The sequence below is a fragment of the Frankia nepalensis genome, assembly GCF_016786325.1.
Classification (GTDB): Bacteria; Actinomycetota; Actinomycetes; order Frankiales; family Frankiaceae; genus Pseudofrankia; species Pseudofrankia nepalensis.
In genome coordinates, this window is record NZ_JADWYU010000251.1 from 1 (window position 1) to 53,221 (window position 53,221).

43 protein-coding genes are annotated in these 53,221 nt (G+C 73.3%); 30 read left to right on the forward strand and 13 right to left on the reverse strand.

Features of this window, described 5'->3' with window-relative positions; genetic code table 11:
• The first annotated feature begins 483 nt into the window (after positions 1-483).
• The 7 genes from I6A81_RS39160 to I6A81_RS39190 all read left to right on the forward strand — a co-directional run bounded on the left by I6A81_RS39160 (position 484) and on the right by I6A81_RS39190 (position 9,538).
• Entirely contained in the window at positions 484-1,527 is a 1,044-nt protein-coding gene (locus tag I6A81_RS39160; protein WP_203002178.1) for an alcohol dehydrogenase catalytic domain-containing protein, read from the forward strand.
• 167 nt (positions 1,528-1,694) lie between these two features.
• Positions 1,695-2,861 carry an acetylserotonin O-methyltransferase gene (locus tag I6A81_RS39165; protein ID WP_238428780.1) on the forward strand — a complete coding sequence of 389 codons (1,167 nt, stop codon included), beginning with the start codon at positions 1,695-1,697 and terminating at the stop codon, positions 2,859-2,861.
• A gap of 3 nt (positions 2,862-2,864) precedes the next feature.
• The gene (locus I6A81_RS39170) at positions 2,865-4,304 is read left to right on the forward strand and encodes an amidohydrolase family protein (protein WP_203002177.1); all 1,440 of its coding nucleotides are present in this window, start codon (positions 2,865-2,867) and stop codon (positions 4,302-4,304) included.
• A gap of 323 nt (positions 4,305-4,627) precedes the next feature.
• Complete coding sequence (locus I6A81_RS39175; protein ID WP_203002176.1) at positions 4,628-5,920, forward strand: aromatic ring-hydroxylating oxygenase subunit alpha; 1,293 nt, start codon at positions 4,628-4,630, stop codon at positions 5,918-5,920.
• A complete protein-coding gene (locus I6A81_RS39180) occupies positions 5,917-7,032 on the forward strand; it encodes an acetamidase/formamidase family protein (RefSeq protein ID WP_203002175.1) in 1,116 nt (371 codons plus the stop codon). The genes I6A81_RS39175 and I6A81_RS39180 overlap by 4 nt, the downstream gene beginning before the upstream one ends.
• 107 nt (positions 7,033-7,139) lie before the next feature.
• Positions 7,140-8,201, forward strand: coding sequence for a class I SAM-dependent methyltransferase (locus I6A81_RS39185; RefSeq protein WP_307875210.1), 1,062 nt, complete (start codon positions 7,140-7,142; stop codon positions 8,199-8,201).
• A complete protein-coding gene (locus tag I6A81_RS39190; protein WP_238428769.1) occupies positions 8,198-9,538 on the forward strand; it encodes a hypothetical protein in 1,341 nt (446 codons plus the stop codon). Before I6A81_RS39185 ends, I6A81_RS39190 begins: the two co-directional genes overlap by 4 nt.
• A gap of 102 nt (positions 9,539-9,640) precedes the next feature.
• Here I6A81_RS39190 and I6A81_RS39195 read toward each other — a convergent pair whose 3' ends face one another.
• Positions 9,641-11,083 carry an amidase gene (locus tag I6A81_RS39195; protein ID WP_203002174.1) on the reverse strand — a complete coding sequence of 481 codons (1,443 nt, stop codon included), beginning with the start codon at positions 11,081-11,083 and terminating at the stop codon, positions 9,641-9,643.
• Between the two features lie 145 nt (positions 11,084-11,228).
• Between I6A81_RS39195 and I6A81_RS39200 the strand changes: the two genes are divergently transcribed.
• The 8 genes from I6A81_RS39200 (at position 11,229) to I6A81_RS39235 (ending at position 22,603) form a co-directional block, all read left to right on the forward strand.
• Entirely contained in the window at positions 11,229-13,178 is a 1,950-nt protein-coding gene (locus I6A81_RS39200) for a flavin-containing monooxygenase (protein WP_203002173.1), read from the forward strand.
• 144 nt (positions 13,179-13,322) lie between these two features.
• Positions 13,323-14,765, forward strand: coding sequence for an amidohydrolase family protein (locus I6A81_RS39205; RefSeq protein WP_203002172.1), 1,443 nt, complete (start codon positions 13,323-13,325; stop codon positions 14,763-14,765).
• 183 nt (positions 14,766-14,948) lie between these two features.
• Complete coding sequence (locus tag I6A81_RS39210; RefSeq protein ID WP_203002171.1) at positions 14,949-16,034, forward strand: TauD/TfdA family dioxygenase; 1,086 nt, start codon at positions 14,949-14,951, stop codon at positions 16,032-16,034.
• 208 nt (positions 16,035-16,242) lie between these two features.
• Positions 16,243-16,920, forward strand: a complete 678-nt coding sequence (locus I6A81_RS39215) for a flavin reductase family protein (protein WP_203002170.1) — start codon at positions 16,243-16,245, stop codon at positions 16,918-16,920.
• 684 nt (positions 16,921-17,604) lie between these two features.
• A complete protein-coding gene (locus I6A81_RS39220) occupies positions 17,605-18,693 on the forward strand; it encodes a BMP family ABC transporter substrate-binding protein (RefSeq protein ID WP_203002169.1) in 1,089 nt (362 codons plus the stop codon).
• 19 nt (positions 18,694-18,712) lie between these two features.
• Entirely contained in the window at positions 18,713-20,413 is a 1,701-nt protein-coding gene (locus I6A81_RS39225) for an ABC transporter ATP-binding protein (protein ID WP_203002168.1), read from the forward strand.
• Entirely contained in the window at positions 20,410-21,642 is a 1,233-nt protein-coding gene (locus I6A81_RS39230; protein ID WP_203002167.1) for an ABC transporter permease, read from the forward strand. The genes I6A81_RS39225 and I6A81_RS39230 overlap by 4 nt, the downstream gene beginning before the upstream one ends.
• A 49-nt stretch (positions 21,643-21,691) precedes the next feature.
• On the forward strand, positions 21,692-22,603 hold the full coding sequence (locus I6A81_RS39235) for an ABC transporter permease (RefSeq protein WP_203002166.1): 912 nt from the start codon (positions 21,692-21,694) through the stop codon (positions 22,601-22,603).
• Between the two features lie 147 nt (positions 22,604-22,750).
• On the opposite strand, the gene I6A81_RS39240 is transcribed toward I6A81_RS39235, so the two are convergent.
• The 6 genes from I6A81_RS39240 to I6A81_RS39265 all read right to left on the reverse strand — a co-directional run bounded on the left by I6A81_RS39240 (position 22,751) and on the right by I6A81_RS39265 (position 29,780).
• Complete coding sequence (locus I6A81_RS39240) at positions 22,751-23,509, reverse strand: fibronectin type III domain-containing protein (RefSeq protein ID WP_203002165.1); 759 nt, start codon at positions 23,507-23,509, stop codon at positions 22,751-22,753.
• A 485-nt stretch (positions 23,510-23,994) separates the two neighbouring features.
• Positions 23,995-24,837 (reverse strand): enoyl-CoA hydratase, encoded by an 843-nt coding sequence (locus I6A81_RS39245; RefSeq protein WP_203002185.1) that lies wholly within the window; start codon positions 24,835-24,837, stop codon positions 23,995-23,997.
• 364 nt (positions 24,838-25,201) lie between these two features.
• Positions 25,202-26,326 carry an acyl-CoA dehydrogenase gene (locus I6A81_RS39250; RefSeq protein WP_203002164.1) on the reverse strand — a complete coding sequence of 375 codons (1,125 nt, stop codon included), beginning with the start codon at positions 26,324-26,326 and terminating at the stop codon, positions 25,202-25,204.
• A 334-nt stretch (positions 26,327-26,660) separates the two neighbouring features.
• The gene (locus I6A81_RS39255; protein WP_203002163.1) at positions 26,661-27,593 is read right to left on the reverse strand and encodes an alpha/beta hydrolase; all 933 of its coding nucleotides are present in this window, start codon (positions 27,591-27,593) and stop codon (positions 26,661-26,663) included.
• A gap of 214 nt (positions 27,594-27,807) precedes the next feature.
• Positions 27,808-28,947, reverse strand: coding sequence for an acyl-CoA dehydrogenase family protein (locus tag I6A81_RS39260; protein WP_203002162.1), 1,140 nt, complete (start codon positions 28,945-28,947; stop codon positions 27,808-27,810).
• Entirely contained in the window at positions 28,947-29,780 is an 834-nt protein-coding gene (locus I6A81_RS39265) for an enoyl-CoA hydratase family protein (protein WP_238428767.1), read from the reverse strand. Before I6A81_RS39265 ends, I6A81_RS39260 begins: the two co-directional genes overlap by 1 nt.
• A gap of 454 nt (positions 29,781-30,234) precedes the next feature.
• Between I6A81_RS39265 and I6A81_RS39270 the strand changes: the two genes are divergently transcribed.
• A complete protein-coding gene (locus tag I6A81_RS39270; RefSeq protein WP_203002161.1) occupies positions 30,235-30,990 on the forward strand; it encodes a hypothetical protein in 756 nt (251 codons plus the stop codon).
• A gap of 69 nt (positions 30,991-31,059) precedes the next feature.
• Here the strand turns inward: I6A81_RS39270 and I6A81_RS39275 are convergent, their stop codons facing one another.
• Positions 31,060-31,800: a MerR family transcriptional regulator gene (locus I6A81_RS39275; protein ID WP_203002160.1), complete on the reverse strand. Its 741-nt coding sequence runs from the start codon at positions 31,798-31,800 to the stop codon at positions 31,060-31,062.
• 434 nt (positions 31,801-32,234) lie between these two features.
• On the opposite strand from I6A81_RS39275, the gene I6A81_RS39280 reads away from it, so the two are divergent.
• From I6A81_RS39280 to I6A81_RS39290, 3 genes are all read left to right on the forward strand, one after another.
• Positions 32,235-32,948: an HAD family hydrolase gene (locus I6A81_RS39280; protein ID WP_238428766.1), complete on the forward strand. Its 714-nt coding sequence runs from the start codon at positions 32,235-32,237 to the stop codon at positions 32,946-32,948.
• A gap of 115 nt (positions 32,949-33,063) precedes the next feature.
• Positions 33,064-33,825 carry a Mut7-C RNAse domain-containing protein gene (locus tag I6A81_RS39285; protein WP_203002159.1) on the forward strand — a complete coding sequence of 254 codons (762 nt, stop codon included), beginning with the start codon at positions 33,064-33,066 and terminating at the stop codon, positions 33,823-33,825.
• Positions 33,826-34,149: 324 nt separating this feature from the next.
• Entirely contained in the window at positions 34,150-34,518 is a 369-nt protein-coding gene (locus I6A81_RS39290; protein WP_203002158.1) for an FKBP-type peptidyl-prolyl cis-trans isomerase, read from the forward strand.
• A 236-nt stretch (positions 34,519-34,754) separates the two neighbouring features.
• Here I6A81_RS39290 and I6A81_RS39295 read toward each other — a convergent pair whose 3' ends face one another.
• The gene (locus tag I6A81_RS39295; RefSeq protein ID WP_203002157.1) at positions 34,755-35,654 is read right to left on the reverse strand and encodes a carbohydrate kinase family protein; all 900 of its coding nucleotides are present in this window, start codon (positions 35,652-35,654) and stop codon (positions 34,755-34,757) included.
• Positions 35,655-35,882: 228 nt separating this feature from the next.
• Here I6A81_RS39295 and I6A81_RS39300 point away from each other — a divergent pair, with 228 nt between their 5' ends.
• From I6A81_RS39300 to I6A81_RS39320, 5 genes are read left to right on the forward strand one after another with little or no spacing between them, the layout of a single operon-like run.
• Positions 35,883-36,875 (forward strand): SIR2 family NAD-dependent protein deacylase, encoded by a 993-nt coding sequence (locus I6A81_RS39300; RefSeq protein WP_307875211.1) that lies wholly within the window; start codon positions 35,883-35,885, stop codon positions 36,873-36,875.
• Positions 36,876-36,913: 38 nt separating this feature from the next.
• The gene (locus I6A81_RS39305; protein WP_203002156.1) at positions 36,914-39,721 is read left to right on the forward strand and encodes a helix-turn-helix transcriptional regulator; all 2,808 of its coding nucleotides are present in this window, start codon (positions 36,914-36,916) and stop codon (positions 39,719-39,721) included.
• A 52-nt stretch (positions 39,722-39,773) separates the two neighbouring features.
• Positions 39,774-40,613, forward strand: a complete 840-nt coding sequence (locus I6A81_RS39310) for an alpha/beta fold hydrolase (protein ID WP_203002155.1) — start codon at positions 39,774-39,776, stop codon at positions 40,611-40,613.
• Positions 40,610-41,410, forward strand: coding sequence for an alpha/beta hydrolase (locus I6A81_RS39315; RefSeq protein WP_203002154.1), 801 nt, complete (start codon positions 40,610-40,612; stop codon positions 41,408-41,410). Before I6A81_RS39310 ends, I6A81_RS39315 begins: the two co-directional genes overlap by 4 nt.
• Positions 41,407-42,198, forward strand: coding sequence for an MBL fold metallo-hydrolase (locus I6A81_RS39320; protein WP_203002153.1), 792 nt, complete (start codon positions 41,407-41,409; stop codon positions 42,196-42,198). Before I6A81_RS39315 ends, I6A81_RS39320 begins: the two co-directional genes overlap by 4 nt.
• 179 nt (positions 42,199-42,377) lie before the next feature.
• On the opposite strand, the gene I6A81_RS39325 is transcribed toward I6A81_RS39320, so the two are convergent.
• Positions 42,378-42,893, reverse strand: coding sequence for an NUDIX domain-containing protein (locus I6A81_RS39325; RefSeq protein WP_203002152.1), 516 nt, complete (start codon positions 42,891-42,893; stop codon positions 42,378-42,380).
• Positions 42,894-43,271: 378 nt separating this feature from the next.
• On the opposite strand from I6A81_RS39325, the gene I6A81_RS39330 reads away from it, so the two are divergent.
• Positions 43,272-43,877 carry a hypothetical protein gene (locus I6A81_RS39330; protein WP_203002151.1) on the forward strand — a complete coding sequence of 202 codons (606 nt, stop codon included), beginning with the start codon at positions 43,272-43,274 and terminating at the stop codon, positions 43,875-43,877.
• A gap of 389 nt (positions 43,878-44,266) precedes the next feature.
• Here I6A81_RS39330 and I6A81_RS39335 read toward each other — a convergent pair whose 3' ends face one another.
• On the reverse strand, positions 44,267-44,896 hold the full coding sequence (locus I6A81_RS39335) for a TetR/AcrR family transcriptional regulator (RefSeq protein ID WP_238428765.1): 630 nt from the start codon (positions 44,894-44,896) through the stop codon (positions 44,267-44,269).
• A gap of 249 nt (positions 44,897-45,145) precedes the next feature.
• Between I6A81_RS39335 and I6A81_RS45935 the strand changes: the two genes are divergently transcribed.
• Positions 45,146-46,483, forward strand: a complete 1,338-nt coding sequence (locus I6A81_RS45935; RefSeq protein WP_307875212.1) for an SGNH/GDSL hydrolase family protein — start codon at positions 45,146-45,148, stop codon at positions 46,481-46,483.
• Positions 46,484-46,657: 174 nt separating this feature from the next.
• On the opposite strand, the gene I6A81_RS39345 is transcribed toward I6A81_RS45935, so the two are convergent.
• Entirely contained in the window at positions 46,658-47,266 is a 609-nt protein-coding gene (locus tag I6A81_RS39345; protein WP_203002150.1) for a VOC family protein, read from the reverse strand.
• A 576-nt stretch (positions 47,267-47,842) separates the two neighbouring features.
• Here I6A81_RS39345 and I6A81_RS39350 point away from each other — a divergent pair.
• Together I6A81_RS39350 and helR are read left to right on the forward strand one after the other, a co-directional pair.
• Complete coding sequence (locus I6A81_RS39350) at positions 47,843-48,244, forward strand: hypothetical protein (protein ID WP_203002149.1); 402 nt, start codon at positions 47,843-47,845, stop codon at positions 48,242-48,244.
• Between the two features lies 1 nt (position 48,245).
• Positions 48,246-50,495, forward strand: coding sequence for an RNA polymerase recycling motor ATPase HelR (gene helR / locus I6A81_RS39355; protein WP_203002148.1), 2,250 nt, complete (start codon positions 48,246-48,248; stop codon positions 50,493-50,495).
• A gap of 214 nt (positions 50,496-50,709) precedes the next feature.
• Here the strand turns inward: helR and I6A81_RS39360 are convergent, their stop codons facing one another.
• The gene (locus I6A81_RS39360) at positions 50,710-50,997 is read right to left on the reverse strand and encodes a putative quinol monooxygenase (protein WP_203002147.1); all 288 of its coding nucleotides are present in this window, start codon (positions 50,995-50,997) and stop codon (positions 50,710-50,712) included.
• 689 nt (positions 50,998-51,686) lie between these two features.
• Here I6A81_RS39360 and I6A81_RS39365 point away from each other — a divergent pair.
• Together I6A81_RS39365 and I6A81_RS39370 are read left to right on the forward strand one after the other, a co-directional pair.
• Complete coding sequence (locus I6A81_RS39365; protein WP_238428764.1) at positions 51,687-52,184, forward strand: D-alanyl-D-alanine carboxypeptidase family protein; 498 nt, start codon at positions 51,687-51,689, stop codon at positions 52,182-52,184.
• Positions 52,185-52,419: 235 nt separating this feature from the next.
• Positions 52,420-52,983, forward strand: coding sequence for a hypothetical protein (locus tag I6A81_RS39370; protein ID WP_203002146.1), 564 nt, complete (start codon positions 52,420-52,422; stop codon positions 52,981-52,983).
• Positions 52,984-53,221 lie beyond the last annotated feature (238 nt).

The window sequence follows — 53,221 nt, forward strand, 5'->3', positions numbered from 1 at the left end:
AAGGGCTGGCAGCCCTCTCGGACGGCGGCGGGGACGGGCGCGGACCTGGGCTGGCCCGCGCCCCGACGCTACCCGCCCCCCCCCACGCCCCGGCCCGCCCGGGCGGGTCGACGTGACGCGCCGGGCCTGACCGCTGTCCGGACCGGGCCGGCGCGGCGCGCCTGCCCCGCGCTCCCGGGCTCCGGCCTTCGTGCCCCGCCCCGGGAACGAGACGCGGGGCACACTGTTTCGGCCGTGCTACGCGGCCTCGCCGCGGGCCGCCGTCCACCCGCCCGCCGCCGGCGGCCGGCCGGGCGCGTTTGTGCGCCGGGCACATCGGTCCGTCCACCCGCCCGACCTACGGTCAGTACTGCCGCCGACGCCGGCGGCGTTCGGACGGTGAGGCCGGCCGCGCCCGGGGCGCGGGGCGCCTGGTTCCTCGTCGTCGGCACAGGGTCATCGACACGGGGTCATCGGCACAGACGGCGGACAGCGGGAGGCGGCGTGCGGGCGGTCCTACAGCGCGGGTTCGGCGGTGTCGAGGTGCTCGCCGTCGAGTCGGTCCCGGACCCGACGCCGGGTCCCGGTGAGGTCGTCGTCCAGGTCGCGGCCTGCGGCGTGAACCATCTGGACATCATGCAGCGGCGCGGGCCAGCCAAGATCCCCGGCTTCGCGCTGCCGCACATCGCCGGCATGGACGTCGCCGGCACGGTCGCCGCCGTCGGGCCCGAGGTGACGACGCTCGCCTCCGGCGACCGGGTGGTCGTCAACCCCGGGGTTCCCTGCTTCTCCTGCCCGACCTGCCTCGCGGGCGACGACGGCTTCTGCCACCAGACGAGGGTCATCGGCGCGACCACCGCCGGTGGCTACGCCGAATACGTGCTGGTGCCCGCGCGCAACGCGCACCTCGTCCCCGACCACGTGCCGCTGGCCGAGGCGGCGCTGGTGCCGACGATCTGGTCCACCGCCTGGCACGCCGTCAGCGCCACCGGTGGGCTGACCGCCGGCGAGACCGTGCTCGTCCACGCCGCCGCCAGCGGCGTCAGCCTCGCCGCGATCCAGCTCGCCAAGCAGCTCGGCGCCACGGTCGTCGCCACCGCCAGCAGCGCGGACAAGCTCGCGTTCGCGGGCTCGATCGGCGCCGACCACCTCGTGCTCGCCGGCGCCGACACCCCCACCGAGGACGTCGTCGGCGCGGTGAAGGCGGCGACCGGCGGGCGCGGCGTCGACATGGTGCTCGACCACGTAGGCCCCGCCACCTGGCCGGCGTCCGTCTTCAGCCTCGCGCCACGGGGCCGGCTCGTCTTCGTCGGTGACACCACCGGACCCGAGGTGACGATCCCGCTGGAGTACGCCTTCCACTTCGGCCTGAAGTTCCTCGGCTCCGACCCGTACCCGGCCCGCGAGTTCGCCCAGGTGCTGGAACGCTACTGGCGCGGCGGGCTCGTCACCCCGGTCGACGCCGAGTTCGCGCTCGCCGACGCCGCCGCCGCGCAGACCCGGCTCGAGGAACGCCGGGCCATCGGCAAGGTCCTGCTGAGGCCGTGAACCCCATAGAGGCCATGCACCCCGGCGGGAGCCCCGAGAGCGGACCGGAGACCGCGGCGGATGCCTGCGCCGCGCCGATGTCCGCGCCCCCGAGCGGCGGCTCGGCCACAGCCCAGAACCCCCCGTCAGGGCCGTGGCCGAGTCCGCCTTCTCCGCTTCCCGCTTCGCTGCCTCCCGCGCCGCCGACGCCGGCGGCCGTGTGGGAGGTCATCCATGGCTTCCGGCGCTACTGGGCGCTCGTCGCGGCGCTCGACCTCGGCCTGTTCGAGGCGCTCGCGTCCGGGCCGCTGGACGCGGCGGGGCTCGCCGAGGCGGTCGGCGTCGACGCCCACCGCGCCGGGCTGCTCGCCGACGCGCTGGTCGCCATGGAACTGCTCACCGCCGCGCCGACCGCGACGCCGGCCGCCGGACCGGCCGGGGCGCCGGCCCAGACGCCGCCCGGGCCGGCTGACGACGCCGCCGGTCCGGGCGGGCTCCGGTACGCCCTGGGCCTCGTCGCCGCCAACTACCTGCTCACCGACGGCCAGCGGTCGATGGCGCGGCTGGTGCGCGAGGCGCCCGGCCCGCACGAGCGGTGGCCGGAGCTCGCGGAGACGCTGCGGCGCGGCGCGCCGAGCGCCCGCGTCGAGGACGACCCGGGCGCCTTCTACCCGAACCTCGCGCGCGGCACGGCGCCGATCCAGCGGGCGGTCGCCGCCGCCGTGGCCCGCGAGCTCACGGCCGCGCGCGGCCCGGCGCCGCTGGTCGTCGACCTGGGCGCCGGCGCGGCGCCGTGGGCGCTGGCGTTCCTCGAGGCCTGGCCCGCCGCCCGCGGGCTCGCCGTCGAACTGCCCGAGGTCGTCCACGTCACCCGCGAGGCGGCCGCCGCCGATCCCGCCGGCGACCGGCTGGACGTCGTCGCCGGCAGCTTCCACCGGGTCGAGCTGCCGGAGGCCGGCGCCGACGTCGTCGTCCTCGGCCACGTGCTGCGCACCGAGCCGCGCGGCGGGGCGCGCCGGCTGGTCGCGCGGGCCGCCGCGGCGCTGCGACCGGGCGGGACGCTCGTCGTCGCCGACTACCCGCGCCCCGAGACACCCTCGCCGGCGGCCACCACCGAGACGCTGATGGCGCTGACGATCCTCGCCACCACCGGCGGCCAGGGCGCGTTCCATGCCGCCGACCTGCGCGCCTGGGCACGCGCCGCCGGCCTGGAACTGGGGCCCACCTACACCCCGCTGCCCGGTCAGACCGTGCTGACCGCCACCCGGCCCGGCGGGACCGCGCCCCGGCCCGTCGCGCGGCCCGGGCTACGGCCCCTCGGGTCGGTCTTCCCTCCGTCTGAGAGCAGGGAGTAACGCATGACCTCCGACGAGACACTCCGCGCCCAGACCCAGCCGGCCCTCGGAGCCACTCCCCGCCAGGTCGACACGATCATCTCCGGGGCGCTCGTCGTCACGATGGACGCCGAACGCCGGGTGATCAGCGACGGCGCCGTCGCCATAGACGGCGACACGATCGCCGCCGTCGGCAAGACCGCCGACGTGCTCGCGGCCTTCGGCGCCCGTGAGCTGGTCGACGGCCGGCGCTTCGTGCTCACCCCCGGCCTGGTCAACACCCACATCCACATCACCGGCGAGCCGCTGACCCGTGGCTACGTGCCCGACGACACGCCGTTCTTCGAGAACGTCTTCGTCTGGCTCACCCCGCTCTACTCCCACTACGACGAGCGCGAGGAACGCCTGTCCGGCCAGCTCGCGGCGCTGGAGATGCTGCGCAGCGGCACCACCACCTTCCTGGAGGCCGGCACGATCCGGTTCCTGGACGCCGTCGTCGACGGCCTCGTCGAGACCGGCATCCGCGGCCGGGTCGGCCGCTGGACCTGGGACCTGCCGCCAGAACCGGAGGTCTACCGGCAGACGACGGACGAGGCGATCAAGGGGCTGGTCGACGAGCTGGACCGGTTCGCGAGCGTCGCGGACGGGCGGCTGGCCGCCTGGCCGATCCTCGTCGGCCACACGACCTGCACCGACGAGCTGTGGAAGGCGGCCGCCGAGCTCGCCCGCGAGCGCGGCACCGGCCTGTCCTTCCACATGTCCCCGGCGCACCTGGACCCCGAGTACTTCCTCGCCACCTACGACCGGCGCCCGATGGAGCACCTGGCCGACCTCGGCGTGCTCGGCGAGAACGTGATCCTCACCCACGCCGTGCACGTCGACGACAACGAGATCGACATCCTGGCGGCCACCGGCACCTCCGTGGCGCCCTGCCCGACGACGGCGCTGAAGGTCTCCTACGGCATCACCCAGATCGGCAAGTTCCCCGAGATGGTCGCCAAGGGCGTCAACGTCGCGATCGGAACCGACGGCAACAACGCCTCCAACTACTCCGACCTGATGCGGGCGACCTACCTGGTCGCCGGCCTGTTCAAGGACGGCCGGCGCGACGCGACCATGTTCCCCGCCGAGCAGGCCTTCGAGATGGCCACGCTCGCGGGCGCGCGCGGCCTGGGCCTGGAGGACCAGATCGGAGTGCTGGCTCCGGGCCGCAAGGCCGACCTCGTCGCCCACGACACCGACCGGCCCGAATGGCGCCCACTGCTCAACGTCGCCAACCAGCTCGTCTGGTCGGCCGACGGCCGCGGTGTCCACAGCGTCTGGGTGGACGGCCACCGCGTCGTCGAGAACTACCACCACACGACGGTCGACGAGGACCGTCTCTACGCCGAGGCGCAGGCTGCCGGCGAGGCCATCACCACCCGCTCCGGCCTGCCCAACAAGGCCCGCTGGCCGGTCCTGTGACCGGCAGTAGCCGACCAGCAATTCCCGTGACCGGACCTTCGTTCCCGTGACCGCACTTTCGTCGTCTGATCCACCAACCCGACCCCGGATGTTCTGGACGCGACCCCGATACCAACTATGGGGGGGCGCTCAGCGCCCGACCGGCGGGCGGCCGGGGTCCTTGCCGGATCACGAAGCTATCTGGGAGGTCTGGGTCGCGCCAGCGACCTTCGAGCCGATCGCCACAAGGCCCGCTGGCCGCTGGTCTGACCACCTGCCTTTCACGCGCGACTGATTATCCGCGTCTGACTACCGCCGCCACGAAACGTTTCCGGGAGGATGCCATGACGGTTCTCACCCCGCAGTTGCTGGAATCCTTCGCGGACTCGGTGCTCCCCACCGCGCGGGCGAGCACGCTCCCGGCCACCTGCTACACCGACGAGGAGTTCTTCGCCTTCGAGAAGGAGGCGGTCTTCGGCCAGGAATGGCTTTGCCTCGGCCGTGCGTCCGACGTCCCGAACCCCGGCGACTACACCAACGTCGAGCTCGTCGGGGAGCGGCTCACCCTGGTCCGCGGCCATGACGGCACGGTCCGGGTGCTCTCCCCGGTCTGCCAGCACCGCGGCATGCTCGTGAGCGAGGGCAGGGGCAACTGCCGGGCGTTCAAGTGCGCCTACCACCACTGGACCTACGGCCTGGACGGCGGCCTCGTCGGCGCCCGCGAGATGGACCGCACCGAGGGTTTCGACAAGTCCCAGTGGGGCCTGCCGTCGCTCCCGGTGGAGATCTGGCAGGGTTTCGTCTTCACCAGCCTGAAGGCCAACCCCGAGCCGCTCGCGCCGCGGCTGGCCAAGCTCGACGAGTTGTTCGCGCACTACGAGCTCGACAGGTGCGTCTCCCGCAAGTCGTTCGAGAGCCCTTCCATGCCGTGGAACTGGAAGGTGATGTTCGAGAACTTCAACGACGGTTACCACGCCAGCCGGCTGCACGCGGGCGTGCACGACTTCTGCCCGTCCAACCGCTCGTCGTTCCTGCCATACGCGCCCGACGACGCCGCGATCGCCCGGACCAACGGCTTCCTGTTCCCGGACGGTGGTTTCAACGCGCTGCAGAAGGCGCTGCTGCCCATATTCCCGGGGCTCACGGAGGAGGAGCGCTCGCGGGCCGCGTTCGCGCTCGTGCCGCCGACGCTGTGCCTCGGCGTCGCGCCCGACCAGGCGTTCTACTTCCTGATCCGGCCGAAGGACGCCGGCCACATCGAGGTGGAGGTGCACTACCTCTTCCATCCGGACGCGCTGCGCGATCGGCTGTTCGAGGAGAAGTTCCAGCTTTCCGAGGCCGGCGTGAACGGCATCGTCGCCCAGGACGTCATGGCGACCACCGGCGTCCAGCAGGGCCTGACGAGCCGGTTCGCGCCGCGTGGCCGGTACTCCTACCTGGAGGAGGCACAGCAGCAGTTCAACCAGTGGCTGGTGCGCCGCTACACCGAGGGCTGGCCCGGCGGCGGCCGCGACGCCTCGTCTCCAGGAACCGCCTCGTCTCCAGGAACCGCGTCCTCTCCCGACGCCGCACCGTCCGACAGTGCCCCGGCCCTCGCGCCGGTTTCCGACCCGACCGCCCGTGAGGTTGCCGCATGACCGCCACCGTCAGCACGTCGACGAGCACCGCCTTCCTGGCCTCCACGCCGGAGACCGTTCGCTGGGGCTTCCTGCCGAACGCGGCGGCCGAGCCCGTCCTGAAGGTCGTCCCCGGCACGGCGGTGACCATCGAAACGGTCAGCCACGAGGGGATCATGGAGGATCAGGGGCGCGACCCGGTCGCCTACTTCGGCTCCCACGGCGTGCGGCCGGCGGAGATCCCGGCCGACCAGGTCGCGATCGCCGCCTCCGGGCTGGAGCACGCGTTCGACGCCGGCCCGCACATCGTCACCGGCCCGATCCGGGTCGACGGCGCCGCCGCCGGCGACGTGCTGCGCGTCCGCGTCGTGAACCTCGAGCTGCGCGCCACGTTCGGCGTCATCTCCAACCGTCATGGCCTGGGCTGCCTGGCCGGTGAGTTCCCCGAGGGAACCGCCCGGCACCCCGACGCCGACAAGGACCACCCCGAGCGTTACGGCTCGGTGCTCACCTTCGCCAGGACCCGCGCCGTCGGCGGCGTCGACTACGGCGTCCTGCCCTTCGGCAACCCCGGCCTGCCGAACGCGGAGGCCGTCTTCCCGCTCGCCCCGTTCCTCGGGATCATGGGCGTCGCCCCGGACACCACCGGCCCCGTGGGCTCCGTCCCGCCCGGCCGCCACGGCGGCAACCACGACATCGCGATGCTCGGCGCCGGCAGCACCTTCTACCTGCCGGTCCAGGTCGACGGCGGCCTGTTCTACGTCGGCGACCCGCACTACGCCCAGGGCGACGGCGAGGTCGCGCTCACCGCGCTCGAGGCGCCGCTGCGGGCCACGGTCGTCCTCGACGTGCTCAAGGGCCTCGAGGCCGACCGGGTCATCGGGGCGCTGCGCGAGCCGTTCGGCGAGACCGACCAGTACTGGATCCCCGTCGGCATGGACCGCGACCTGAACGAGGCGATGCGCAAGGCCACCCGCGCCGCGATCGGCTTCCTGTCCACCAAGGTCGGGATGAGCCGCGCGAACGCGATGGCCTACCTGTCCGCCGCCGCCGACTTCGCGGTCAGCCAGGTCGTCGACGACGTCAAGGGCGTCCACTGCAAGATCCGCAAGAGTGACTTCCCGGCCCTTTAGCCCGGTTGTCCTGGAAACGAGGACGCTCGGGGAGATTACTCGGTGTGACCGGATTCGGGTCTGTGGGCCTCGGGCCGGGGCATACGATGCGCGGACGGGAGGTGGCGGTGACGGCGGAGGAGGAGCAGGCGGGCGGGCTGGTGTTCCCGGCCGGGCCGCCCACACCGGTCTGGGAGGTCATCACCGGTTACACCCGGTACTGGCTGGTCGTCGCCGCGCTCGACCTGGGTGTCTTCGAGGAACTGGCCGGCGGGCCGCGCGGGCTCGACGAGCTCGCGGAGGCCACCGGGGTGGCGTCCCGCCGGCTGGCCGTCGTGCTCGACTTCCTGGTCACCGCCGGCCTGCTGACGACCGCGGGCGACCGGGTCTTCGGCCTGACGCCGACGACCCGCGGCTACCTGCTGCGCGACTCGCCACTGTCCATGGTCGAGATGGTGCGGTACTCGCCCGGCCCGCGCACCGCCTGGCCCGAGCTGTCGGCGACGCTGCGCCGCGGCCGGCCGACCCGTTCCGTCGAGGACGACGCCGGCCTGTTCTACGGCCGGCTCGCGATCGCGAGCGCCCCCACCCAGCAGGCCGTCGCCCAGGCCACCGCGGCGCTGCTCCCCGACCCGGGGGAGGGCGCGCTCGTCCTGGACCTCGGCGCTGGCGCCGCGCCGTGGGCGATCGGGATGCTACGGGCCTGGCCGCGCGCGAAGGCGCTGGCGGTCGACCTGCCGACGATCACCCCGTTCGCCGAGGCGGCGGCCGCCGAGCACGGCGTCGCCGACCGTTTCGACGTGCGCGCCGGCAGCTACCTCGACGCCGTCCTGCCCATCGGCGAGGCGGCGGTCGTCACGATCGGCCACGCCATCGGCCTGCAGTCCGCCGACCTCGCCAAGGCGCTGCTGCTGCGGGCCCGCGGCGCGCTGCGCCCCGGCGGGTTCGTCGTCATCTCCGACTACTTCCGCCCCGCCGAGCCGCCCGCCGGGCGCGGCCTGGAGGGCAGCCTGCCGCAGTCGATGGCGCTCACGCTGCTCGCCAACACCTACGAGGCGGAGGTCGTCGAGCTGCCCACGCTGCTGTCGTGGCTCGCCGAGGTCGGCCTCGTCGCCTGGACCACCCGCCAGTTCCTCCCTGGCCAGCTCGTCGTCGTCGCCACCGAGCCCGGCCAGGCGCCACCGCCATGACGGCGTCCGTGACCGTCGCGGCGACCGAGGTCGGCCAGGCCGCGGCCAACGGGGCGCCCCGTGCCTCGGTGGATCCGGCCCAGCTGGAGGCCGATCTGGTCGCCGCCGCGCTCGACGGCGCGGAGTGGCCGGAGCTGCTGGCCCAGCTCGCCGCCGCTGTTCTCCGCCCCGTCCGCCTTCTCGACATGGCTGGCAACCTGCTCGCCGCCTCCGACCAGCCGGCGGCGGCCGGTGCGGGAGAGGCTGACAGAGGAGCGGTCGACGGGGTGGCCCGGGGGGACGCGCGCGGGCGTGGCAGCAGCGCGGTCGCCATCGCGGCCCTGCTGGTGGCCCCGTCGCTCGGGCCTGTCATCAGCGCCGCCCTCGGCCGCGCCGCCGCGCCTGTCGTCTGCCGGGACGGCTGGCGCGGTCACGGCGCCCCGGTTCGCATGGGCAACCGCTACCTGGGCGCTCTCCTCATCGAGGCGGACCTTTCTCCCGCTGTCTGTCCTGACTCGGCTGGGGGATGGGCCTGCCAGCTGGTGGCGGCGGCCTCGACGGCGCTGGCGATCGTCGCGGTCCGGCGGGAGGCGCACGCGGCGGCGCTCGCCCGGCGGGTGGACGTCGTCCTCGACGACATCCGGCACGGCGCGATCCGTCCGGCGGCCGAGTTCGTCCGGGTCGCCGAGAGCTTCGGTCTGGACGTGACCATCCCGCACGCCGGCGTCGCCCTGCGGTACATGGATACCGATCTGGAAGCGTGGGCGGCGGCCTGGGGGCCGATCGGCTTCCCGGTGCTGCGCGAGGGCGAGCGGGCCTGGACGCTGCTGTCCGGCGACGTCCCGGCCGAGCTCTCCCGGTTGTGCAGCCATCTCGCCTACCAGCTCGGCTCGCCGCGCGCGGTGCTCGCCGCCGCCGGCCCGGCGGTTCCCGGCGACCCGGTCGACCCCGCGGAGACCGCGGCCTCGTTCCGCTCCGCGGACGCCGTGCTCGCCCTGCTGCGCACCAGCCACGAGCGCGACCCGGAGCAGGAACGGAGCACGCTGCTGTTCGACGAGCTCGGCCTGGAGCGCCTGCTGCTCGGCGTCCCCGCCGAGAAGCTCCGCGCGTTCGCCGAGCGCGTCCTGGCCGGCCTCGACCCGGCGGGCGTGGACCTGCTCTCCGCCTACCTGGAGACGGACGGCTCGCTGGAGGCGGTGGCGGCCCGGCTGGACGCTCAGCCCGCCAGGCTCCGCCGCCGCCTCCCCGCCCTGATCGACGACCTGACCGGCGCGCGCGCGACGACGAGCCATCTGACCGACCTGCACGCCGCCACCCTCGCCCACCACCTCACCGCGGCGACCAGCCCGGAGGCGTGAACTGCCCTTACCTACATCAGCTGTAACTTACATCGCCTGTTAGTTACACCAGCTGTAAGTAACAGCGGGCTGCTCGCGGCCGATGAGCAAGTCGACGGTCTTCTAGAGCGCGGAAGTCGCCACCGGGGAGCGGCGGGCGGACCAGGGGGCGGCCTGTTCGAGGGCGGAGGCCAGGGCGATCAGGACGTCCTCGCGGCCGTGGCGGGCGGCGAGCTGGACTCCGATGGGCAGACCGTCGGCGCCGGTGGCCAGCGGGAGCGAGATGGCGGGCTGGCCGGTGACGTCGTAGGGGAGGACCAGCGAGGCGATCTGGGCGTGCAGCGGTCCCTGGACCTGGACGGGCTGGGTGGGGTCGGCGACGCCCAGGCGGATCGGCGGGATCGGGATCGTGGGGGACAGCAGCACGTCGTAGCCGGCGTAGGCGGCGGTGATCCGGCGGCTCCAGGCGGCCAGGTCGTCGATCGCGGCCAGCAGCTCGATGCCCGAGACGGCCCGGCCGTGCTCGACGAGCGTCGCGTTCATCGGCTCCAGGTCGGTGACGGGCTCGCCGAGCAGACGCTCCCAGCCGGCGACCGCCTGCGCGATCCCCACCGCGGTGACGAGGTGGAACGCCCACCGGCCGGCGCCGTCGCCGGCGAGCCCGTCGGCGCTGACCGGCTCCACGGCGTGGCCCAGCTCCTCCAACAGCCGCCCGGCGGCCTGCGCCGCCGCCGCGCAGTCCGGGTGGAACGGCTCGCCGTCCGGCTGGCCGGTCAGGAGCCCGACTCGCAGCGGCGCGACGGGCGCGCCCACCTCCGCCGCCCAGGCCCTGGCCGGGGGCGGCGCGGTGTGCAGGTCACCCGGGACCGGCCCGGCCGTGGCGTCGAGGATCGCCGCCGTGTCCCGCACGCTGTGGCAGACCACGTGCTCGTGGGTGAGCGGGCCCCAGTACTGGCCGGCGGGCGCGAGCGACATCCGGTCCCGGGTCGGCTTGAGCCCGACCAGCCCGCAGCATGACGCGGGGATCCGGATCGAGCCGCCCATGTCGTTCGCGTGCCCGACCGGCACCATCCCGGCGGCCACCGCCGCCGCCGAGCCTCCACTGGAGCCGCCGGTCGAGTGGTCGAGGTTCCACGGGTTGCGCGCCGGGCCGTGCGCCAGCGGCTCGGTCGTCGTCGCGCTCGTCAGCTCCGGCACCTTCGACCGCCCGACGATCACGAATCCGGCCGCCCGGTACCGCCGGGTCAGCTCGCTGTCGGCGGGCGACACCCACGTCCGGTCCCGCAGGAACCGCGTCCCGTGCTGGTACGGATCGCCGGCCGAGTGCTGCACCGCGTCCTTGAGCACCATCGGCACCCCGCGAAACGGCCCGTCGGGCAACTCGCCGTGCGCCTCGCGCAGGGCCTGCTCGAACCGCGTGTGCACGAGCGCGCCGACCGCCGGGTCCAGCGCCTCGATCCGCCGCGCCGCGGCCTCGACCAGCTCCGCGGGCGTGACGTCCCCCCGCCGCACCAGCTCGGCCTGCGCGGTGGCGTCTCCCGCCGCGACCTCCAGGTCATCCACCACGCCACGCTCCTCAACGGTCCGCCCGCGATCCGTATCAAATATACAAATCTTGTGGTATCGCTATTGGTTGTGCCTGGCGTCACATTCCCCTGCGCGGGAGGTGGGCCGGGCGGCCGGGTGAGCGCAGGCAGCGAGCGGAGGCAGGATGACGCGGAACCGCCATGCCGGGGAGCCTTTCCGGGATGACGACGAGACCATCGCGGCGGCGCTGGCGGACGTCAGCGTGCCGGCGCTGATGTGCTCGCTGGTGCACATGACCGGCGATCCGTCCTGGATCCGCGGCGACATCCGGCCCCGGGTCGCGAACTCGCTGGACATCCAGAGCGGGCTGCCGCCAGCCGAGCGGGCCGAGATCCGCCGCCGGGCGCTGCCGGCCATCGCCGCCTACCGGGACGCCGGCTGCGAGCCGCGCGAGCTCGAGAGCGAGCTGCTGCTGGAGATGATGGCCTTCCTGGGCACCCGGCCGGTGGGCGGCCGGCTCGCGGACCTGTTCGTCGACGACCTGGGATTCGACGGCGGCGACGCCGGCGCGATCACCTGGGGCGACCAGATTCCGGCGTCGGCCAAGGCGGAGTGCGGGGTGGTCGTGATCGGCGCCGGCCTGGGCGGGATCCTGGCCGGCATCCGCCTCGCCCAGGCGGGCCTGCCGTTCACCATCGTCGAGAAGAACGACGGCCCGGGTGGCACGTGGTGGGAGAACCGCTACCCGGGCGCCCGCGTCGACATCGGCAGCCATCAGTACTGCTACTCCTTCGAGCCGGCGCACCACTGGAGCGAGTACTACTGCCGGCAGCCCGAGCTGCGCGCCTACCTCGCCTCGATCGTCGACAAGTACGGGCTTCGGCCGCGCATCCGGTTCGCCACCACCGTCACGCGGGTGACCTGGGACGACGCGCAGGCCCGCTGGCGCGTGCACGTCCGCCCGGCCGACGGGCCGGCCGACGGGCCAGAGGAGGTTCTGGACGCCCGCTTCGTCATCAGCGCCGTCGGTTCGCTGAACCTGCCCAGGCTCCCGGACATCCCGGGGATGGACAGCTTCGCGGGGCCCTCGTTCCACTCGGCCCGGTGGCCCGAGGGCCTCGACCTGGCCGGGACCCGGTTCGCGCTGATCGGCGCGGGCGCGAGCGGCTTCCAGATCGGCCCGGCCGTCGCCGACGACGTCAAACGGCTCACGATCTTCCAGCGGACCGCGCAGTGGATCATCCCGAACCGGCTCTACCACGCGGCGGTGCCGGCCGGGGAACGGTGGGCGCTGCGGCACCTGCCGTTCTACGGCCGCTGGTTCCGCTTTCTCACGACCTACCCGGGGATCGCGCTGGGCACGGATCCCTACCGCGTCGACCCGGACCACCACGACCCGACCGGCCGGTCGGTGAACGCGGGGAACGCCCAGCGCGCCGAGGCGCTGGCCGGCTGGATGACGACGCTGCTCGCGGACCGGCCCGACCTGTTACCGAAGGTCGTCCCGGACTATCCGGCGGCCGGCAAGCGCATCCTGCAGGACGACGGGACCTGGCTGCGCACCCTGGCGCGCGACGACGTCGAGCTCGTCCGCGCCGCCATCGACCGGATCGTTCCCGACGGGATCGTCACCGCCGACGGTGTCCATCACCGCGCCGACGTCATCTGCTACGCCACCGGATTCCGTCACAACGACTTCCTCGCCTCGATGGACGTGACGGGCCGGGGCGGCGTGAACCTGCGCGCGCAGTGGGGCGACGAGCCGACCGCCTACCTCGGCATCACGATCCCGAACTTCCCGAACCTGTTCTGCGTCTACGGCCCGGGCACGAACCTCGCCGCCGGCGCCAGCCTCTTCTACCATTCCGAGTTCCAGGTGCACCATGCGCTCGAGGCGATCCGCCAGACGCTGCTGTCCGGCGCCCGGTCGTGCGAGGTGCGCCCCGAGGTCCACGACGACTACGTCGAGCGCACCCAGGCAGAGCTCGCCCAGCTCGTCTGGTCACACGAGTCGATCAGGCACAGCCATTTCAAGAACCCCAACGGCCGGATCTACACGCTGTCCCCCTGGCCGCTCGACCTCTACCGCGAGTGGACCCGGCACGCCGACCCCGACGCCTACCTCTTCACCTGACGCCTTCCCCGCTGTCCGGTAGGGCGTCGCCTCTGCCGCTGTGAGCAGGCTCACCCGGATGGCGCCGGGCTGTGGAGGTGGTCGGCCCGGGCTTGTGGCGCGAGCACATAGGGCGGCGCGGCGGCGGTTCCTAGCATCCGGGCTATGACAGCCGAGCCGATGACGCCGCGTGACGTCGCCTCCGGGCCGGAGGTCGCGGACCTGCTGGTCGTCGGCGGGGACGTCGTCACGATGGACGCCCGGCGGCGGGTCGTGGCGGGCGGGGCCGTGGCGGTGCGCGGCCGGACGATCGCGATGGTCGGGTCGGCCGCGGCGGTGCGGGCCGCGTTCCCGGGGACGCCGGAGCTGGACGCTACGGGCTGCGTCGTCACCCCGGGGATGGTGGACGCGCACCAGCACACCACCGGGGACGTGCTGGCGCGCAGCGCGATCCCGGACGACCTCGACTCGCGAACGTCGACCTTCGAGTGGGCGGTGCCGCTGCACGCGGCGCACACCCCGGAGGACGACGAGGTCTCGGCGCTGCTCACGGCCGTCGAGGCGCTGCGGGCCGGGGTGACGACGATCGTCGAGCCGGGCACCGTCGCGCACCCGCTGACCGTCGGCGCCGCCCTGCGCCGGGCCGGGATCCGCGCGACGCTCGGCACCTGGGGCTGGGACGTCCCGGACGTGCCGTACTCGCTGCCGACCGGTGAGGCGCTCGCCCGCCAGGCCGAGGTGGTCCGCGCGTTCCCGCCGGCGAGCGCCGGCGGCGACGGGCTGGTCACCGGCTGGGTGACGCTCGTCGGTCACGACCTGGCCAGCGACGAACTGCTCGTCGGCGCCGCGGCGCTCGCCGACGAGCTGGACACCGGCCTGACGATGCACCTCGCGCCCAGCGTCGACGACGTGCACGCCTACCAGCGGCGCGCGGGGCGCGGCCCGGCCGAGCACCTGGCCGCCCTCGGCGTCCTCGGCCCGCGCCTGCTGCTCGGGCACGCGGTCTGGATGTCGCCGGCCGAGATCGAGCTGCTCGTCGACACCGGCACGGCGATCGCCTGCTGCCCGTGGGCCTACCTGCGGCTGGGGCAGGGCCTGACCCGGGCCGGCCGGCACGTGCCGTTCCTGCGGGCCGGGGGCCGCCTGGCGCTCGGCTGCGACGCCCACAACGCGGGTGACCGGGTGGACGTGCTCGGCGCGGCCCGCCTGCTCGCCGGCCTGTCGCTGGACGCGCCAGCCGAGGGCGCCCGGTCGCTGCTGGCCCACGAGGCGTTCGAGGTCGCGACCGTCGGCGGCGCCGCCGCGATCGGTCTCGGCGGGGTGACCGGCGCGCTGGCGGCGGGCCAGCAGGCCGACCTCGTCGTCTTCCGCGCCGACGACCCCGCCTGGGTGCCGCTGGGTGACCACGCCCGCCAGCTCGTCTGGAACGCCCCGACGCACACCGTGCGCGACGTGCTCGTCGCCGGCCGCCAGGTCGTGCGCGACGGGCACGTGACGACCGTCGACGAGGCGGAGCTGTGGGCCTGGGCACGGGAGCGGTCGGCCGCCCTGCTTGCCCGTGCCGGCATCGAGATCCCCCGTTCCTGGCCGGTCGTCACCGCGAACTGACCGATGAGCCCTTTCTCCGCCGCCCCGATCCGTGTCTCCGCCGCCCCGAGCGAGCAGGGCCGGTCGGCTTGGGGCAGAAGGGCCGGTGGAAAGGCTCGACCCATCCGTCGCGCTCATCGGCGCGCGCGGCGCGTGCTCGCCCGCCCTTGCCCGAACCAAGCTCATCCGCGGAAGGGATGACCGATGAGCAGCACGAACACGACCACGCTGGAGCCGGTCAGCGGACCCTTCGTCTGGCGCGGCGACGAGCTGTCCAGGACCGATGAGTGGATCTTCCGGCTGACTGAGGAGCAGATCGCCGAGCTGGAGGAGGCAGGCCGCCGGTTCGTCGCCGACGACCCGGACCTGCGGTTCGTCACCGCCGGGGAGTACCCGCTCCCGGCCTGCGCCGCGGCGATCCAGATCTTCGGCGCCGACATGGACTCCGGCCGTGGCTTCGTGCTGATCCGTGGCCTCCGGATGGACGAGTACGACGACACGCTGGCCGCCGCGATCTTCTACCTCCTCGCGCTGCACCTGGGCGAGCCGATGCGGCAGAACCTGCTCGGCGACGTCCTCGACCACATCGTCGGCGTCTCCGACAAGAAGTACCAGGAGGGCGGTCTGCCGTCGCGGACCCGCGACAAGCTGCCCTTCCACTCCGACAGCTCGGACGCGGTCGCGCTGATGTGCCTGCGCCCGCCGGCCGCCGGCGGCCTGTCCAGCCTGGTCAGCGGCGCGACCGTCTACAACGAGGTGCTCCGCCGCCGTCCCGACCTCGCGCCGCTGATGGCCGAGCCGTGGCACTACGACTGGCGCCGGCAGGACCCGGACGCGCCCGCCGACACCTACACCTCGCCGATCGTCAGCTGGACCCAGGGCACGTTCAGCATGTACGCCGGCGGCGACATGATCGAGTCCGCCCACCGCTACCCGGGCGTCCCGCCGCTCACCGCGGCGCGGCGGGAGCTACTGGCGCTCATCGAGGAGATCACCTACGAGCCCGGCATCGCCCTGGACATGGACTTCCAGCCGGGCGACATCCAGTGGCTGCTGAACTACGCCGCGCTGCACTCGCGGACCGAGTTCGTCAACGGCCCGGACCGGGCGCACCAGCGCCACCTGCTGCGGATCTGGCTGCGCCGCAACGTCGACCGGCCGCTGGTGCCGAAGTTCGGCAAGCACGTCGTCGTTGCCGCGCCCGACGCCCGCCAGACCGGCCCCGGCGACGACACCGGCCGCTTCCGCGTCGCCGAGGCCGCCACCATCCGCGAGCGCTGGGGCGACTAAGGCGGTCCCGTGCCGGACGCTCCGCGCCCGGCACCGGGCACCGCCTTCGGGCGCTGAGCGCCCTCGCCACCTGGCTCCCGGCTCACGCCATATGACAGTGGCTGACCTGGTTCGGGGTCGGTGAGGTGGCTGAGTTGGCACCGCGCTGATGCGCCGTCACTAGTTGTGGCTTGGTTGCGCTCAGGCGCACCGGAGCGAAAGAGGACACATGCCAGTCATTGACCTCGCGGAGCTGACTCCGGCGCAGCGGCAGGGGATCCTGTCGCAGCTGGTAGTACCGCGGCCGATCGCGGTGATCTCGACGATGTCGGCGGATGGTGCCGTCAACGTCGCGCCGTACAGCTACTACATGCCGGTCTGCGGCCTGCCGCCGACCGTCGCGATCACGATGGGCACCCGGCGGGAGGCGACCCCGGCGCCCAAAGACACGTTCGTGAACCTCGCCGCGAGCGGCGAGTTCGTCATCAACGTGGCCACCGCTCCGCTCGCCGAGCACATCGAGACGATCGCCCGGGAGTATCCGGCCGGGGTGAACGAGGCCGCCCTCGTGGGCTGGAAGCTCAAGCCGTCGCGGCGGGTCGCGCCGCCGTCGCTCGCGGACAGCCCGGCCCAGCTGGAGTGCCGGGTCCGGGAGATCATCGACCGGGGCGACCCGGACGAGCCGTTCGCCGGCATCCACCTCGTGCTCGCCGAGGTGGTCTGCGTCGTCGTCGACGACGACCTGCTCGCCGAGCCGAACCGGATCGACCCGACCAAGATCCCCGCTGTCGGCCGGATGGGCTTCCCGTGGTTCGTCGTCGCCCAGCCCGAAGCGATGGTCGAACTGGACCGGATCCCGTATGACCCGGCGGAGAAGATCCCGGACGCGGCGCTCGCCGGCTCCTGAGACGGCGGCAGGTACCTGCTCCCCGGCCCTGGGCCCGGCCCCGGCCCCGGCCCCGGCCCCGGCACCGGCCCCGGCACCGGCGACGGCACCGGCGACGGCACCGGCACTGGCGACGGTCGAGGAGGCCCGGGCGCCGGGAGATCGGGGAGCCGAGACGGCCGAGGAGACCCGAGCGAGTTTGCCCACACTGGCGCCGCGCGCCGTTGCCTGCCGGTGCCTGCGCCGAAAATGCCTGGGAGCAGGGAGTTCGGACGCTCCTGGCCGGCGGGGCGGACCGGCGAGAAGATGTCGGCCATGTAGCGGCCGTGACAGCTAGATGTAACGAAGACGGGGGCGACCGGGGCGCGTCGGAACGGTTGGTGCCCAAGGCACAGGGGGGTGCGGGTCGCCCTTCACTAACCTTCAGGGAACCCCACGACGGACGTGGCGCCACGGCGAGGTTCCGGGGGAAAGGGCTCGGGACCGGCGCTGGCCGTCCGGGCCACGGCACCGTGCCAGCGCATGGCAACCACCGCCGAGAGCACCCTCCGCCGCGACCCATGCGGCGGTACCTGGTCGACGCGGGCGCGCCGCGCCGCGGCGCGCGACAACTTCATCCACCTCCGTGACCTCCAGCGGAGGCGGCCTTACAGCGTCGTAGGCCGCGGCACCCCGAACTCACCGTCTCCTCGCGGAAGGTACGACGTGACTGTCAGGTCTCTTCGCCCGCGCCTGGCCGCCCTGGCCGGGGTCGCGGCGCTGTCTCTGGTGACGGTCGCCGCCTGCGGCGACAACTCGACCACCAACACCGCCGAGCCCGCCGCCGCCGCCAACACGCCGGCCGCGGCGTCCAGCGAGCCGGACGTGAACGGCGACGGCAAGGTCATCATCGGCATCCTCAGCCCCGGTGACACCAACGACAACGGCTACTACGAGAGCTTCGTCGCCTCCGCCAAGACCTTCGCCGAGCAGGAGGGCTGGGAGGTCATCACCCAGGACAAGCTCAACCCGGCCGACGCGGTGACCGCCGCCCGCAACATCTGCCGGCAGAAGGTCGACCTGGTGGCCGTCGGCGCGAGCGAGCTCAAGGACGCCATCCCGGTCGCCGCCGAGGCGGTCTGCGCGAACACCGCCTGGTACGTCGCCGCCGGCCAGGGCGTCGAGCAGACCCCCTTCATCTCCACCTCGCAGGACGACGCCAACGAGAGCCTGCTGGTGTCCGGCTACGCCGCCGGCCTGGTCATGCAGAAGACCGGCGACACGAAGGCCGGCTACGTCACCGGTCCCGAGCTGGACTTCTCGAAGCTCGCGTACAACGCCTTCAAGGCCGGCATCAAGATGGTCGTCCCGGACGCGGAGGTCGTCGCCACCTACACCGGCGACTTCGACGACTCCGCCAAGGGCCAGGAGGCCGCGCTCGCCCAGATCAACCAGGGCGTGAAGATCTTCTACCCGTACCTGGGTGGCGCGACCGACGCCGCCGCCAAGATCGCGACCGAGCACGGCGTTCCGTCGCTCACCCCTGGCACCGACCGGTGCGGCGACCCGTCCGCGGACTTCGCCATCTCGGTGATCTTCAGCCCGGGTGACTACTTCACCGCCGCCCTGAAGAACTTCGCCGAGGGCAAGCTGGAGATGGGCGTCACCCGCAAGTGGAAGATGGGCGTCGACGAGGTCCCGACCGTGAAGGTCTGCGACGACCCGGAGATCCAGACCAAGGTCGACGAGCTCATCGGCAAGATCGGCTCCGGTGAGATCGTCGCGGCCGACGAGGTCGCGAAGCTCGCCGGCTGAGCGGGCGCGGTACCCGGAGATGACCCAGACCCCGCGGCTCACTGATCCGGCGGCCTCCGCCGCGCGTGCCCCGGCCATCGAGCTGCGGGGTATCACCAAGCGGTACGGCCAGGTCGTCGCCTGCGACGGCGTCGACCTGGCCGTCCGGCGCGGCGAGATCCACGGCCTGCTCGGCGAGAACGGCGCCGGCAAGTCGACCCTCATGAAGGTGCTGTCCGGGCTGGTCCGCCCGGACGGCGGCCTGATCCTGCGGGACGGCGAGCCGATCGACGTCGCCGACCCGCACGTCGCCGCCCGCATGGGCGTCGGCATGGTCCACCAGCACTTCAGCCTGATCGGCGCGCTGACCGTCTGGGAGAACGTCATCCTCGGCGACGACTCCCCGGCGGGCCGCCGCCGGGGCGGCCGGCTGAGCCGTGACGCCGCCTGCGCCGAGGTCGTCCGCGTCGGGGAGCGCTACGGCATCCCCGTCGACCCGCTCGCCACCGTCGACTCGCTGTCCGCCGGCGAGCGGCAGCGAGTCGAGATCATCAAGTGCCTCCGCAAGGACCCGGACGTGCTCGTCCTCGACGAGCCGACCTCGGTGCTGTCGATGGCCGAGTCCCGGGAGCTGTTCGCCGTCCTGCGCGGCGCCGTGACCGGCGGTGACGAGGCCAAGGCCGTCGTCCTCATCAGCCACAAGCTGGCGGAGATCCTCGCCGCCACGGACCGGGTCACCGTGCTGCGCCGCGGCCGGGTGGTCGCCCGGCTGGACACCCGGGGCACCGACGCCGCGACCCTGGCCCGGGAGATGGTCGGCCGGGAGGTCTCCCTCGGTGAGGAGGCCGCCGCCCTCGGCCTCACCCCCGTCGCCCCGGCCGCCGACCCGCCCGAGGGCCATCCCGGCGGCGCGCCGGCCGCCGGGGCCGCCCCCGTGCTGGAGCTCGACGGTGTGACGCTGCGGTCGCCGACCGGGGCGACGCCGCTCGACGGCTTCACGCTGTCGGTCAGGCCCGGCGAGATCGTCGGCCTGTACGGCGTCGAGGGCAACGGCCAGTCGGCCCTCGGCGACGTCCTCGCCGGCCTCGCCGTCCCCGACGCCGGCGCGGTCAGGGTCGCGGGCCAGGCCGTCGACCCGCGCCGGCCCGGCGCGCTGCACGCCGCCGGTGTCGGCGTCATCCCCGAGGACCGGCATCGCTCCGGTGTCGTCCTCGACATGAGTGTCGCCGACAACCTGGTGATGACCGACCTTGGCCCGGTCAGCGGCCGGCTGTTCGTCAACCGGCGCCGCCAACGCGCGCACGCGGCCCAGCTCGCCGAACGGTTCGCCATCTCCTGCCCGTCGCTGGACGCGCCGCTGCGCACCCTGTCAGGCGGCAACCAGCAGCGGGTCGTGCTCGCCCGCGAGCTGTCCGCGCAGCCGGCGGTGCTCGTCGCCGCCCAGCCCACCCGGGGCCTGGACGTCGGCGCGATCGAGGGCATGTACGCCGAGCTGCGGGCCGCGGCGGCGGCCGGCGTGGCCGTCCTGCTCGTCTCGACCGAACTCGAGGAGGTCATGGCGTTGTCCCATCGGATCGCGGTGATCTCGGCCGGCCGGATGGTCGGCGAGCTCGCGCCGACGGAGGCCGACGCCGAGCGGCTCGGCCTGCTCGTCGGCGGCGGTGCCGCCGGCCCGCCGGCCCCGTCAGCCCCATCGGCCCCGCCGCCCTCGTCGGCCGCCGCCGCGGGGAGTGCCCGGTGAGCGCCCCCACCCGCCCGGACACCCCCTCCGGCCCCGGCGCCTCCGTCGGCCCCTCGGCCTCCAGCGGCCCCGGCGTCCTCGGCTCCGCGGACCGGGCCGTCCGGGCGCTGCTCGCCCCCACCAGGAACAGCGGCGGGTCGCCGCTCGCGGTCGCCGCGCTCACCGTGGTCACGGTCGCCGCGGCGCTCGGCATCACCGCGCTGCTGGTCGCCGCCGTCGGCGGCGCCCCAGGCAAGGTCTTCTCGTCGATGATCGACGGCAGCGTCGGCAGCTCGTCGTCGCTGTCCCAGACGCTGCTCGAGGCGACCCCGCTGCTGCTCGTCGCCGTCGGCGCCTGCGTCAGCAGCCGCGCCGGCGTGTTCAACATCGGCCAGGAGGGACAGCTGCTGATCGGCGCCGCGGTCGGCGCCTACGTGGGCCTGCGCACCCAGGGGCCGCCGGCGCTGGTGCTGACGATGACGCTGGTCTGCTCGGCGCTCGGCGGCGCGCTGTGGGCCGCGATCCCCGCGGTGATGCGCTACCGGCGCGGCGTCGACGTCGTCGTCAGCACCCTGCTCATGATCTTCCTGGCCGAGCAGCTGGTCAGCTTCGTCGTCAGCCAGCCCGCGCTGCTGCAGGAGACCCGGGTGGCCGGGCAGGTGGTCGCGCCGCAGTCCGACGCGCTCGCGCCGTCGTTCCGGCTGCCGATGATCGGCGACTACCCGGGCTTCACCCTCGGCGCCGGCGCCATCATCGCGCTCGCCCTGGCGGTCGTCGTCTCGCTGCTGCTCAGCCGGAGCCGGTGGGGCTTCAAGGTCCGGATGCTCGGCCACAACCCGCTCGCCGCCCGGCACGCCGGGGTCCGCGAGGCCACCTTCGGCGGCGTGGCGCTGGCCATCTCCGGCGCGTTCTCCGGCCTCGCCGGCGGCGTCGTGCTCACCGGCGAGGTGTACCGGCTGCAGCCCGGGATGTCGGACAACTACGGCTGGGACGGCCTGCTCGTCGCCCTCGTCGCCCGCGACAAGCCGATCGCCGCCGTCATCACCGCGCTGCTGTTCGGCGCGCTGCGGTCCGGCGGCGGCGTGCTCGCCTCCACCGGCGTCCCCGCGTACCTGATCGACATCACCCAGGCGCTGCTGGTCTTCGCCTTCGTGCTGCCGCCGGCGCTGCTCGCCCTGTGGCGGGCCGCGGCGGGCCGCCGTCGCCAGGCCGCCGTCGCCCGCGCGGCCGTCGCGGGCGCCGCCGCGTGAGCCGCGCCGCCGCCGGCCTGGCCGGTGATTCCGTGGAAGGAGCGTTCGCGTGATCCTGGACGACGGCTCGACCATCCTGTCCAGCGCGATCCGGCTCGCGGCGCCGCTGGCGTTCGCCGCCTGCGGCGAGTACCTGGCCGAACGGGCCGGCACGATGAACATCTCCATCGAGGGGATGATGATCACCGGCGCGTTCACCGCGATCGCGACGTCGTCGGCCACTGGCTCGGCCTCGCTCGGCCTGCTGATCGGCGCGGTCGCCGGCCTGCTCGTCGGGCTCGTCCACGGCAACGCGTCGCACCGGCTCGCCGTGAACACGTTCGTCGTCGGCCTGACCCTGAACGTGCTCGCCCTCGGCGCGACGAGCTTCTTCCACGAGAGCTCGGAACTGACCGGCCACCAGGTCACCCAGGTCAGCATCCCGGTGCTGCGGGACATCCCGCTCGTCGGCGAACCGCTGTTCGTCCAGCGCTGGCCCGTCTACCTGCTGATCGTGTTCATCCCGCTGACCTGGTACCTGGTCGAGCGGACCCGGTGGGGCCTGGAGCTGCGGGCCGTCGGCGAGAACCCGCAGGGCGCCGACGTCACCGGTATCCGGGTCAACGTGCGCCGGCGCCAGGCGCTGCTGTGGTGCGGGCTGTTCTCCGGGCTCGGCGGCGCGCACCTGGCCGTCGGCGCGGTCGGCTCCTTCAACGACAACATGACGGCTGGTCGTGGCTACCTCGTCATCGCCGCCGTCATCTTCGGCGCCTGGCGCCTGCGGGGCACGATGGTCGGCGTCGCGGTGTTCGGCTTCGCCGACGCGCTGCGGCTGGCGCTGCCGGCCGTCGGGCTGCGGCTCAACAGCCAGCTGCTGATCGCCGCGCCCTACCTGCTGGCCCTGGCCGCGATGGTCGCCTTCGTCCGCCGCACCCGCCAGCCCGCCGCCCTCGGAAAACCGTTCACCCGCGGCATCGTCTAGAAGACCCGACCGGCGGAGGCCGACGGCCGGGCATCGCCTCCGGTACCCGCGCGTCAGGGCCGATGGTCGACCACACGATGTCGACCATCGGCCCCGACTCAGGCGGTGTCACGCATCAGGCATCGGCGAACCGACTGCCTGACGGAGTCAGACGCACCTCGCCGACACCCAGGCGGACGTGCCGGAGTTGTTGATCGCCCTCACCTGGAAGCACTGCTTGACGAACGCGCTGACGGGCTTCGCGAGGAAGCTCGTCTTGTTCGCGCCCACCGTCACCAGCTGGCCGGTGGTGACATTCTTGATCTGGTAACCGGACTCGTTGGTCGCGTTATCGGCCCACGTCACGCGAATGCTCGTGTTCGTGTCCCTCCTGGCGGTCACATGCGACGGCGCCGCCGGCTTGCTCGCGTTGGGGTCGATGACCGTGTAGGACGCGGTCAGCCTGGTGCGGTCCGTCAGGTCCGTGAAGATGATCTTATACGTGCCGGGCTTGGGTTTCGGTTTCAGCGTCACCTTGAGGGCGGCGTTACCGTTCAGCCCGACCAGCACGGGCAGCGACTGCTGGACGATGTCTCCCGATGCCTGGATGAGGTGCAGGAACTGGCCGTTGGTCACGGTCGCCGTCACGCTTTGCCGCGTGGGGGGCCCTGAGCTCGGATTGAGGAAGACGGCGCTCGCCGGTTTGAAGCCGGCGGTGACCGTCACCAGGCCGGCCCCGAGGACGGCGGTGACTACCGACAACGCGATCCTGCGCGCGAGAACCACGGTGTTCTCCCTTCGGCGGGCGGTGCTGAACCTTTCCAGCGCGCGCGATCCGGTGGTTCCGGCTCTTCGGCGGCGATGGGAAAGGCTTGGCGCATGGCCGGGCAGCCTCCTTCGTCGGAGGGCTGACACCCGGCCGGGCATGAAAAGGTTGATCTCGTCGCCCTGGGTGGGGCGAACGAGGACCGGACAGCCGCCCGTCTGGCGGGCAGTCGCCCTATCCGGCGGTCGCTTTATCCGGGCGGTCGTTTTCCGGGGGTGGTCGGGGGAGCGGAGCGAATTCGGCCACGGAGCGCCGACAGATTTCTCCTCGCACGGAGGTCACGCTCCTCAATGGCTCCAGGCGAGCGGCACGCGGGTCTATTACCCCGTGACTGTGCCCACGCATCGGCCGGGCGCTGAGGAGTCGCCGACGCGGGTCGAACTGCCCGCCCCCCTGGACCATGGGCCGGTGTCCGGAGGCTTCCAGGTCTGGCCCCTTCGACCAGACTGAGGCGCTCCGACGTCGCCATAGCGCCGATTCACCCCGGCGCCGGTCGTTTTACAGCCCTACCCGTCTTTGGGCAGGATCGGCCCCGCGCGGACTCGTGGGCGACGACGTCGCGCTGGAGCGGTGCCCGGTGCGGACGTCAGGCGCTGGACTCGGAGCCGCGGCGGGCGTCGCGCATGGAGCGGGCGTCGTGGCCGGCGAGCGAGTCCTTGCCCACCTCGGCGTTGTGGGCGTGGGCGAGGTGGTGCAGGCCGAAGACGGCATCCATCCCGGTCTGCAGGCCCATGAGATCCTCGGCCTGGTTCACCGCCTTCTTGGTGAGCGCCAGTCCCAGGCGAGGCATCGTCGCGATCCGCTCGGCGATCGAGGTGACCTCCGTCGCCAGCTCGGCACGCGGCACCACTCGGTTGACCATGCCGAGGTCGAGGGCGCGGCGGGCGTCGACCCGCTCGCCCAGGAACAGGAACTCCTTGGCCGCCCGCGGCCCCATCACCCACGGATGGGCGAAGTACTCGACGCCCGGGATGCCCATCCGCACCACTGGGTCGGCGAAGAAGGCGTCGTCGGAGGCCACGATCAGATCGCAGACCCAGGCGAGCATCAGGCCACCGGCGATGCAGGCGCCCTGCACCTGGGCGATCGTCGGCTTCGGCAGCTCCCGCCACCGCCGGCACATTCCCAGGTAGACCTCCTGCTCCCGGGCGAACCGGCTCTCCGCGCCGAGCTGGCCGACGTGGTCCCACCACAGGCCCGCGCGCCGGTCGAAGCTCTGGTCGATGTCCCGTCCGGGGGTGCCGATGTCGTGGCCGGCGCTGAAGTGCTTGCCGGCGCCCGCCAGGATCACCACCTTCACGTCGGGGTCGGCCGCCGCTCGGTAGAAGGCATCGTCCAGTGCGTAGGTCATCTTCGAGTTCTGCGCGTTGCGGTACTCCGGCCGGTTCATCGTGACCCGCGCGACCGACCCGTTGACCTCGTACAGCACGACCGCCGGCTCGGCGACCGTGACGGCGGCGGCCTCCCGGGCCGGACCCGGCGTGTCCGGCACGTCCGCCGCGCCCGCCGCGTCCGGCCCGGGAGAAGCAGCGGCGTCCTCGGCAGCGGTCCGCGTGGCCGGGCCGGGCTCCCCCCGCGGGCCTCGGGCGCCGATGCTCGCGACCCGGGTGGCATCGGCGGCCTGGGCCAGCGCCGTGGTGTCGGTGACCGTGGCGACGGGCGGAAGGTCGGGCGTCGTCGGCCGGAAGGTCCGCTCGGTCATCGCGCCGCTCCTTCAAGATGCGTGGTCCTGCTCAGATGATCAGTGTCGTGCATGGGGTCGTCGCCGTCCGTGGAATGCCGATGCCCGCCCGTCACGCGTCGACCGGGTCTGGCAGACCGAGCGAGGCGGCGAGGCGGGCGCGGTGCCAGTGTGGGTCGCCGAAGGCGGCGATGAGCGCCCAGGCCGGCTTCGCGAACAGATGGAGGTCGTACTCGGTGGTGTAGCCGATCGCCCCGTGGCACTGGATCGACGCGCGGGCGGCGAGCCGGGCCGCGTCGCCAGCCAGCACCTTCGCGACGCTCGCCGCGTCCCGGGCATCCCCCACGGCGGCGTCCCTCGCCGTGTCCGTCGCCGTCGCTGTGCCCGCTTCCGTGGTCGTGCCCGTCTCGGCGGCCTCGGGGGAGTGGGCCGCCCGCCAGCCGGCGGCGAGCACCGCCGGGCGGGCGAACTCCACGGCGAGGTGCGCGCCGGCGAGCGCGTGCTTGACCGCCTGGAAACTGCCGACCGGAACGCCGAACTGCGCGCGGTTCCTGGTGTACTCGACCGTCAGCGCCAGCATCCGGGCCGCGAGCCCGACGAGCACCGCTCCCGTCCCGACCGCCGCCCGCCACCACGCGGCTTCGGTCTCGGCCGGATCCGCCGTCAGCAGGGTGCCCGTGCCCGGGGCCGGCGGAGCCGCGAGCCGGGCGAGCGCCCGCGCGCCGTCGACCGTCGCGACCGGTTCGAGCGCCAGCTCGCCGGCCCCGAACGCGCGTAGGCCCAGGCCCGGCAGCACCACCAGGTCGGCGTGCCGCCCGTAAGGGATCAGCGTGTCGCCCCCGGCGGTGACGGTGCCGACGGCGACGAGCGCGCGGCCGGCGAGCACGTCGGGCAGCGCCGGATGGCCCGCGGCCGCGAGCAGCGGCGCGGCGTGGACGATCGTCTCGACCGCGGGGACCGGCAGGCCGACGTACCCGACCCGCTCCAACAGCGGGACGACCTGGCCGAGGTCCAGCCCCAGGCCGCCGGCGTCCTCGGCGACCAGCGCCCCCACGGCGCCGAGGTCCGCGAGGGTCGCCCACACCTTGCGCACCTGCTCCAGCCCGGCGGTGGCCGGCGCGTCCCCGCGGCTCGCGGGCCAGGCGGCGCGGATCAGGGCGGGCGTCGCCTCGGCGTCGAGCATCGCGCCCGCCGCCTCCAGCAGCGCCAGCGCCTCGGCGTCCAGTTCGAAGTCCATCCCGGCTCCCGGTCCCTGGCTCCCGGCCGTCGTCGTGCTGGCCGTCCTCGTGCGGGCGGCGTCGTGCTGGCCGGCGTATGCCGGGGCCGAGGCGGCGGCTGGCACCGACCGCCGCGTGGCGCGCCGCCGCGCCAGAACTCTAGCAAGCGCTTGGTTGGCTCACCACCGATCCAGGAGGCAGCCGGGCAGGTCGGTGCGGCCGGTGGTCAGGCCGCCGGAACCGAGCCGGCGCGAACCACGCCGACGAACAGCTGTAGGGGCGGCCCGCGCGGTGGCCGTCAAGCGCCGCGCGGGGCCGGTGCGGGCCGGCGGCGGGACGCCTGGCGGGTAGCCGTCAGCTCTGGCCGAGGACGCCGCGCAGGAAGCCGATGGCCTGGCTGATGGCGCCCTGGGCGGCGCGGGTGCCGCGCAGCGCGTTGAGCATCACGAAGTCGTGGATGATGCCCTGGTAGCGGACCGCGGTGACCGGGACGCCCGCCTCGCGCAGCTTGGCGGCGTACGCCTCGCCCTCGTCCCGCAGCACGTCGGCCTCGCCCGTGATGACCAGCGCGGGCGGCAGCCCGGTGAGGTCCTCGGTCGTGGCGCGCAGCGGCGACGCGGTGATCTCGGCGCGCGCGGCCGGGTCGGTCGTGTACTGGTCCCAGAACCACTCCATGGCGTCCCGGCGCAGGTAGTAGCCGGTCGCGAACCGTTGGTAGGAGCCCGTGTCGAAGCTGGCGTCGGTGACCGGGTAGAACAGCACCTGTCCGGCCAGCCGGACGTCGCCGCGCCGCTTGGCGCTCAGGGCCAGCGAGGCGGCCATGTTGCCGCCGACCGAGTCGCCGGCGACGGCCAGCCGGGTCCCGTCCAGGCCGTGCTCGGCGCCCTGCTCCGCCACCCAGCGGGCCGCCGCGTAGTTCTGCTCGATCGCGGTCGGGTAGCGGGCCTCGGGCGACAGGCTGTAGTCGGGAAAGACCACGGCGGCCCCGACCCCCTTGGCGATCTCACGGGCGAGCCGGTCGTGGGTGTGGTTGTTGCCGAACACCCAGCCGGCGCCGTGGATGTAGAGGACCACGGGCAGCGGCCCGGAGGCGCCCTCCGGCCGGAAGATCGTGACCGCTGGTTCGGTGAGCGTCTCCTTGGTGGTGCCCGGAACCTCGATCTCGGGACTCTGTATCTGGTCGACGGTCCTACGGCCGTCGGCTGGGCCGAGATCGACCAGGAACGGCGGGTTGGCGGTGGCCTCGACGAACTCCTGGGCCGCCGCCTCAAGAACCAACTTGCTCATCGCGAGTGCCTCCCATCACGGGCAATACGGCACGAAACGGACCCCGCGTCGCGCGTTGGCCTGACAGCGGCGCGTTGGCATGACGATGCCCGCTTCGATGACGATGCCCGCTTCGCCGCGCGCCCGAATCCTTGACGGCCCTTGGTCTTCGCGGAGGCCACTCGGCCGGCTCGCCCGCTTCAGGACCGCGACAGGGAACGGCGCGGTGGGGCGGTCAGGCGCGGGGGAGGCCGAGGAGGCGCTCGGCGACGACGTTGCGCTGGATCTCGTTCGTGCCGGCGTAGATCGGGCCGGACAGGGAGAACAGGAAGCCCCTGCTCCACGGGCCGTCGAGCTCGGCACCCGCGCCGAGCAGGTCCATCGCGGTCTCGTGGATGCGGACGTCCATCTCGGACCAGAACAGCTTGTTCAGGCTGGACGCCGGGCCGGGCTGGCGGCCGTTGCGCAGGCCGCTGACCTGGTGCAGCGTGAACAACTGGTAGGCCTGCGCGTCGACGTAGGCCTGCACGACGCGGTCTCGCAACGCGGCCGGGACGCCGCCGGGGCTGGAACGGGCCAGTTCGATGAGGCGGTTGGCGGTGGCCAGGAAACGGCCCGGCGGGCGCAGGGTAAGGCCGCGCTCGGAGCCTGTGGTCGCCATCGCGACCTGCCAGCCCTTGCCGACGCCGCCGAGCACGTCGGAGTCCGGGACGAACACGTCGTCGAAGAACACCTCGGCGAAGCCCTCGTCGCCGTCGAGCCGCTCGAAGCCGCGGACCGTCACTCCCGGTGCGTCCAGCGGCACGAGGAAGTAGGTCAGCCCACGGTGACGGCCGGCGGCCGGGTCGGTCCGGAACAGGCCGAACAAGTGTGTGCAGAACGCTCCGCGCGTGGTCCACGTCTTCTGGCCCGAGAGCCGCCAGCCACCGCGTTCATCGTCGCGGACGCCGGTGCTGCGCAGGCTGGCGAGATCGCTGCCCGCGCCCGGCTCGGACCAGCCCTGTGCCCAGGTGTCCAGCCCGGCGGCCATCCGGGGCAGGATCCGGTCCTGTTGCTCCTGGGTGCCGAACTCGAAGACGGTCGGGGCGAGCAGGAAGATCCCGTTCTGGGTGACGCGCTGCGGGGCGCCCGCGCGCGCGTACTCCTCCTCGAAGACCAGCCACTGCCACAGGCTGGCCGCGCGCCCGCCGTAGCGCTCCGGCCAGGAGACGACCGCCCAGCGGGCGGCGAAAAGCCTGCGTTCCCAGTCCAGATGGGCGGCGAAGCCCTCGCGGGTGTCCCCGGAGGGGAGCGGCGCGGTCGGGACGTTCGCCGTCAGCCACGCCCTCGCCTCGGCCCGGAACGCCTCGTCCTGCGCTGACCAGGTCAGGTCCATCAGGCGCCGCCCCCGCCGTTGCCGTCCGCGCCGCCGTCCTGCTCGCTCTTCTCGACCTTGGGATCGCCCTTGGCCTCGCCGCTGTCGGCCCTGGGGGGCACGGTGCCGAAGCCCGCCCGGACCTCGTCCGCGATCCCGGCCAGGTTGAGCTCGAACGTGAAACCCTGCTCGTAGCGGTAGCTGCGCTTGACGTCCCACGGGTCGATGCCGTTGAACGCCTCCTTCGCCATCCGGATCACCCGCGGGTCCTTCGCGGCGATCTCGGCGGCGAGCGCCCGGGCGGTGTCGCGCAGCCTCTCGCGCGGGACGACGGAATGCACCGAGCCGAAGGCGCGCAGGTCGGCCGCGGTCGCGGTCGCGGAGGTGTACATCATCGCCCGGGCCTTCAGCTGCGGGACGAGCCGGGAAAGATGGGTAGCGGCCCCGAGCGCGCCCCGGTCGACCTCGGGGAGACCGAACGTGGCGTCCTCGCTCGCGACGATCACGTCCGCGTTGCCGACCAGCCCGATCCCGCCACCCAGGCAGAACCCGTGCACCGCGGCGATCACCGGCACCGCGCAGTCGTAGACGGCGGCGAACGCGGCGAAACAGCCCCGGTTCGCGCCGATGAGCGCCTCATGGCCGGCGTCGCGCTGGATCTCCTTGATGTCCACGCCCGCGTTGAACCCTCGGCCCTCGGCCCGCAGCACCACCACCCGGACGGCCGGGTTCGCCCCGGCGGCGCGCAACTCGTCGGCGAGCGCGAACCACCCGGCGACCGGCAGCGCGTTGACCGGCGGGTAGTCGACGACGATCTCGGCGATCCCCGCGTCGTCCACCACCGTCGTGATCATTCCACCTCCCGGGAGCGGGCCGCCCAGCCGAGCCAGCACTCTAACAAGCGCTTGGTTGGCGAACCAGCGATGCCGTCACGTCGTCCGTCCACATCCTGGTCGTCGCGGGACGGGCCATGACCACCTCGGCCGGTCATGGCGGTCGCGAACCGGTGTCCGACCGTGACCGCGACATATTCCTGACATTTACGCCCGCGCGTCGGCGCGCGGCGTTCCGGACCCGGCACATCCGATCGGCCGCCGGCTCGCCGGTACGCATGAGCCGGGTATAGCGAACAATTCGGGCGGGCCGCTCGGCTCGCTGAATTCGTGATGGTGTGGCCAGCACGCATGTCGACATGTCGACTGCATGCCGGCCGACACGCCATGTCGCCGGGCTGACCACGCGAAACGGCATTGTCGGTGCCGACCGTCCGCACAATTGGTCCACCACCAACAGCGGAGGGGTCTGGCCATGTCGACGCGGCACAATGTTCCCGGCGGTACCCGCGGGGGCCGCCGCGCCTTCTCGGAGAACGCCCGGCCCCGGCAGTCATCGACGGGAGACCTCGGCCGGGCCGGGGCTGGCCGTGCCGTGCGTGGGCTGATGGTCAGCGCCCTGGTCGCGGCCCCGATCGTGGTCCTGACTGCCCTGCCCGCGCGCGCCGATGGCACCGACGACCTCTTCTCCGAGCAGAGCTTCGACGTTCAGGTGGATCTCGGCGGAATACCGCGGCTCGATCTGGACGACTTCGGCCAGATGGTGGGGGACGCCGTGGCCGGCCTCCTGCCCGCCCCCGCCCCGCCTGCTCCCGCGCCCGCCGCTGGCACCGGCGGCGGCGTCCCGGCGGGTGGCGGCGTCGCGCGGAACGCGCCCGCGCCGCCCGGCCCGCCCGCGCCCGGCCCCGCCGACGCCGCCGCGACGACCACCGCGCCGAGCCCGGACGTTCAGACGCCTCCGGCCACGGCGGCCATCCCGTCGCCCGGCCGCGCCGTCGCCGATGCCCCGCCGGGGGACGTCCCGGCGACGGGTGGCACGCCGGCCGTCGCGGCGCCGCCCGGGGCCGGCGTCGGCGAGGCCGAGCCACCCGCGAGGGCGGGCGTCCAGCTGATCTCCTCCTCCGACAGCGCCGCCATCCTGGCCCTCGATGTCCTGGCCGCCCTCCTGGCTGGCGCCGCCCTCCTCGGCGGCCCCGCCGCCGTCGTCCTGTCCCGCCGCCGCGTCGAGTAACCGGCGCTCCCGAGGCCCCACGGCTGGCGGGTGTCAACGCGGTCCCTCACGGCGTGCCGAGGCTCGACGTCAACCCGAATCCGGGTGCGCTGGGCGTGCCGCGATCCTTTGCGAGGGCGATGAGGACTGCGCCCGACGCCGCTGGTCCGCGGCTTCCCGCTCGGGCTGGTGGTCCGCGTTGCCGGGGCGCGCCGGCGTGAGGGCGTCCTCGCGGGCGAGGAACTGGAGGATCGCCTCCCGGTCAGGACCAGGGGCGCGCCGCCGGGTGGACGCGGTGCCGGGGCGCCGCTCGGAGCGGTCCGGCCCGGACGACGGCGGGCCGGGCAGGGGCAGGACGCCGTCCAGAACGAGCTGACCTGGCTGGCTGTCGCCCTCCCAGGTGCCGTCGGGGTGCTGGATGAACAACTCCGCGCCCAGAACAGCGAGACGGGACGGACCGGCGGTCCGTGACGCGAGGCCGTCCGACAGGGAGGCAGGGCCCCGCGGGCTGGGGGACGCCGCGGACGACAGCGGGTCATACGTCGGGTCGACGGCCGCCCAGCTGGCCTGGAGGCGGTCGGCGGCGGCGCGGATGCGGGTGAGGCTGACGCCGGCCCGGCGCAACGCGGCGATCGTGCGGGCCTGGGCCAGCTCGGTCGGGCCGGGGCGCAGCAGTCCGGACCGACGCCAGTAGGCGATCTGACGCTCGGTGGTGAGGGCCCGCCTGGCCGAGCCGGCGCGCCGTTGACCCTGACGCCCGCTGCCGCGGGCAGCCCGAGGAGTCCCGGCGAGTGGCTCGCCGGACCTCGGGAGCGACGGCCCACCCGTCATACGGCGCACTGTACGTCCGCCCGGGCCGCTGACCGGCCCGGTTGGGCGGTCGGGGAGGACCAGTCGCCCGTCGCGCGTCCGAGGGCGGACGACCGTTGGAACGACCGCCGCGGGCCGAGCGGCCTTCCTGCCGGCCAGTACCGGCGGCCTGGCCGGGTGACCAGTGACCGGTGCCCGCCCGGCGACCACCGGTCGCCGGCCGCTCGGCCAGCCAGGGACCGGTCGCCCGGCCAGGGACCGGTCGCCCGGCCAGGGACCGGTCGCCCGGCCAGTGACCGGTCGCCCGGCCAGTGACCGGTCGCCCAACCGGTGACCGGCTCTCGCGGGCCCGAGCGGACGGCGAGGACCTGGTCGCTCTCGGCCGGCACGCGCCCTATGCGCGTCGTGACCTGTGGGCGAGCGGCGGTCACGACCAGGCCGAGGCCACGGCGGTCATGGCGCGGCGCTTTCCTGTATTTCCCCGGGCGAATCGTGCGAGAATCCCGGTCATGCTACGGGGGGTTCTTTTCGATCTTGACGACACGCTTGTCGACCAACGCTCGGCGGCGGACGCGGCGGTAGTCGCGTGGGCGGCCGAAAACGGCATTACCGACGACCAGCTCGTCCAGCGGTGGACGATCATTTCGGAAAACCATTACGCCCGCTACCAGTGCCGGGAGATCACTTTCATCGAGCAGCGTCGCGCCCGCGTGCGCGAATTCCTCTCGCGCGCGGTGCCGGACGACGAGGCGGACACCCTCTTCAAGGGATACCTCACCCGCTACGAGGCCGGCTGGACGACCTTCGACGACGCCGTTCCCGCGCTTCGACGCGCCCGCGCGGCCGGTCTGACGGTCGCGATCCTCACGAACGGGGACGAGGACCAGCAACGGCTCAAGCTCAGCCGGCTCGGTCTGAACGACGAGATCGACCTCCTCATCGCGTCGTCCATGCTCCCCATGGGAAAACCCGACCCGCTCGCGTTCGGCAGCGCCCTCGACCTCCTCGGCACGGCGGCGGAGGAGGTCCTCATGGTCGGCGACTCGCTGGAAAAGGACGTCCTCGGCGCGGTCAACGTGGGTATCGAAGCGGTCCTGGTCGACCGTGCGGACGCCCATCCGACGGTCGACGTCCCGAGAATCAGCACCCTCCACGAACTGGCCTTCTGAGAGCGGGACCACGACCGCGGCTTCGGGTCATAGCCGGCGGTCCGCGCGCATTCCCGATGAGTCGCGTGGGCTCGTCGGTGGTGGTTCTGCCTGAGCGGCGGGGTAGGCCCGCGGTGTGGTGGTGCTGGAGGTGGCCGATGAACTGCGGCCGCTGGTGTACGCGTCGCGGCGGCGGGGGCGTGCGGACGGGCTGGTTGTCGGGCCGCCGGATGACCCAGACGCCACGGTGGGACATGTCGTGCAGTCGGTGGGGGTGCCGCTGACCGAGGTCGGCGCGCTGCGTCGGGGTGACGGCGAGCGGGTGGACGTGTCGTACCGCCCGGCCGCGAACGAGACCGTGCGCGTCGAGCCGCGGGCCCGGCCGCAACCACTGGAGCTGGCGCGGTTCGTGCTCGACGTCCACCTGGGCGCGCTGGCGCGCCGGCTGCGGCTGCTCGGCCTCGACGTGGCCTACCGCAACGACGCCGCCGACGACGAACTGCTCGCCCAGGCGATCCGGGAAAGCCGGGTGCTGCTGACCCGGGACCGGGGCCTGCTGTGCCGACGCGCCCTGCCGCGCGGCGCGTACGTCCGCGGGCAGCGGCCGGACGAGCAGACGCGCGACGTCCTCGATCGGTTCGCGCCGCCCCTGGCGCCGTTCACCCGCTGCGTCGCCTGCGGCGCCGAGCTGCGGGCAGTGCCGCGCGAGCAGGTCCTCGACGAGCTGGAGCCGGGCACCCGGCGGACGGCGACGCGGTTCACCCGGTGCTCCGGCTGCGGCCGGGTCTACTGGCGCGGCGCGCACGCCGAGCGCCTCGACGCCCTCGTGGCTACCGCCCTGGCACCGAGCCCAGGACAGCCACGACCGCCCCAGCCGCCACCGCCCAACCGGCGTTGAATCGTGCGGGAGTGGTTTGGGGCGCGTCTGGCGGGAACATGCCGAAAAGCGCCCTTTTCGATCGGGACGTGGCGGCTGGCCGACGGCCGCGGCTCCTGACGGCGGACCGCGGTCCCGGTGGTGGGCGTGGGACATGCCGCTTCACGGCTCTGGTCCCCGGCAGGGACACCGGCCCGGTGTCAATCGCTCCGTCCCAGAGCGCGCCGGGCCGGTGTCCCCACCGGAGCCACCGCGGCGATCCAGGGGCGGCGACCAGAGGTGGAAGGTGGCGCCAGGTGGCCGGTCGGTCTCTGTCCGAGAGGGCTCCGCCCGTAAGGTGGGGGCGTGGAGAAGCCTCAGATCGACTTCGTGGACCCGACGCCGCCAACCGGCCTGGTCGTCAAGGACATCACCGAGGGGAGCGGCCCGGAGGCCGTCGCGGGCCGGACCGTGTCGGTCCACTACGTCGGGGTCGCCCACAGCTCGCGCAAGGAGTTCGACGCCTCGTACAACCGGGGCGAGCCGTTCCGGTTCCGGCTGGGCGCCGGGCAGGTCATCGCGGGCTGGGACCAGGGGGTGCAGGGCATGAAGGTCGGCGGCCGGCGCCAGCTGGTCATCCCGCCGCACCTCGGCTACGGCACGCGCGGCGCCGGTCGCGACATCAAGCCCAACGAGACCCTGATCTTCGTCGTCGACCTGCTCGGCGTCAGCTGACCCCGTCCGCCCGATACAACCACCTCCGCTCCGGCGAGCCGGTGGCTTCCGCGCCCACCGCGCGCGAAGCCGTCGGCTCGACGGCTTTGTGTCTGCTTCTCCAGCCCGGCGCGATCGCCGCGAGACCTGACCTACCCGGCCATTACCGCCTTCGCGTGGTGAATGGTCCCGATCCCAACGGACCGAGGACGCGGTCGGGCGGACAACGGCCCTCGAGGTGGCTCCGGTAGCACCGATCACCCCGTGGCGGCGAGCAGGGCGGCGACGTGGGCAGCCGTGACGTGGGAGGCGGCGCCGGCGGTGCCCACCGCGCAGCCGGCCACGACAACGGCGTGTTCCGCCGCCGCGTCGGCGTCGCCGGCGGCGAGCCAGTAGTGCAGGAAGCCCGCGAACAGGGCGTCGCCGGCGCCGGTGGTGTCGATGACACCGTGAGGGGCGACAGCCGGGATGCGGCGGGCGGGGCGGTCGCGGGTGGCGAGCAGGACACCGTCGGCTCCCAGGCCGACGACGACGATCCGGGCGGGGAATCGGTCCAACACGGCGCGGGCGACGTCGGCCGGGGCGGTGCCGAGGCGTTCGGCGGAGCAGAACACGATGTCGGCGGCTTTCAGCCACGGCTGGCTGTAGGGGTCGTCGGGGTCGGTGATGGTCTGCAGGTCGACGGCGACCGGCACGCCGGCGGCCTGGGCGACGGGCAGCAGGGGGCGAGCGAAACCGACCGTTGTCAGGACGGCGAGGCGAGCACCGGCGAGCAGCTCGGCGAACGACGACGGCGGGTACTCGGCGTCGGGAACGTCCTTGAGGTCGGTGTGGATCTGACGGGCGCCGTGGGGATCCACGAGGACGACGGAGGACGGGGTGCCGGAGCTGGGAAGCACCGCGCCGCCGGGCAGGCCGACGCGGTCGAGCTCGGCGCGGACGAGGGCACCGGCCGGGTCGCCGCCGACGAACGTCGCCAGCACGGCCGGCGAGCCCAGCGCGCGCAGCGTCCGCGCGACGTTCAGCCCCACGCCGGCCGCCTCCAGCCGCAACCCGTGCGGCAGATACCGCACCGGTTCGTAGACAACCGGAAACCCCGCCACCGGCACCGTCTGCTGCACGTTCGCCACCCCGGCGACGACCACCGTCCCCGTCATGAGCGCAATACTTCCGGACTTCCGGGCCGGCGCGGCGCGAGCGGGCCACTGGCCCGTGGCATGCCGGGCTGAAGATCACCGCCTGTACGCGAGATCGGCGGGCGAGGCGCCAGGTCCCAGCGCCGCGTGAGATCCGCGAGAAGCGTCGTAGGACTGCCAGGACGGGCGGCTGGAGAGAGCTGTCGCCTCGGCCCGCTGGCCTGGGATGTCGGCTGTCACAGTGACGTGGTGACGGACGCGACGCGGGGCGAGGACGTGGGGGCGGAGCTGGAGGACGCGCTGGACGTGGCGGCCGGGTTGGTCGCGCGGGCCGGCGCGTTGCTGGTGTGCGCGGGGGCGGGGATGGGGGTCGACTCCGGGCTGCCGGACTTCCGGGGGAACGCCGGGTTCTGGCGGGCCTACCCGCCGTATGCCCGGCTCGGGATGTCGTTCGTGGACCTGGCGGACCCGGAGCATTTCGCCGCCGACCCGGAGCTGGCCTGGGGTTTCTACGGGCACCGGCTCGGGCTCTACCGCCGGACGGTGCCGCACGCCGGGTTCGAGATCCTGCGACGCTGGGGCGCGAACCTCCCGGGTGGGGCGCGGGTCTTCACGTCGAACGTCGACGGCCAGTTCCAGCGGGCCGGGTTCGGCGGTGTCGCCGAGGTGCACGGTTCGATCCACCACCTGCAGTGCGTCCGGCCGTGCTCCGATGACGTCTGGCCCGCGGACGGCGTCGAGATCGAGCTCGACGAGGCCACGATGCGCGCGACCGGCCCGTTTCCCACCTGCGGACGCTGCGGCGCGCTGGCCCGGCCGAACATCCTGATGTTCGGTGACGGTGGCTGGGTGCCCGGACCGAGCGAGACCGCGCTCGGGGAGCTGTCGGCCTGGCTGCGCGACGTCCTCGAACGACAGGCGGCCACCGGCGCGGGCCGGCTGGTCGTCGTCGAGCTCGGCGCCGGCGGCGCCATCCCGACCGTGCGCCTGCACGCGGAACGCGCCGCGGCCGCGTCCGACGCCGTCGCCGGGCTGAACACGTCCGGCGTCGGCGCCGGCTCCCTCATCAGGATCAACCCCACCGAGCCGGCCGTCCGCCCGGGCGCCGGCATCTCCCTTCCCACCGGCGCCCTCGCCGCGCTCACGGCCCTCGACACCCGCTGCGCTGAGTTCCCGACGCTCCGTCGGGCCGTTGGCGACGAGTGGCCGAACTTTGACCGCGAGGACACACGCCGGTTCTAGGTTCTCGGCTGGGGTGTCTACCAGGGGAGAGGGGAACCGTGCTCAGGGGGCGGATCAAGGAGCGCGAACGCCTCGACGAGCTCGTCGAGGCCGTGCGCGGCGGGCTCAGCGGCGTTCTCCTGCTCCAAGGCGACCCCGGCATCGGCAAGACGGCGCTGCTCGACCACGCCGCCGGCGCCGCCACCGACCTGCGGGTCATCCGGGTCGCCGGGGTGGAGTCCGAGTCGGGCTTCCCGTTCGCCGCGCTGCACAGGCTGCTGATCCCCTATCTCAAGGCGCCGCGGGGCCTGCCCCCGGCGCAGGAGCGGGCGCTCCGGGTCGCGTGCGGACTGGCCGAGGGGCCGCCGCCCGACCGCTTCCTCGTGGGGCTCGCGACGCTGACGCTGCTCGCGGAGGTCGCCGCCTCGGGGCCGGTGCTGTGCTGCGTGGACGACGCCCAGTGGGTCGACGGCGAGTCGCTCGGCGTGCTCGCGTTCGTCGGCCGGCGGCTGCACGCCGACGGAGTCGGCCTGCTGTTCGCCGCGCGCGGCGGCTTCGACGGCCTCGCCGGGCTGCCGGTCCTGGAGGTCACCGGCCTGGAGGAGCGGCCCGCGCTGGAGCTGCTGCGCTCGACCGTGGCCGGGCCGCTGGACGCGCGGGTCGGGGCCCGGATCGTGGCCGCGACCGGCGGCAACCCGCTGGCGCTGACCGACCTGGGACAGGAGCTGACCGCCGCGCAGCTCGCCGGCGGGCTGTCGCTGCCGGACCCGCTGCCGGTCGGGAGCCGGCTGGAGGAGCACTACCTGCGGCGGGTGGAGGCGCTGCCCGAGGCCACCCGGACGTGGCTGCTGTTGGCCGCCGCCGAGCCGGGCGGCGACCTCGAGTACATCCGCGACGCGGCTGCCCGCCTGGGCGTCGGGCCGGACGCGACCGGGCCGGCCGAGGCGGCCCGCCTGCTGGCGCTGCGCGCGACCGCGGACTTCCGCCATCCGCTGGTGCGGTCCGCGGTGTACGGCGGCGCCACCAGCGTCGACCGGCGGCGCGCGCACGCGGCCCTGGCCGAGGCGACCACCCGTCCCGGTGACGCCGACCGGCGTGCCTGGCACCTGGCGGCCGCCTGCGTCGGCACCGACGCGGGCGTCGCCGCCGAGCTGGAGCGTTCGGCCGACCGGGCCGGCGCACGCGGCGGGTACGTGGCCCGCGCCTCGTTCCTCACCCGGGCCGCCGAGCTCACCCCCGAGGGCCCGGCGCGCGTCGAGCGGCGGCTCGCCGCCGCCGAGGCGGCGTTCGTCTCGGGCGCGCCGCTGCAGGCGCAGGCCCTGCTCGACGCCGTCGACGAGGCGGAGGCCGACGGCACCGGGCGGGGGAGGGCGCTGGTGGTCCGCGCCGGCACGCTCCTCACGCTGGGCGTCGAGGGCGGGTTCGCGCGGGCGCCGTCGCTGGCCCTGCGAGCGGCGCTGGCGTTCGGCGCGGCCGCGCCGGAGCGAGCCCGGGACGCGCTGCTGAAGACGGTGGAGTTCGGGCTCACCGCCGAGGGCCTCCTGCGCGACACCACACACGTCGAGGTCGCGCGCGTGATCCAGGATGTGCTGGGCGACGCCGAGCCCGCGACCGGACCTGGCCTGATCCTGCGCGCCTACAGCGTGCTCAGCCTCGACGGCTACGAGCGGGCCGTGCCCCACATGCGCCGCGCCTGCGCGGCGCTCGTCGACTCGGCCACCTCGGACGAGGAATATCTGAGCAGCTATCTGCCGGCGGTCTGGTTGAGCATGATGCTGTGGGACGAGCCGCTGCACACGGCTGTGATCGGTCGGGCCGTCGCCGTCGCCCGCGGGGCCGGCGCCCTCTGGCAGCTCGACACCGCCCTGTACTGCGCGGTGATGCACGAGACCAACCTCGGCCGTCTCACGGCCGCGGACGAGCTGCTGGCCGACGGTCACCAGGTCCGCGCGGCGATGGGCGCGACCGACGAGGTGTGGGCCATCTACCGCTATCCCGAGCTGCTGGCCTGGCGCGCCGACCTGGACGACCTCGACGGCGTCCTGGACGGCTCGAGGCAGGCGGCGACCTGGCTCGGCAACGGCGCGGTCGAGTCGATCGCCCGGATCGGGCAGGTGATCCTGGCCCTGGGCCGCGGCGACTACGCCCGGGCCCGGGCCGAGGCCCACCATCTGATCGCTTCCGACGCTCTCGGCTCGCACTCACGGGTGATGCCGAACCTGGTCGAGGCCGCGGTCCGCGGCGGCGACCGGGTGCTCGCGGACGCGACGCTGCGCACCCTCTCCGCCCGCGCGACCGCCGCCGGCGGCCCCTGGGCGCTGGGGCTGCTGGCCCGCTGCCAGGCGCTGCTGGCCCCGGGCGACCGCGCCGAGCCGCTCTACCAGCAGGCGATCACCCTGCTCTCCGGCACCCGTGCCCGCACGGACCTCGCCCGGGCCCACCTCCTCTATGGCGAGTGGCTGCGCCGCCGGAAACGCCGCCGGGACGCCCGCGATCAGCTGCGCGCCGCGCTGGCGATGTTCGAGCGGATCGGCGCGGCCGGGTTCGCCGCCCGGGCCGCGCAGGAACTCGCGGCGACCGGCGAGACCGCCCGCCGCCAGACCGCCGCGACGGCCACCGGCCTGACCCCGCAGGAGCTCGCGGTCGCCCGGCTCGCCGCCACCGGCGCGACGAACACCGAGATCGCCGCTCAGCTGTTCATCAGCGCCAACACGGTCGACTATCACCTGCGCAAGGTCTTCCGGAAGCTCGGCGTGACGTCGCGCCGCCAGCTCGCCGCCGCGCTCGCGAGCGCGGCGCCCGGGCAACCCGGCGGCTCGGCGGACATGACTACGCGTTCCACGGGATTCGACGACCAATCGCCCTGACCGACGATCAGGCGGACCGGAAACCCGCACACTCGTAGGTGGGAGCGCTTTCATGCCGTTCGTCACCACCACCGATGGCACGCGGATCTACTACAAGGACTGGGGTGAAGGGAGGCCCGTCGTGCTCAGCCACGGCTGGCCGCTCAACTCCGACAGCTGGGAGGCGCAGCAACTCCACCTCGCCGAGCACGGCTACCGCGCCATCGCCCACGACCGGCGCGGGCACGGCCGCTCCACCCAGACCTGGGGCGGCAACGACATGGACACCTACGCCGACGACCTGGCCGCGCTGATCGAGGCCCTCGACCTGCGTGACGTCACGCTCGTCGGGTTCTCCACCGGCGGCGGCGAGGTGGCCCGGTACATCGGCCGCCACGGCACCGCCCGCGTCGCCCAGGCGGCGCTCGTGTCGGCCGTGCCGCCGCTCATGCTGCGGACCGACGACAACCCCGGCGGCCTGCCGGCCGAGGTCTTCGACGCGATCCGCGCCGGCTCGCTGGCCGACCGGTCCCAGCTCTACCGCGACCTGGCCGACGGCCCGTTCTTCGGCCTCAACCGCCCCGGCGCGAGCGTGTCCCAGGGCGTGCGGGACGCGTTCTGGCGCCAGGGCCTGCAGGCCGGGCACCGGGGCGCGTACGAGTCGATCGCCGCCTTCTCGGCCACCGACTTCCGTCCCGACCTGGACGCCTTCGACGTGCCGACGCTGGTCATCCACGGCGACGACGACCAGGTCGTCCCGTTCGAGGTCGGCGGGCAGGCGTCCGCCGCCCGGATCAGGGACGCGGCGCTCACCGTCTACCCGGGCGCGCCACACGGCATCACCGACACCCACAAGCAGCAGCTCTCCGAGGACCTGCTCGCCTTCCTTCGCACCCACCAGGAGAACCGATGACCACGCCCGACACGATCGTTCTCGTCCACGGCTTCTGGGTGACACCACGCAGCTGGGAGCACTGGATCACGCACTTCGAGGCGAAGGGGTTCCGGGTCATCGCCCCGGGATACCCGGGCTTCGAGGTGGAGGTCGAGGCCCTGCGGGCCGACCCGCAGATCATCGTCGACGTCACCGTTCCCGCGATCATCGAAAAGATCGAAAAGATCATCGACGGTCTCGACCGCCAGCCGATCATCATGGGCCACTCGGCCGGTGGCGCGTTCACCCAGATCCTGCTCGACCACGGCCGCGGCGCCGCGGGCGTCGCGCTCAACTCGGCGCCCACCGAGGGCGTCAAGGTCGTGCCGCTCTCCCAGGTGAAGTCCACGTTCCCGGTGCTCAAGAGCCCGGCGAACCGGCACAAGGCCGTCGGGCTGTCGCTGGAGCAGTGGACGTACGCGTTCACGAACACGTTCACCGCCGAGGAGTCCGCTGCCCTCTACGAGCGGTACCACATCCCCGCCAACGGCGGGATCCTGTGGGGCAGCGTCCTGGCCAACTTCCAGCCCGGCCACCAGGACACCTGGGTCAACTACCACAACGACGACCGTGCCCCGCTGCTGTTCATCTCCGGCAGCGAGGACCACATCATGCCGCCCGCCGTCCAGCAGTCCAACCTCAAGCACTACAAGTCCAAGGCACTCACCGAGATCAAGGAGTACGACGGGTACGCGCACCTGCTGCCCGCCCAGCAGGGCTGGGAAGAGATCGCCGACTACGCCCTCGACTGGGCGCTGCGGCACGCACGGTCGTGAGCACGGTCCGCGTCACCCACATCGGCGGCCCGACCGCGCTCATCGAGTTCGCGGGCTGGCGGCTGCTGACCGACCCCACGTTCGACGCCGCGGGGGGCGCGTACGCGTTCGGCTGGGGCACCTCGTCCCGCAAGCTCACGGACCCGGCCATCCCGGCCGACGCGCTCGGTCCCGTCGACGCGGTGCTGCTCACCCACGACCACCACGGCGACAACCTCGACGCCGCCGGCCGAAAGCTGCTGGCGTCGGCGGGCACGGTCGTCACCACGGTGCCCGGGGCTGGGCGGCTCGGCGGCGGCGCGCGCGGGCTCGGCCCGTGGGCGTCGACCACGCTGGAAGGCGAGGGACGACCGACGATCGAGGTCACCGCCACGCCGTGCCGGCACGGCCCGCCGCTGTTCCGCCCGATCGTCGGCGACGTCGTCGGCTTCGCCCTGCGCTGGGACGGGCAGCGCCACGGCGTGCTGTGGATCTCCGGTGACACCGTCCTCTACGGAGGCGTCCGGCAGGTCGCCGACCGCCTGACGGTCGGGCTCGCGCTGGTGCACCTCGGCGGGGTGCGCTTCCCGGTCACCGGGCCGCTGCGCTACACCATGACCGCCCGCGACGCCGTCGACCTGCTCGAGGCCGTACGCCCGCGCACCGCCGTGCCCGTGCACTACGAGGGCTGGAAGCACTTCTCCCAGCCTCGGGCCGTCATCGAGCGCGAGTTCGCGGACGCGCCGCCGGATGTCCGGGACAGCGTCCGCTGGCTGCCCATCGGCACCCCCACCGACCTGGAGACCTGACAGGGCGGCACACGGCACCACCTGGCATCACCCAGCACCACGGCACCACATGGCACCGCGCCCGCGGGGCCGGCGCTAGACGCCGGCCCCGCGGGCGTCGTCACGTAGGCATCGTCACGTAGGCGTCGTCACGTAGGCGTCGTCACGCGGGCGCCGCGGGCGGGACCGGACGGGCGGGGTCACACCGGCGGAGCTCCGTTTTCCAGGTAGGGCGCGCCGTCCTGCAGGTAGACGGTCACGCCCGCCGCCCGGGCGGTCAGGCTGGCGGCCACCCGCCGCGCGAGCAGCGGCGTCATCAGCTCCGACAACTGGTCCAGCGGGGTGAACGACCACGCGGCCAGCTCCTCGGCCGGCAGCCGGATTCCCGCGGCCTCGTCGGCCGAGAGCCGGCCGCCGTCGAACACGACGATCAGACCTTCGGTGCGTTCCGCCGACGGCGGCACCCAGTCCACCGCCAGCAGCCCGCCGAGCACCCGGTCCAGGCCGAGTTCCTCCCGCAGCTCTCGCCGGGCCGCCGCGTAGGGCGCCTCGTCCTCCTCGACCACGCCACCCGGGAGATCCCACCCGCGCCGGTAGGTCGGTCGCACCAGCAGCACCTGGCCGTCGTCGTCCACGAGGACGACGGCCGCCGCCATCCGCTTGCGTGGCAGCCCACGCCGCCAGGCGAGCGCGGACGATTCGGCGGGCGTCTCCATAACCGCCACCGTAGTGGGCCCGTGGAGTTTCCGGCTCCGACAGGCGAACATCCCGCCTCCGGCCTTCATCGCCGGCCGGACGAAAACAAGGACCTCAGGCCCGCCACCGAAAGTCGGCCACCCGGCGGGTGTCCTTCAGCTGACAACTCGCCGGCCGTCCCGCCTTCACCGCAGGTCAGCCACCCTTCCGTCAGCTCCGTGTGTCCACGGAAAGTGCTAGCACCCGGCCGCGAACCGGGCCAGCACCGTCGTCACACCCCGCATCCGGAGCCGACAATGGCGACGCGCGGGAAACCCCATGGACACGAAATTCGGGGGTTTTCCTCCGCTCGCTTCGCGGCGCCGGAAGGCATCGCGTATCCGATAGGAGAAGTATTCATGAACCGTCTTCTCGCTCCGTTGTCCCGCCGGGCCGGGACGGCTCTGGCCGCGGGTGCCCTGGCTCTGGGGATGGCCACCGCGGCGTGCGCTCCGGAGGCGGCGAGCACCAGCGACGCGGCGCCGCCGCCCGCCGCCGGCGCGACGACCGCCGCGCCGGCGGCCGCGGCCGGCGGGGTCGAGCCAAAACCGGCGGAGGAGGCCGTGCCGACGTCGGGGGCGCGGCTCGCGAACGGCGCGACGACGAACTGCCCCGGCAATCCCTATGCCGGGGTCTGGGTGGCCGACGACCCGAACGGGTTCATCGCCAGCGTCACCATTGCGTTCACCGACTGCAACAAGTACAACACCAGCCGGATCCGCGTTGTCTCCCACAGCTGGATGGGCCTGTCCGGCGGCTACTGGGACTGGGGCACAGCGAACAACGTGAGCTGGGGTTACGTGGGCACCTCGGTGACCGTGACCTACTACTTCAACAGCGGCTTCACGGAGAAGCTCCGCATCCTCCCCTCGGTGAACGGCTCCGGCATCTCGACCGACGGCCACGAGAGCTGGCCGGACGGCGACGGCCGCAACCTGCCCACGCAGCGCTACCACCGCTATTAGTAACCGGGCGCCCAGCCCCGGTCTGGTCCGCCGCTTCTCCGGGGGGAGCGGCGGGCCGGGCCGGGGTTCGGCGTGCTCCGACCGGCGCGGCTCCCATCGGGCGGCGGGGCGCGCACCGCCATGCCCTCGACCGTCACGTCCCTGACCAGCGTGTCCGTGACCAGCGTGTCCACGACCACGGCGGGCGGTGAACACGGTCTGGAAATCTGGATCTGGCGCAGATCTTGTCAGGGCCCGGCCCGGCCCGGCCCGATCATGATCGCCCGGTGCTTGGGGAAACGGTGGGCAACACCGTGTCGCGGCGACCATATCCACGAGCAAATGGCGATCAAGGGAAGGCGCGCCGGGTCCAGGCTCCACGAGATCCACGCCGGCACCGGGCGTCTTGTTCAGCCGGTCCGGTCACCGGTGGGTGGGCTCGCGCCGGGAACCGCCTGATCCAGGCGGTCGCCGGCTCCCGTGAACAGGCCGGCGAGGATGACGGCGATGAGCCGTCGCATGGTGACGTCTCGGGCGCCGTCGGCGGCCTCCAGCTCGGCGGCGGCGTCGAGCATCACCAGGACTCGCGCGAGGTCCGCCGGCTCGGCGTCGGCACGCAGCCGCCCCTCGGCCTGGGCACGCCGGAAGGGCGGCGTGAGTATGCCGACCAGCCCGGCGAGGTACTGCCGCTGCTCCTGGTCCGGAATCTCCCGCAGCACGGCGGTGAGCGGTCGCATGGTGGCCTGCGTGGACAGGACCCAGCTGAGGATGTCCTCGAAGGGACGGCCGTCCTCCTCCGCGCCGTCGACGACCTCTCGCAGGGCCTCGAGGTAGTCCGCCGCGACGGCGCCGGCGAGCGCGTGCCGGTCGGGGAAGTGGCGGTACACGGTCGCCCGTCCGAGTCCCGCCCGGCGCGCGATCTCGCGCAGCGGGACGGCCCGGGAGCCGCCGGTGAAGGCCGCGTCCGCGACCCGGAGGATGGCCTCCCGGTTGCGGCGGGCGTCGTCACGCCGAGGCGTCAGCATTCGAATCCGAGCCATCGCCGCCACGACACGACGCGTATCCTACCCGGCGTAGTGAGACCCACAACCTCTTCTTAGTCTCGGTTGTCCTCCATACACTGCCGGTCGCGCGAAGGTCGCGTGACCGCCTTTTCGTGTAGGTGGCGCCAATAGGTGGCCAGAGGCCGGCGCGATCTACCTGGCTATCGACGAGCGGCCGCCTTCCCGGGTTTATCGGAATCCGGCGCCGACGAGTCGGGCCCGCGGTGGACGAACCAGGAGACGACAGTGCCCGTCGGGAAGACAGTGCTATTCAGAAAACGCGCCTCGCTCGCCGGCGCGGCCGTGGCGGTGCTTCTCGCCACGGCGGGGCTGAGCTCGGCGCGACTGACGGCGGCCGCGGCGGCGGCGCCGGGCTGCGCGGGAGACCACTGGGTCGCGAGCTGGGTCGCCAGCCCCACCGACTCCCTCGTGCCCACGGACGCCACCGGTGACCTCACGCCCCAGGTGCTCACGTACCAGACACTGCGGATGATCGTCACTCCTCACCGAGGAGGATCCAGCCTCAGAATCCATCTCTCGAACCGGTTCGGCGCCTCGGACGTGAGCTTCGGCCGCGTCACCGTCGGAAGGCAGACCAGTGGTGCCGCGGCGACGAACATCGTGCCGGTGACCTTCGGAAACGCCCAGTCGGTGACGATTCCCAAGGGCCAGGACGTCGTGAGCGACCCGGTGGCGCTGACCTTCGCCGCTTTCGCTCCGCTCGCGGTCAGCATGTATGTGCCGGGTATCCAGACACCGCCGACCAAGCACTGGAACGCCAACGCGACGTCCTACTACTCGCTTCCGCTGACCGGCGACTCCAGCAGGCAGCAGTCCTCCTGGGGTTTCTTCGGTGATACGGGCAGCTGGCTGTACGTGAGCGGTGTCGACGTCCTGACGCCCGCGCGCACCCGGGGTGTCGTCGCCTTCGGCGACTCGATCACGGACGGCTTCGTGGGAGCAACGCCGCTCAGCATTCCCGCGGACGCGGCCGTGGCGGACACGAACGGGCGCTATCCCGACCAGCTGCAGCGGCGCCTGGACCAGGCCGGGATCCCGATCTCCGTGGTGAACGCGGGAATCGGCGGCAACCAGCTCCTGACCGGCGGCGAACCGCTGCAGACGGGCCCCAGCGGCCTGGCGCGCTTCGACAAGGACGTCCTCGCGCAGGCCGGCGTCGCCGGCGTGCTGGTCCTCGAGGGCATCAACGACCTGGGACTGTCGCGGTCCACCGCCGAGCAGCTCATCGCCGGCTACACCCAGCTGATCGAACGGTCGCACGCGGCGGGCCTGAAGATCTGGCTCGCGACCATCACCCCCGCGTCCAACGCCCTCGTCGACGGCACGCTGCTCGCTCCCAACAGCGAGACGTCCCGCCAGCAGATCAACAGCTGGATCCGTACCCAGACACTCGCCGACGGCTTCGTCGACTTCGACGCCGCGCTGCGGGATCCCGCCGACCCGTCGATCCTCCGGCCGGCGTACGCGTCGGTCGACAACCTGCACCCCAACCTCGCCGGTTACCAGGCGATGGCCAACGCCGTGCCCCAGGACCTGCTCAGCTCCGTCACCTGCCCGAGCTAATGGCCTTCGTGGACGCCTGATCGGGTCCTTGGCACCGCATCCAGCGACGTTCGTCCGTACCAGAACGACAGCCGAGAGATCAGTCAGACGTTTCGCGTCACCGTGGCGCGCCACGTCTGACTGATCTTGGCTCCATGGGTGTGGTCGGCGGGGCGGACGTTCGTCGAGGCGGCGTTAGGCCTTGTTCCACGCGAACCCGTCCGGATCGGTGAAGGGCGCGGAATCGCCGCCGATCACGAGCCGGTGCGACCCGGTCCCGTCGGGAGAGACACCGGCGTCCTTGGCGAGCCCACGACGCTTGTAGAGCGCCAGCTTCACCGGGCTCGACGGGGTATCGAACTCGACATATGTGCGGGCGAAGCTCTTTCCCACGGCGAGGCCATGGTCGACGTAGAACCGCTTGCTCGCCACCACATCCGTGACTCCCAGCAGCAGCACGATCTGATCGAACCGCCGGCTGGCCGGGGCGGTGTCCTTCTTCGCCGAGGTCGCGACCTTCCAGATCGTCCCGTCGGGCGCCTGGACGACGCCGCCGTAGCCCCAGAACGACTTCGCGGCCGGCTTCAAGGGCGAGGCGCCGGCGGCGAGTGCCGCGTTGATGAGGCCGTCCGCGTTCGCGGGCTGAGACACCGTGAGGGACAGCGTGAACCCGCGGAAGCCGGTCGTGGGCGCGTCCGAGGCGCGCAGGCGGACGGGTGCGTCGGAGCCGAACGCGGCGTCATAGAACTCGCCGGCGGCCGCGGTGTCCGACACTTCAAGGGTGATGGAATCGATGGAGGTCATGACGGTCACGCTAGGTGTGGCTCGTCGCCCAACGCTTCTCCATTCCTGACCGATCCGGCCCTCGCCCGGCGCCGCCGACGGCGAGCGGGCGGGACCAGAAGCGTCGCCCCCTCCGCTCATCGATTGCCTCGCCAACTCGCCGGCGGGCGCCCGAGCACGGGCGCCCGAGCACGGGGGACAGGGCGCGGGGCGGTGGGCCAGCGGAGGTGGGTCGCCGGGTCAGGCGAGCAGCCGAGCGCCCGAGCGCCACCGAGCGAGAGCGTGGCACCCGCGCCACCCAGGGACGCCACCCCCGTGTCGATCACCAGCGCCGAATCATCCCCCATGGCGCCGGAAGAGGCCGGATTCATGGCCACAGGGGATGACCAGATCTGCCATCTTCGGGCAAGGTGACCAACGTCGACAGGGACGTCGATGGAGGAAGCTGAGGGAGAGGCAGGAGGGGAGGAGGAGTGAACTCACTCCTTGCCACTCTCAACGTATAGCGCACCTGGGGGCTTGCGGCAAGACCCGGGTCATGCCGCAGGATCGCTGGTCGAGGCCAGGGCCTGCGGAAATGGGAGTCGCGGAGTGCATGTGGTGTTGTCGACGTACGGGATGCGCGGGGACGTCGAACTGGTGATGGGAGCCGGAGCGCGCCCGGGGGAACTCGGCGCGCGGGAGCGGGTGTGCGCGCCGTCGGCCGGCGAGTTCTCGGAGTCACCGGCCGGTATCGCCGCGCCGGCGGGTGCGGGCCGGCACCCCGGCGCCCCGGCGCACCCGCTGGTGACCGGGGCACCGCCGTCGTCGGCGGACGTGTCCCGGCGCACGGACATATCCCGGCGCGCGGGTGTGTCCCGGCGCATGGACGCGTCCCGATGCGCGGACGTGCCCCGGCACGCGGACGTGTTCCGACGCGGGGCCGGATTCTGGCGCGCGGCCGCGTTGGCCGCCGCGCGGTTCGACACGCCTACCGTGCCGTCAGAGTGGAGCCGCTGACATGAACCCTCTGACCACCAGCGCGTTCGACCTTCCCGGCCGCCTCGCCGCCAAGGCTGACCCGACGCTGATCGCCGGCGACGAGCAGCACTTCGCGGCGATCGCGGCGAGCCTCGAGCAGGCGATCGCGGATCTGTCCGACCGCCTCGCCACCGAGCGCGCCGCGCCCGGCGGGATCGGCCAGGCGGCGATGGACCGGGACATGGAGATCCATCGGCTGACCGCCCGCCTGCGCGCCCTGCGCCGCTTCGGCCTGGACCTGTGCCTCGGCCGCATCGTCGGCGCGGACAATCCCGAGCCGCTCTACGTCGGCCGGCTGGGGCTCACGGACAGCGCGGGCCGTCGGCTGCTGCTCGACTGGCGTTCCCCCGCGGCCGAGCCGTTCTTCGGAGCGACCCACGCCAACCCGATGGGTCTGGCCAGCCGCCGCAGATACCGCTGGACCCGCGGCCGGATCAGCGACTACTGGGACGAGGTGTTCACCCCGGACGGGTTCGAGGGGCACGCCGCGCTCGACGACCAGTCCGCCTTCATCGCCAGCCTGGGCAGCAACCGGACGGCCCGGATGCGAGACGTGCTCGGCACCATCCAGGCCGACCAGGACGCCATCATCCGCGCCGGATCCCGCGGCGCGCTCGTCGTCGACGGCGGTCCGGGGACGGGAAAGACCGTCGTCGCGCTGCACCGCGCCGCCTACCTCGTGTATTCCGACCCCCGCCTCGGTCACCGTCGGGGCGGCGTGCTGTTCGTCGGTCCGCACCAGCCCTACCTGAACTACGTCGCCGACGTCCTCCCCAGCCTCGGCGAGGAGGGCGTGCAGACCTGCACCCTGCGGGACCTCGTCGCCGAGGGCGTCACGGCGGCGGTCGAGACCGACCCGGAGGTGGCCCGCCTGAAGTCGTCCGCGGACCTGGTGAAGGCGGTCGAGACGGCCGTCAGGTTCTACGAGGAGCCGCCCTCCAGGGGGATGACGGTCACGACCCACTGGTCCGACCTCTGGCTGAGCGCCGACGACTGGGCCGAGGCGTTCGAAGCGGCGGATCCCGGCACACCGCACAACGAGGCGCGTGACCAGATCTGGGAGGAACTGCTCGCGATCCTGATAGACAAGCACGACGGCGACGTCTCGTTCGACCTGCTCCGCCGGTCACTGCTGCAGAACAGGGAACTGCTCGCGACCTTCAACCGGGCGTGGCCGCTGATCGAAGCGGCTGACCTCGTCGCGGACCTGTGGTCGGTACCCGCCTACCTGCGCAGGTGCGCTCCCTGGCTCAGCCCCGACGAGGTTCGGAAGCTGCGGCGCGAGGACGCCCGGGCCTGGACGGTGTCCGACCTGCCGATTCTGGACGCGGCACGGCAGCGGCTCGGCGACCCGGAGGCCTCACGGCGCAGGCGGCGGAACAAAGCCCTGATCGCCGCCGAACGCCAGCGCATGGCCAGGGTCGTCGAGAACCTGATCGAGGTCGCCGACGACGAGTACGGGGTGGGCCTGGTGACGATGCTGCGCGGCGAGGACTTCAAGGACGTCCTGGTCGACGAGGCGGCGTTGCCGGGTTCCGATCCGGATCTGCTCGCCGGTCCGTTCGCGCACGTCGTCGTGGACGAGGCCCAGGAACTGACCGACGCGGAATGGCAGATGCTGCTGCTGCGCTGCCCGTCCCGGAGCTTCACCATCGTCGGGGACCGCGCCCAGGCCAGGCACGGATTCACCGAATCGTGGCGGGAACGGCTCCAGCGGAGCGGATTGGACCAGATAGACCTGGCTTCCCTGAGTGTCAACTACCGGACGCCGGAAGAGGTCATGGCGGAAGCCGAGCCGGTCATCCGGGCCGTCCTCCCGGACGCCAACGTGCCGACCTCCATCCGCCGCGGCGGCGTCCCCGTCGTGTACGGATCCGCTTCGGATCTGGACTCGATCCTCGACACCTGGCTCGCCACGCACGCCGACGGGATCGCCTGTGTCATCTCAGGCCAGCAGCGGGCCGATATCATCTCAGGCCAGCAGCGGGCCGGTGTCATCCCGGGCCAGCAGCGGGCCGGCGCCGTCGGCACTGGTGACGCCGAGGACGCGATGTTCCAGGCGAGGCCCCGCGTCCGGTCGCTGCCGCCGGAGCTTTCGAAGGGGCTCGAGTTCGACCTGGTCGTCCTCGTCGACCCGGACGAGTTCGGCGGGGGCATCGAAGGCGCGGTCGACCGCTATGTCGCGATGACCCGGGCGACCCAGCAACTCGTCATCCTCACGAGCCCCTGACGTCGCCTAGGGCAACGCGATCGCCGCCCGGCGGCCGTGCGGACCACCACCGACCCCGGAGAAGCCGATCCGCGTCGAGTCCGAGATCCCGGCTGTCCCGCGATGAACATCGCTGGCCGCGCGCGGATCGGCGCTCCGGGGTCCGCGGCCAGCGATGTGTCCGGCCGGCCGTCGAACGTGCCGATCACGCCTGGGGCCGTGACAGCCGCCGGTGTCAGGTCAGCGAGCGGATGTCCGCGACGTCGTACTCGGCCACGGAGGCCGCGAGCATCGCGGCGTCCTGTTCCTCGCTTGGGCCGCTGCCGCGGAAGGCATTGACGGCTTCCTGGGTCTCCCAGCGTTCGAAGATGTTGATCCGTGTTGGGTCGATCAGATCGGCGCTCAGGGAGAAATCGAGGCAGCCCGGCGCGCGTCGCGCCTGCTCGACGACGCCGACACAGTTCGCGAGGTAACGCGCTCGCTGGGTCGCGTCGATGAAGATCTGCCCAGCGACGATCACCATGATGTTCCTCCGAGTCTCGTCTGACACGAAGGAAGGACTGCCCACGACGCCTGGGCTCATCGCTGAATGCCCGACCCGGCCGGAACGCGTGTGCGCCCACGCGCCCGTGCGTATGCCAGCTCGGGCTGTTCATGTCAGGAGTCGCTCGAGCGCGTCGGCGAGCTCGGTCACGGGGCGCCGACGGTCCAACTCGAGCGTCGAGCCCTTCCGTGGCAGGGGTTCGACCGTCCGCGCGTGGCGGGTAGTCCGCCTCGGCGAAGGACAGCCGCCGTGCCTGGGCCAGACAGCCGCGCCTGAGCGATTCGGCTCAGCTCGAACCATGGCAACGCGCTCAGGAAAGACGGCCGCGCGGCGGCGAGCCTTGCGGTACACGACCTTGGCACCGCCGTCGGCGGCGGGGTCTCCGGCGGCGGGACGGTGACGAGATCAGGCCTCAGCCTTGCCCAGGGAACCCGCCGTGCCGGCGCGGCGGGTATCAAGCACCCACCTGGATGATGCTTTCCACTCGAGCCCGTCATTCCCCGGAAGGGCGGGGCGCGGGCAGGGCGGCAGCACTCGGGCGACGGTTCAAGAACTGGCTCTCCTCGGACCTGAGCGGAGGCTCACGCGGATCCGGGGGTGCCGGGGCCGCGGCGCCTTCCGATCGACCGCGCCGCCTTCGTGATCGCGGGTACGGCGGGGTGACCCGGATGCTCGCGGTCGTCCTGCTGCCGGTGGCCCTCGTGGCCGCGCCGCGCCGCGCGCTACAGGTGGCCTGCCAGTGGGCGCTGGCGGCCCGGTTCCCTACTGAGAACCTCGCCGGCCTGACGCCGGCGACCCGCGCCGCGTTCACGGCGGCGCGTACCCGGGCGTTGTGGCGCGACGGCGAGGTGGTCGGCCTGACGTCCGGATACCGGGACCTCGCGGAACAGGAACGGCTGTTCGCCGAGGAGGTCCGCGGAAGCGGATCCGCGGCGGCGGCCAGAGCACGGGCGTTGCCGCCCCACGAATCCCGGCACGTCGCGGGGACCGCGCTGGACGTGCGGCCGGTCGCGGGCGCGCGCTGGCTGGAGCGCCACGGTTCCCGCTACCACCTGTACCGGATGTACGACAACGAGTGGTGGCATTTCGAGTACTGCCCTGACGACCCACCGCGCCGCCTGCCTCACCCAGGCATGTCGCATTCCGACCCGTCGCATTCCGAATAAGCCGGACCAACCGCGATGATCTCGTAAGTGTCCCGCGGGCGGGCAGCGTGCCCCGGACGTTGGCGCGGGCGGCGCGGTCGAGGCGGGCGAGTTCGACATTTTGTGCGTCGGCTGATCACTGGTTCGCCTGAGCGTGGTGCTCGGCAATGAAGTGGGCTCCTAGGCGGGTCTGTAGGCGTGGCCGGTCCGGGAGCCTCATTGCGGCGAGGAAGCAAGGCGTAAGGGAGGGCCGACGATGACGGCGGTGGCGCGTCTGGCCGACGGGCTTGATGCCGGCGGTGAGGTGTCGCTGGTGTCGCTGGCGTTGCCGGAGGGGCCAGGGCTGGTGGTACGGCGACGGTCGACGGGACGGCGTCCGGGACGGATTCCCGTCGTCGCGAGTACAGGGCGTCCCTCGTTGCTGGCGGCACGGTCGGCCGCCGTCGTCGGGGATGCCGCCGGCCTCGAATTCCTGGAAGTGAGCAGGACCGAACTGACGCGGGTGGCGGTGACCATGGGCCGCATGTCGCATCTGCTGTCGGTGGTGATGTATCCGGCGGGGGTGCCGCCGTATCGGACAGCGCTGGCCGTCGCGGCGGCCGATCTGCTGCGCCAGGAACGCGGCGACGGGCGGCCGGTCGTGACCTGTGGGAATCGCCCGTTGCTGGGCTCGGGCCGGTCGGCGGTGCCGCACGCGGTCAGGGTGGACAGCCCCGGGGGATCCCGGGACCAGATCGTCTGGGAGATCGTCGCCTGGGAGGACATGCCGACGTGGCTGGCCGGTCTCAGGTCAGACGCCGGAGCAGCCGCGGCGGGGTGATCCCCGCCAGGCGGCCGTCACGACGTCACACATCCCGAGCGCGGACACGGGGTCAGACGATCCGGGCGTGCCTTCGCCTTCGCCGTCGGAGTTCCGCCTTCGCCGTCGTGGTCCGCCTGCTCCCGGCGCGGCTACGCGGGCCACGGCCACGCCAGTCGCCGCCGTGCTCAGCGGCGGTGGGCGGGTGAGGGTTTCACGGTGTGGAGGGTGAAGTAGATGACTCCGGTGACCAGGAGTG

What these genes read in the sequence shown, in the direction of transcription:
- I6A81_RS39270 (WP_203002161.1), top strand. Translation starts at nt 30,235, where the DNA reads ATGTCGACGCGGCACAATGTTCCCGGCGGTACCCGCGGGGGCCGCCGC.
- I6A81_RS39250 (WP_203002164.1), bottom strand. Translation starts at nt 26,326, where the DNA reads ATGGACTTCGAACTGGACGCCGAGGCGCTGGCGCTGCTGGAGGCGGCG.
- I6A81_RS39365 (WP_238428764.1), top strand. Translation starts at nt 51,687, where the DNA reads ATGCTCGCGGTCGTCCTGCTGCCGGTGGCCCTCGTGGCCGCGCCGCGC.
- I6A81_RS39180 (WP_203002175.1), top strand. Translation starts at nt 5,917, where the DNA reads ATGACCGCCACCGTCAGCACGTCGACGAGCACCGCCTTCCTGGCCTCC.
- helR (WP_203002148.1), top strand. Translation starts at nt 48,246, where the DNA reads ATGAACCCTCTGACCACCAGCGCGTTCGACCTTCCCGGCCGCCTCGCC.
- I6A81_RS39200 (WP_203002173.1), top strand. Translation starts at nt 11,229, where the DNA reads ATGACGCGGAACCGCCATGCCGGGGAGCCTTTCCGGGATGACGACGAG.
- I6A81_RS39310 (WP_203002155.1), top strand. Translation starts at nt 39,774, where the DNA reads ATGCCGTTCGTCACCACCACCGATGGCACGCGGATCTACTACAAGGAC.
- I6A81_RS39275 (WP_203002160.1), bottom strand. Translation starts at nt 31,800, where the DNA reads ATGACGGGTGGGCCGTCGCTCCCGAGGTCCGGCGAGCCACTCGCCGGG.
- I6A81_RS39175 (WP_203002176.1), top strand. Translation starts at nt 4,628, where the DNA reads ATGACGGTTCTCACCCCGCAGTTGCTGGAATCCTTCGCGGACTCGGTG.
- I6A81_RS39260 (WP_203002162.1), bottom strand. Translation starts at nt 28,947, where the DNA reads ATGGACCTGACCTGGTCAGCGCAGGACGAGGCGTTCCGGGCCGAGGCG.
- I6A81_RS39255 (WP_203002163.1), bottom strand. Translation starts at nt 27,593, where the DNA reads ATGAGCAAGTTGGTTCTTGAGGCGGCGGCCCAGGAGTTCGTCGAGGCC.
- I6A81_RS39225 (WP_203002168.1), top strand. Translation starts at nt 18,713, where the DNA reads ATGACCCAGACCCCGCGGCTCACTGATCCGGCGGCCTCCGCCGCGCGT.
- I6A81_RS39360 (WP_203002147.1), bottom strand. Translation starts at nt 50,997, where the DNA reads ATGGTGATCGTCGCTGGGCAGATCTTCATCGACGCGACCCAGCGAGCG.
- I6A81_RS39330 (WP_203002151.1), top strand. Translation starts at nt 43,272, where the DNA reads ATGAACCGTCTTCTCGCTCCGTTGTCCCGCCGGGCCGGGACGGCTCTG.
- I6A81_RS39240 (WP_203002165.1), bottom strand. Translation starts at nt 23,509, where the DNA reads ATGCCCGGCCGGGTGTCAGCCCTCCGACGAAGGAGGCTGCCCGGCCAT.
- I6A81_RS39210 (WP_203002171.1), top strand. Translation starts at nt 14,949, where the DNA reads ATGAGCAGCACGAACACGACCACGCTGGAGCCGGTCAGCGGACCCTTC.
- I6A81_RS39170 (WP_203002177.1), top strand. Translation starts at nt 2,865, where the DNA reads ATGACCTCCGACGAGACACTCCGCGCCCAGACCCAGCCGGCCCTCGGA.
- I6A81_RS39190 (WP_238428769.1), top strand. Translation starts at nt 8,198, where the DNA reads ATGACGGCGTCCGTGACCGTCGCGGCGACCGAGGTCGGCCAGGCCGCG.
- I6A81_RS39215 (WP_203002170.1), top strand. Translation starts at nt 16,243, where the DNA reads ATGCCAGTCATTGACCTCGCGGAGCTGACTCCGGCGCAGCGGCAGGGG.
- I6A81_RS39205 (WP_203002172.1), top strand. Translation starts at nt 13,323, where the DNA reads ATGACAGCCGAGCCGATGACGCCGCGTGACGTCGCCTCCGGGCCGGAG.
- I6A81_RS39345 (WP_203002150.1), bottom strand. Translation starts at nt 47,266, where the DNA reads ATGACCTCCATCGATTCCATCACCCTTGAAGTGTCGGACACCGCGGCC.
- I6A81_RS39335 (WP_238428765.1), bottom strand. Translation starts at nt 44,896, where the DNA reads ATGGCTCGGATTCGAATGCTGACGCCTCGGCGTGACGACGCCCGCCGC.
- I6A81_RS39325 (WP_203002152.1), bottom strand. Translation starts at nt 42,893, where the DNA reads ATGGAGACGCCCGCCGAATCGTCCGCGCTCGCCTGGCGGCGTGGGCTG.
- I6A81_RS39280 (WP_238428766.1), top strand. Translation starts at nt 32,235, where the DNA reads ATGGCGCGGCGCTTTCCTGTATTTCCCCGGGCGAATCGTGCGAGAATC.
- I6A81_RS39370 (WP_203002146.1), top strand. Translation starts at nt 52,420, where the DNA reads ATGACGGCGGTGGCGCGTCTGGCCGACGGGCTTGATGCCGGCGGTGAG.
- I6A81_RS39265 (WP_238428767.1), bottom strand. Translation starts at nt 29,780, where the DNA reads ATGATCACGACGGTGGTGGACGACGCGGGGATCGCCGAGATCGTCGTC.
- I6A81_RS39315 (WP_203002154.1), top strand. Translation starts at nt 40,610, where the DNA reads ATGACCACGCCCGACACGATCGTTCTCGTCCACGGCTTCTGGGTGACA.
- I6A81_RS39295 (WP_203002157.1), bottom strand. Translation starts at nt 35,654, where the DNA reads ATGACGGGGACGGTGGTCGTCGCCGGGGTGGCGAACGTGCAGCAGACG.